The sequence below is a fragment of the Pseudoxanthomonas sp. GM95 genome (assembly GCF_900109775.1).
Classification (GTDB): domain Bacteria; phylum Pseudomonadota; class Gammaproteobacteria; order Xanthomonadales; family Xanthomonadaceae; genus Pseudoxanthomonas_A.
Genome location: NZ_FOAX01000001.1, coordinates 1,473,865 through 1,531,535, shown reverse-complemented (window position 1 = coordinate 1,531,535; position 57,671 = coordinate 1,473,865). Strand labels below are relative to the sequence as shown.

The 57,671-nt window shown below is 65.7% G+C and carries 34 protein-coding genes (2 of these 34 only partly in view); 11 read left to right on the top strand and 23 right to left on the bottom strand.

The genetic code is table 11. The features are described from left to right. Positions 1 to 244: the end of a serine aminopeptidase domain-containing protein gene (locus BMZ17_RS07105; protein ID WP_093137575.1), read on the top strand. Its footprint begins 545 nt before the window's first position; only the last 244 of its 789 coding nucleotides appear in the window; its start codon lies off the left edge, out of view; it ends in the stop codon at positions 242 to 244. Further along, on the top strand, positions 237 to 1,106 hold the full coding sequence (locus BMZ17_RS07100) for a dienelactone hydrolase family protein (RefSeq protein WP_139202808.1): 870 nt from the start codon (positions 237 to 239) through the stop codon (positions 1,104 to 1,106). The genes BMZ17_RS07105 and BMZ17_RS07100 overlap by 8 nt, the downstream gene beginning before the upstream one ends. On the opposite strand, the gene BMZ17_RS07095 is transcribed toward BMZ17_RS07100, so the two are convergent. From BMZ17_RS07095 to BMZ17_RS07060, 8 genes are all read right to left on the bottom strand, one after another. After that, entirely contained in the window at positions 1,103 to 2,752 is a 1,650-nt protein-coding gene (locus tag BMZ17_RS07095) for a hypothetical protein (RefSeq protein ID WP_093137572.1), read from the bottom strand. The genes BMZ17_RS07100 and BMZ17_RS07095 overlap by 4 nt on opposite strands. Before the next feature lie 80 nt (positions 2,753 to 2,832). After that, positions 2,833 to 3,582, bottom strand: a complete 750-nt coding sequence (locus BMZ17_RS07090; protein ID WP_093137569.1) for a glycosyltransferase family 2 protein — start codon at positions 3,580 to 3,582, stop codon at positions 2,833 to 2,835. Positions 3,583 to 3,594: 12 nt separating this feature from the next. Further along, positions 3,595 to 4,821, bottom strand: a complete 1,227-nt coding sequence (locus BMZ17_RS07085) for a hypothetical protein (protein WP_093137566.1) — start codon at positions 4,819 to 4,821, stop codon at positions 3,595 to 3,597. Between the two features lie 33 nt (positions 4,822 to 4,854). Then, positions 4,855 to 5,547: a polysaccharide deacetylase family protein gene (locus BMZ17_RS07080; RefSeq protein ID WP_254775200.1), complete on the bottom strand. Its 693-nt coding sequence runs from the start codon at positions 5,545 to 5,547 to the stop codon at positions 4,855 to 4,857. Continuing rightward, a complete protein-coding gene (locus tag BMZ17_RS07075) occupies positions 5,544 to 6,770 on the bottom strand; it encodes a glycosyltransferase (RefSeq protein WP_093137562.1) in 1,227 nt (408 codons plus the stop codon). Before BMZ17_RS07075 ends, BMZ17_RS07080 begins: the two co-directional genes overlap by 4 nt. Before the next feature lie 32 nt (positions 6,771 to 6,802). Next, a complete protein-coding gene (locus tag BMZ17_RS07070) occupies positions 6,803 to 8,344 on the bottom strand; it encodes an oligosaccharide flippase family protein (RefSeq protein WP_093137560.1) in 1,542 nt (513 codons plus the stop codon). Continuing rightward, positions 8,341 to 9,609, bottom strand: coding sequence for an O-antigen ligase family protein (locus BMZ17_RS07065; RefSeq protein ID WP_093137557.1), 1,269 nt, complete (start codon positions 9,607 to 9,609; stop codon positions 8,341 to 8,343). Before BMZ17_RS07065 ends, BMZ17_RS07070 begins: the two co-directional genes overlap by 4 nt. Before the next feature lie 12 nt (positions 9,610 to 9,621). Further along, positions 9,622 to 10,713, bottom strand: coding sequence for a polysaccharide deacetylase family protein (locus tag BMZ17_RS07060; protein WP_254775199.1), 1,092 nt, complete (start codon positions 10,711 to 10,713; stop codon positions 9,622 to 9,624). 258 nt (positions 10,714 to 10,971) lie between these two features. Here BMZ17_RS07060 and BMZ17_RS07055 point away from each other — a divergent pair, with 258 nt between their 5' ends. From BMZ17_RS07055 to BMZ17_RS07045, 3 genes are read left to right on the top strand one after another with little or no spacing between them, the layout of a single operon-like run. Next, the gene (locus BMZ17_RS07055) at positions 10,972 to 12,309 is read left to right on the top strand and encodes a glycosyltransferase (protein ID WP_139202807.1); all 1,338 of its coding nucleotides are present in this window, start codon (positions 10,972 to 10,974) and stop codon (positions 12,307 to 12,309) included. Next, the gene (locus tag BMZ17_RS07050; protein WP_093137551.1) at positions 12,306 to 14,414 is read left to right on the top strand and encodes an NAD-dependent epimerase/dehydratase family protein; all 2,109 of its coding nucleotides are present in this window, start codon (positions 12,306 to 12,308) and stop codon (positions 14,412 to 14,414) included. Before BMZ17_RS07055 ends, BMZ17_RS07050 begins: the two co-directional genes overlap by 4 nt. Positions 14,415 to 14,419: 5 nt before the next feature. Next, positions 14,420 to 15,598 carry a glycosyltransferase gene (locus BMZ17_RS07045; protein ID WP_093137548.1) on the top strand — a complete coding sequence of 393 codons (1,179 nt, stop codon included), beginning with the start codon at positions 14,420 to 14,422 and terminating at the stop codon, positions 15,596 to 15,598. A gap of 48 nt (positions 15,599 to 15,646) precedes the next feature. Here the strand turns inward: BMZ17_RS07045 and BMZ17_RS07040 are convergent, their stop codons facing one another. Both BMZ17_RS07040 and BMZ17_RS07035 read right to left on the bottom strand, forming a co-directional pair. Next, positions 15,647 to 22,108, bottom strand: a complete 6,462-nt coding sequence (locus BMZ17_RS07040) for a non-ribosomal peptide synthetase (RefSeq protein ID WP_175485494.1) — start codon at positions 22,106 to 22,108, stop codon at positions 15,647 to 15,649. After that, positions 22,105 to 28,632, bottom strand: a complete 6,528-nt coding sequence (locus BMZ17_RS07035) for a polyketide synthase (protein WP_254775198.1) — start codon at positions 28,630 to 28,632, stop codon at positions 22,105 to 22,107. The genes BMZ17_RS07040 and BMZ17_RS07035 overlap by 4 nt, the downstream gene beginning before the upstream one ends. Here BMZ17_RS07035 and BMZ17_RS21275 point away from each other — a divergent pair. Beyond that, complete coding sequence (locus tag BMZ17_RS21275) at positions 28,612 to 28,899, top strand: hypothetical protein (protein WP_254775197.1); 288 nt, start codon at positions 28,612 to 28,614, stop codon at positions 28,897 to 28,899. The genes BMZ17_RS07035 and BMZ17_RS21275 overlap by 21 nt on opposite strands. Before the next feature lie 487 nt (positions 28,900 to 29,386). On the opposite strand, the gene BMZ17_RS07030 is transcribed toward BMZ17_RS21275, so the two are convergent. The 8 genes from BMZ17_RS07030 to BMZ17_RS07000 form a co-directional block, all read right to left on the bottom strand. Next, positions 29,387 to 30,307 carry a JmjC domain-containing protein gene (locus BMZ17_RS07030; RefSeq protein WP_139202806.1) on the bottom strand — a complete coding sequence of 307 codons (921 nt, stop codon included), beginning with the start codon at positions 30,305 to 30,307 and terminating at the stop codon, positions 29,387 to 29,389. 128 nt (positions 30,308 to 30,435) lie between these two features. Then, on the bottom strand, positions 30,436 to 31,284 hold the full coding sequence (locus BMZ17_RS20850) for a hypothetical protein (RefSeq protein ID WP_139202805.1): 849 nt from the start codon (positions 31,282 to 31,284) through the stop codon (positions 30,436 to 30,438). A gap of 135 nt (positions 31,285 to 31,419) precedes the next feature. Continuing rightward, complete coding sequence (locus BMZ17_RS07025; RefSeq protein ID WP_093137540.1) at positions 31,420 to 32,250, bottom strand: methyltransferase, TIGR04325 family; 831 nt, start codon at positions 32,248 to 32,250, stop codon at positions 31,420 to 31,422. Positions 32,251 to 32,359: 109 nt separating this feature from the next. Further along, complete coding sequence (locus BMZ17_RS07020) at positions 32,360 to 33,757, bottom strand: TIGR03013 family XrtA/PEP-CTERM system glycosyltransferase (protein ID WP_093137538.1); 1,398 nt, start codon at positions 33,755 to 33,757, stop codon at positions 32,360 to 32,362. Positions 33,758 to 33,930: 173 nt separating this feature from the next. Beyond that, a complete protein-coding gene (locus BMZ17_RS07015) occupies positions 33,931 to 34,572 on the bottom strand; it encodes a 4'-phosphopantetheinyl transferase family protein (protein WP_175485493.1) in 642 nt (213 codons plus the stop codon). Positions 34,573 to 34,689: 117 nt separating this feature from the next. Next, entirely contained in the window at positions 34,690 to 35,751 is a 1,062-nt protein-coding gene (locus BMZ17_RS07010) for an SDR family oxidoreductase (protein WP_093137534.1), read from the bottom strand. After that, on the bottom strand, positions 35,751 to 37,028 hold the full coding sequence (gene tviB / locus BMZ17_RS07005) for a Vi polysaccharide biosynthesis UDP-N-acetylglucosamine C-6 dehydrogenase TviB (protein WP_093137532.1): 1,278 nt from the start codon (positions 37,026 to 37,028) through the stop codon (positions 35,751 to 35,753). Before tviB ends, BMZ17_RS07010 begins: the two co-directional genes overlap by 1 nt. Positions 37,029 to 37,503: 475 nt before the next feature. Then, positions 37,504 to 41,343 (bottom strand): patatin-like phospholipase domain-containing protein, encoded by a 3,840-nt coding sequence (locus BMZ17_RS07000; RefSeq protein WP_139202804.1) that lies wholly within the window; start codon positions 41,341 to 41,343, stop codon positions 37,504 to 37,506. A 166-nt stretch (positions 41,344 to 41,509) separates the two neighbouring features. Here BMZ17_RS07000 and BMZ17_RS06995 point away from each other — a divergent pair, with 166 nt between their 5' ends. Continuing rightward, positions 41,510 to 42,388, top strand: coding sequence for an SGNH/GDSL hydrolase family protein (locus tag BMZ17_RS06995; RefSeq protein WP_093137528.1), 879 nt, complete (start codon positions 41,510 to 41,512; stop codon positions 42,386 to 42,388). 389 nt (positions 42,389 to 42,777) lie between these two features. Here BMZ17_RS06995 and BMZ17_RS06990 read toward each other — a convergent pair whose 3' ends face one another. Continuing rightward, positions 42,778 to 42,966: a hypothetical protein gene (locus tag BMZ17_RS06990; RefSeq protein WP_093137526.1), complete on the bottom strand. Its 189-nt coding sequence runs from the start codon at positions 42,964 to 42,966 to the stop codon at positions 42,778 to 42,780. 251 nt (positions 42,967 to 43,217) lie between these two features. Between BMZ17_RS06990 and BMZ17_RS06985 the strand changes: the two genes are divergently transcribed. Both BMZ17_RS06985 and BMZ17_RS06980 read left to right on the top strand, forming a co-directional pair. Continuing rightward, positions 43,218 to 45,533, top strand: coding sequence for a TonB-dependent receptor (locus BMZ17_RS06985; RefSeq protein WP_093137523.1), 2,316 nt, complete (start codon positions 43,218 to 43,220; stop codon positions 45,531 to 45,533). 355 nt (positions 45,534 to 45,888) lie between these two features. Continuing rightward, positions 45,889 to 46,488, top strand: a complete 600-nt coding sequence (locus tag BMZ17_RS06980) for an SH3 domain-containing protein (RefSeq protein ID WP_175485492.1) — start codon at positions 45,889 to 45,891, stop codon at positions 46,486 to 46,488. A 175-nt stretch (positions 46,489 to 46,663) separates the two neighbouring features. On the opposite strand, the gene BMZ17_RS06975 is transcribed toward BMZ17_RS06980, so the two are convergent. From BMZ17_RS06975 to BMZ17_RS06960, 4 genes are read right to left on the bottom strand one after another with little or no spacing between them, the layout of a single operon-like run. Further along, positions 46,664 to 48,100, bottom strand: coding sequence for an efflux transporter outer membrane subunit (locus tag BMZ17_RS06975; protein WP_254775196.1), 1,437 nt, complete (start codon positions 48,098 to 48,100; stop codon positions 46,664 to 46,666). Further along, positions 48,097 to 51,165 (bottom strand): efflux RND transporter permease subunit, encoded by a 3,069-nt coding sequence (locus BMZ17_RS06970; protein ID WP_093137517.1) that lies wholly within the window; start codon positions 51,163 to 51,165, stop codon positions 48,097 to 48,099. Before BMZ17_RS06970 ends, BMZ17_RS06975 begins: the two co-directional genes overlap by 4 nt. A 3-nt stretch (positions 51,166 to 51,168) precedes the next feature. Then, positions 51,169 to 54,213 carry an efflux RND transporter permease subunit gene (locus BMZ17_RS06965; protein WP_093137515.1) on the bottom strand — a complete coding sequence of 1,015 codons (3,045 nt, stop codon included), beginning with the start codon at positions 54,211 to 54,213 and terminating at the stop codon, positions 51,169 to 51,171. A 9-nt stretch (positions 54,214 to 54,222) separates the two neighbouring features. After that, the gene (locus BMZ17_RS06960; RefSeq protein WP_254775195.1) at positions 54,223 to 55,365 is read right to left on the bottom strand and encodes an efflux RND transporter periplasmic adaptor subunit; all 1,143 of its coding nucleotides are present in this window, start codon (positions 55,363 to 55,365) and stop codon (positions 54,223 to 54,225) included. Between the two features lie 291 nt (positions 55,366 to 55,656). Between BMZ17_RS06960 and BMZ17_RS06955 the strand changes: the two genes are divergently transcribed. Continuing rightward, positions 55,657 to 56,376: a response regulator gene (locus BMZ17_RS06955; protein ID WP_093137512.1), complete on the top strand. Its 720-nt coding sequence runs from the start codon at positions 55,657 to 55,659 to the stop codon at positions 56,374 to 56,376. Beyond that, positions 56,373 to 57,671, top strand: partial view of an ATP-binding protein gene (locus BMZ17_RS06950; protein WP_093137510.1) — the 5' portion only. 9 nt of this gene lie beyond the right edge of the window; 1,299 of the gene's 1,308 nt are visible here — the first part of the coding sequence; its start codon is at positions 56,373 to 56,375; its stop codon lies beyond the right edge, outside the window. Before BMZ17_RS06955 ends, BMZ17_RS06950 begins: the two co-directional genes overlap by 4 nt.

Sequence of the window (57,671 nt, the reverse complement as noted above, 5' to 3'; positions counted from 1 at the left end):
GTCGTTCCGGCAACAGCTGACTGACCTGCGGCTGGAACCGCCGCCGCGCCGCACGCTGCTCCTATGCTCCGCATCCAGTGATCCGGCGGATGTGCCGCATCGCTTCATCAGCACGGGGGCGGAAGTCGTCCCGCTGTCCGCACCGACGCCGTGGAACGACCTGGCACGGCTGGAAACCATGATCCAGTCGCATGAGCTGATCGACATCGTCAGCCGGCGCATACAGGAGTCAGCTTATGCATGAGCATGCCACGTGGTTCGGCCGCGCCCAGCACTTGTTCGGGATTGTCGGCCACCCTTCCTCACAGGCGCGCACCACCGGCGTAATCGTGCTCAATGCCGGGCTGGTGCACCACGTCGGGCCGTTCCGCCTGCACGTGCAGATGACCCGACAGCTCAACGCCTGCGGGTTCCCGACATTGCGCTTTGATCTGTCGACCGTGGGAGACAGCGGCGCGAGCCACGAGCTGCAGTCGCGCGAGCAGCAGGTCCAAAGCGACGTGGCCAGCGCCATGGCGTTGTTGCGCGAGCAGAGCGGCTGCAGTCGCTTCGTGCTGATCGGCCTTTGCTCAGGCGCCCAGAACGCGCATCTGGTCGCGCAACACAACGATGCGGTCGCGGGCGCGGTCTTCCTGGACGGTTATGGCTATCGCACCAGGGGATACAAGGCGCGGCATTACCTGCCACGCCTGTTGAACCCGGCGCGCGTGCTGCGCTTCATCACCCGCAGGCTGCGACCTGTGACGGCGACCACCGGGTCGCAATTCCAGGTCGAGTTCCCGCCGCAGGCGCGCGTTCGGGAAGAACTGGCCGGGATGGTCCAGCGCGGGCTCAAACTCTGCTTCATCTATAGCGGCGGAGCCAGCTGGTATTTCAATCACCAGCGTCAGTTCGGCGAGTGTTACGGCGCGACGCTGGCAAGCCATCCGGGCATCAGCGTCAGCTTCCTGAAGGAAGTCGACCACACCTACGTCCTGGCCGATGACCGAAAGCGCTTGGTCGACACCATCGAGCAATGGCTGCGCATGCAGTTCCCGCAGCTTGCACAGGTCGAGGCGCAAGAGCCCGCGGCGGCGCGAGTCCCTTTGCAGGTGGCCGCGCGCTAGTCGGCTTCCAGTTTGACGACGAACTGGCTGCCTGGCCCGCGCACGTCGAGCCGCCAGCCGCGTGTGTAGTCCTTGTCGACCTTGGTCCAGTCCACCGCCGTCAGGCTGGCGCCGACCGGCGACAGGACGGTCACCCGCAGTTTTCCGGCCGTGGCCGTATTGCCTTTGATCTTCGGCTGGACCGGCACATTGAGTTGAAAGATGGCGGCGGTATCCGAGCGCGTGGCGAAGTCGTCCTGGATGGTCAACACGCGGTCTTTGAAGGCGATGCTGCGCTTCCAGGCGCGGATCGCGGGATTGCCGCCGTAGGCTGGCGTCAGGTCGGCCACGGCATGCACTTCGCCATTCGCGCCGGTCTCGACGATTTTCATCGACGAGGTGGTGGGCGTGTCCTGTGGAATCACTTCGCCGCCGCGCTCGAAGCGCACGACGTTGTTGGTCGCGGTGCCCTGCTGGATGCCGCTGCGGCTCCAGATGTTCTCCGTCACTGCAAGCCAGTCGCCCGCAAACAATGTGACTGCTCCTTGCGATTGATGCGCGTGACTCTGGTCGTACGGCCCGGCGGTGAAGTTGAGCCACATGGCAGCCTTGGTCCAATCGGTGCGCGCGAACAGCTGCCCGACCCCGGACGCGTGGTAGACCAGCGCGCTCGGCGCGGTCCCATCCTCGCCTGCGGGCAACAGGTCATGCCGGCTGTTGAAGCTGTTGCTCATTTCCTTGATCGAGATGTGGTGCAGCCACCAGGACGCCAGGCGTGCCGCTGCGGCGTCGTGGGTCAGCGTGCGTGCTTCCAGCATCAGGACGCGCTCATAGTCGTAGAGCTCGGGAACCGAAACGCGCGGCTGGTCGCCGATCGGGGCAAACTGGTCCATGGTCGGCACCGTGGCATGCACCCAGTACGCGATGGTGTCGGTCAGATGCGGGTTGGCATTGGCCAGGTCCGTACCCGCGGCATCGCGCCACACGCGGTACAGGCCAAACAACGTCCGGAACGACGCGCCGTAACTGGTGCCCTCGCGACTGCCGCCGCCTGGCAACGTCGTCAGATATTTGGTCAGCAGCGGCAATCGGTCCTGCTGCAGGAAGGTCTTCCAGCCCGGGCTGTCGCTGGCCAGCGCCCAGTACATGGTGGCTTCGGTGAAGCTGTAGAAATAGTTGTTGCCTGGATCTTCGATGGCCCAGCCATTGCCGGGCAGCCAGTGGCCACCCCAGCGCGCCACCAAGGGATGCCAGACGTTGGCCAGCGCCTGGTCGGCATAGGCTTTCCAGCGCGTCTTCTGTTTGGGCGTCACCAGGTCGCCGCACCAGTCATAGGCCAGCGACAAGTCGCGCAGCATCGGCCCGATGTACATGTAGGAATCATCGGCGACCGGTGGCGCCAGTCCCTGCCCCGTGGCCGCTTCGGCAGCAGTCACCTGGTCTTCGACCATGCGCACCGCCAGCTCGCCATAGGGCCGCTCGCCGGTCAGGCGGTACATGTAAGCGGCGTCGGTCGCCGAAAATCCGTAGGCCGGATCGCCGGCCACGGCGCGATCGACGAAGCTCTTGAAGCGGCGATACTCCGCCGAGCGCTTGTCCACGTAGGACAGGTCCAGTGTGACCGCAGCCCTGGCCTCGGCCGTCATGGCCAGGACAAGCAGCGCCATGCATACCCACCTGCGAAGACTTGTCATCTGACATCCCCATGAAACCGGACTGAGGCATCGCACCACGTGCGGCGCTCGCATCATTTGCGCTTGTGGACCGCGTGCCAGGCGTAATGCGACATGTAGATCGCGGAACTGAGCAAGCCGAGCCGTTCGATCCTGCGGTAGATCTGCCACTGCCACGCCGCCGCCCGGAGCTTGTTTGACGACACCGACCCCTCGCGTACCAGATAGGACGCCAGCGGTGTCGGGGCATCGATACAGATCGCATGTCCTGCGCGCCGGACCAGATCGAGCCAGAACACATAGTCCTCGTGGCCCACGCGCTGGAATTCCACGGCGCCCAGGTTGCGCGCATACATGCCGGTCAGATGCCCGATGTGATTGCTCCTGAGCATGTCGCGGTAGTCGACCTCAGGGCGCGGCCGAACCTGCGAGAGCAGTCGTCCCTGCGACGAGACCCGGTCATACGCGCCATAGCTCACCTGCGCGCCGGTGGCGATCATCTGGCCCAGCTGCCATTCCAGCTTGCGTGGATGCCACCAGTCGTCGCTGTCGAGAAAGGCGACGTGGCCGCCGTTGGCGGCAGCAAGACCTGCGTTGCGCGCGGCGGCCACGCCTGCGTTGCGCGCCAGCTGCAAGGGCTTGATCCGGGCGTCATCCCGCGCCGCTTCCTGCAGGATCTCCCACGACCGATCAATTGAGCCATCATCAATGGCAATCAGCTCCAATGCTGCGTGCGTCTGCTGGAGCACCGAGTCGATGGAATGTCGTAGCCACGCTTCCGCGTTGTAGACCGGCATCACCACGCTGACGACGGAAGGCTGCATTGCCGGGCTCGCTTACGCGACGTTTCCAGCAACGCGCGCGGTAGTCGCGTCGATCTGCGCGGGCTGCCAGGGCGAATGCGGCGGCGGTGGCAACCTGAAATCCCGGAACTTCCCCGGATCACCGGTGAGACCGGCCTCGGCCGCCTTGATGATGTTGTAGGCCTCGCGCGCCGTGACGTAGTGCAGCAGATACCGGCTGCCATCGTTGTAACGCTGCTCCAGGTGTGCATGCATGGTGTCCATTACCGGCCCCAGCAAGGTGTCCATGTCGCGCTCCTGGGTGCCGTGGGTATGGACCTTGACGATGACCCAATCGGGCCGCCCTTCGACGTGGATAGCGGTGTTGATCCAGGCATCTACGCGCTCCGGGGTCGGTGGACAGGAGCGGCGCACGTCCGCGCTGTCGATGCGCGGCAGTACGCCCCACTTGCGCTCGCGCCAGTTCAAGCCGAGCGGCCCCTGCACGATCATCAGGTCGCCGCTACTGCTCCCTCCAGCGCGCACGGCGACACCGTGGTCATGCGACCGGGGGCGCAGTGGATCATCGGTGGCGTAGTAGATCGCGTTGACTGTGCGCGTCTGGGTGTCGCTGGGCGCCGAGGGCAAGGTGAAGTCGGCGTAGCACCCTAGTTCGCGCAGCAGGATCAGCTCGTTGTTCAAGCCGCACCAACGGCCGTCGGCGCGTGAATTGTCCAGGCACCAGTTGCCATGGATGAATCCGAAACTCAGCTGCCCGCTGTCCGGATCACGGGACAACGCGCCGTGGCGCACGTGCAGCGTGTTGCAGAAGCGGCTGATCGTCTCGCGGAAGTTGGCCTCGGTATCGTTGTCGTGATGCAGGTGGATCTCGATTTCGCCATAGCCATCGGCGCAGAGTGCGGAAAGTTTGTCCAGGTGTTCCTCGGCGTATTCCTCTTCCGGGTAGAAGAACGTGTGCTGCGGCGGACGCCCGTCGGCATCGCGGTGGCGGCTCGCCAGCGTTCGATAGTCCTGGCACCAGCGATCCACGCGACTGCGTTGCGTGGGCAGATCCACCTTTCCCCACATCGGTTCGAAGTGATCGACAAAGCAGAACATCACATGGACCGGCCCGGACACCGGCGGCGGTCGCTGGCGACGCAGGTAGGAGCCGATCCACAGATGCATGTTGCGCATGCGCAGCAGCGCATAGCCGGCACTGATCATCAGCGCCGCAAGTGCGGCAAGCAGCAAGGCGAACACGGTGAAGTGGGTGATCATCAGGAATTCCTTGTCTGGAATGGCGCGTGCGGATCAGCCCGGATTTGCGGACCGCACTGCTACGTCTTGCTCAGGAGCCGCGTGTGTCTGTCGCGCGTGGGGCAGCGCGCAAAACTGAAAGCCTGCCGCCTGCCACTCCCCGAGCAAGGTTTCGAGCATGCGGATCGCGCAGTCGCCGTCGTCGTGCATCAGGATCACCTCGCCCGCCTTTGGAGGGGCCGCGCGCATCCGCGCAATGAATTCGACAGGATCACCGCGCTGGTAGTCCATGCTGTTGTAGGACCAGTAGGTCAGGTTGCGCCGCCGTGCTGCGAAGTGTGCAGTGAGTCCAAGCGAAAACACCCCGCGTGGTGGACGGAAGCGATGCCGGCGCACGCCATCGAACCTGGCCAGCAGGCGATCGGTGACATCGATTTCTTCCAACTGCTGTGCCAGCGAAAGCCGGCCGAACTGGGGATGCGTATAGGAGTGGTTGCCCAGCCGGTGCCCTTCATCGACCATCCGTTGCACCAGTTCCGGATGCCGCTCGACGTTGCGCCCGACCAGAAAAAAACTGGCACAGGCCCGATACGCACGCAGCAGATCCAGCAATGCCGGCGTGCACCCACCATGCGGGCCATCGTCGAAGGTCAGGTACAGCGCCCTGCCCCGGTCATCGCCGCGCACCGAGACCAGCGCGTCTGGCAACCAGCCCAGCACCTGCATTCTTCCGGGCAGCAGTTTCATTGGGCCTCACGGTGCTGTAGACCCGCTTCGAGATCGCGAGCGTCGCCTGCTTGCGCACCGTCCTGGGTTGGCGCGGCCTCGCCGCGGGCACTGCCATAGAGCGCGGCATAGCGGGCTGCCATCGTGGACAGCGAACCGTATTCCAGCACCCACTCCCGGCCGGCGCGCCCCATCTCGTAAGCGCGCGCCTGGTCGCCGAGGATGTCGATCATGGCCGCTGCCAGTTCGGACGGCGCGCCGGGCGCGACCAACGCGCCATTGAAGCCGTCACGCACGATCTCGGGATTGCCACCTACACGCGTCGCCACGATCGGCAGCGCCGACGCGCAGGCCTCCAGCAGCGCCACCGAGTAGCCCTCGGTGACCGACGACATCACGAACAGGTCCAGCCCGCGCAACAGCGCGTGGATGTCGTTGCGGTCGCCGAGGAAGAAGACCTTTTCGGCCACGCCTTCCGAGCGTGCCAGCGCCTCCAACGACGATCGCAGCGGTCCGTCGCCGATCAGCACCAGCGCGGTCTCCGGGCGCTGTTCGTGTAGCAGGCGGAAAGCCCGGACCAGCGTGGCGTGGTCCTTGGCCCAGGTGAGCCGTCCCACGAAGCCCGCGAGTCGCGTGTTGTCCGGCACGCCCAACGCCTGACGTAACTGCTGCCGCGCCTGCGTCGAGCCGGGCTCGAAGCGCTCCACGTGCAGGCCGTTGGGGACCGCGACGATCTTGCGTGCCGGCAGGTCCTTGCGCCGCCGGAACTCATCGCGGGCCGCTTCACACACCGCCACGACCGCATCGGTGCAGGCCATCGATTTGCCGTACAGCCACTCAAGCCGGTCGTCGCGCCAGGACCGACTGCGCGAGCCGCGCTGCGCGACCGCGCGCGTCTTGTCCATGCCGTGGCGCGTGTTGACGACCTTGCGCAATGGCAGGCCGCGCGATGCCAGTACTGCGTAGTAATGCGAGATCGCGTTGTGGCTATGCAGGATCTCGGTGTCGTGCTGGCGCAGCAAGCGCCGGGCCGCCAGGATCGCCCGCAAGTCCAGGCCGCGCCGCTTCCCGCAGCTGTGCACGGGGATCCCCAACGCGCGCAGTTCGCCGGCCAGCGCGCCAGCGCCGAACAAACAGACCACCTGACAGCGATCGCCGGCATCGCGCTGGGTCCGGACCAGATCGATCACGACCCGCTCCAGTCCACCGCGATCCAGCGATTCGACGAAGTGGGTGATGTTCACGGCAGCTCCGCATTGGTCGTGAAAGGACGCACTCAGGATCCCCTGCAGGCGCGCTTGTCGGCCCAGCTCAGCAGCGCGGTGAGGCCGGGCACCTTGGGCACGCGGCGGTGCATCTGCTGCATGTGCTCGATGTCGTCCGCGCTCCAGCAGCCGAGGGCGAATGTCATCAGGCCGTAGGTCCCAGCAAACAGCAGGCCGCCGAACGCCAACACCGGAAGAGGCGACCACAACTCGCGAACGGGAAATGCCGCCAAAGCCGCCACGCCGGCCGCTGCCACGATGCGTACCAGGCGCGACCAGTCCAGCCCCAGCCCGCTCGTGGCCATCGCAAGTCCGAGCACGGCGCCCGCCGTCAGCACGCTGGTGATCGTGTAGGCGGCAACCGCGCCGGCCAATCCGTAATGCAGGGTCAGCACGATGTCGAGCAGCAGCTTGACCAACGCATTGGTCAGGGTCAGCAGCATCATGCTGCGTTGCCGATCTGCGCTGAGCAGCAGGCTGGAGCCGGCCTGGGCCACCGTTCCCATCGCCGCACCGAACAGGCAGGTCGCGAAGACCGGCGCTGCGGCAGCGTAGGACGGGCCATACAGCAGGCAAATGACCGCCGACGCGAATACCGCACCAAAACCGACCAGCGGCGCGGCCAGCAGCATCAGGTACGAGGTCGCTCCGACGAAGCGGCGCCCCGCCATTGACAGCCCCTGGCTGAGCGCATTGGCCATCATCGGCAGCATCAGCGCGCCGACCACGCCCGGCAGCAACAATGCCGCACCGGCCGAAAGCTGGAACGCCACCTTGAACTGCCCAGCCTCCGCCGAGGAAGCAAACAGGTTGAGCAGCAGCACACCGATATCGCTGGCCGCGACAAACCCCACCGTGACCGTGATGGCGGCGTAGCGCATGTGGCGCACGATCCGCTGCTTCAGCTCGGGCGGCAGTTGGGTCACCGAGGATGCCGGCACCAGCCGCGCGGTCTGGTAATGCGAGACGCCGTAGAACACCATGCTGGAGATCGCGAACACCATCAGGAAGGCGTTCATCGACGCGTCCAGCCACCAGGCGATGGCCACCATCGCCAGGTTGAGCGGCGTGGCTACCATCGCCACCGCGGCGGTGGCGCGGAAGTTCTCCAGGCCCTTGCCCAGCGAGATATTGAACATGTACGGCGCGCGCAGGCTGATGGTCAACGCCAGCAGGCCGAACAGGACCCCGCGATTGAAGTCCGGCACCAGCCTTGCCCCGGCGAACGCCGACAGCACGCCGGCAGCGACCAGCACCAGCAACAGGCAGGTGCGCTGGGTCCGGCGCAGATAGGTCAGCAGCGGCTGGATCAGCTCCTCGCGGCCGCCACCGCGCAGCTCGGCGACGAACTTGATCAACGTGGTGGACGAACCGGCGTTGGTCATGGTCATGCCGACAGAAACCAGCCAGATCACCATGCTGTACACGCCGAAATCGTGCGGCCCCAAATGGCGCGCGATCAGGATCGAAGTGAGCATGCCGAGCACATACTCGGTGTAGATCCCCGCCGAGGAGAAGAAGGTATTGCGCAATGCACTCGGGGATCGGTTCATTGGAGTGCCAGCAACACCTTGACCACGACGTACAGCCCCGCCACGGTCATCGCCGCCACCATGCCCAGCCGCACCCAGTCGCGCCCGATCTCGAACCCCGGCAGCGACGGGAACTGCCGGCGCGCGTTGGCGTAGGCGGCCACCATCAATGCGGTGAGCAGGTACAGCACCAGCGCGTAGCTGCGGCTGAGGAAGAACGCCGTCACCAGCCAGCCGCTGAGCGACAGCAGCAGCGTCATCGCGACGGCACGCTCGGTCTTCCATGCGGCCACGGCCGCCGCATCCGGCAGCTCCGGCTTGTGCCGGAGCACCGTGAACATCATGCGGAAGCTGTAGCCGATGAAGCCCAACCACAGGGTGAACCCGATGAACCCGGTTTCGGCCAGCACCAGAATCAGCGAGTTGTGCGCAGTCAGGTGGTTGTAGTCGGTGAAGTTGTCCGCGCCCACGCCGAACAGCGGGTGCGAGATGAACATCTGGAAGCCTTCGTACCAGGCATCAACGCGGCCACTGGCCGACTCCTCATCTGGGCTGAGATCGGCTAGTCGTGAAGGCAGCAGCAGCAATGCCGCCAGACCCATGCTGCCGAACACCGCCGCGACGATGGTGCCGTACCGACGCCACAGCCAGACCCCCAACAATGCCGCAACCGCCAACAGCGCGCCGCGCGAGTTGGTCAGGTAGATGCCGTACAGCAGCAACAGGCCGGTGGACAACCAAAAGATCCGCAGCAGCCCGAATCCACCGCCGCGACTGCTGAGGTACATCGCCATCGGCAGCGCCAAGACGAAGAGCATGCCCAGATCGTTGGGGTCGTTGAAGATGCCCACGTACTGGATGCGGCCATCCTGGATCAGCGGCACGCCGGTCCAGCCGATGCCGGTCTGCTTCTGCTCGATCCCATGCAGGGCAAGCACCGTCGCGCACAGCACCATTGCGCCCATCACGAAGACCAGCCGCTGCCTGCTGTCGATCGCATTGGCCAGGATGAAGAACGCCGCCACCACCGGGCCGAAGCGCAGCAGCTCCGACAGCGCACCGCCGACCCAGCCATTCACCACGACCGACATCATCATCACGACCAGGAAGGCACCCAGCAGGCGGTATTGCGGCTCGCCCAGGGATTTCTTATAGGAGATCAGCCAGGCCAGCAGCGCCAGCACGAGCGTGACGGGGAGCAGCGGAAGCTGCACGCCCTCGAACGCCGGATATTCCTGCGGCCGCAGCAGCACCAGCATCAGGTAGAGCACGATGAGGAAGAACATGGACGCGAGCGCCTAGCCGAGCCGCACGCGCTTGCGATGCGCGAAGACTTCAGGCATCGCCGTCATCGCCGCGAACCAGTCCAGGTCCATCTCGCTCTCGACCGAAAGCCGCTGCAGATCGAAGTGCGCGGTCGTCGGCAGGCGATTCACGCCGGTGATGTAGTTGCACCCAAGGCGGAAGCCGACCTGGGTCGCCGCCTCGATGACCTGCGCATCGTAGGAATCGGGCCCGCCCACTGGATAGGACAGCACGTCGACCGGCGCCCCCAGCTCGCGCGTGAGCGTCTCCATTGACTCACGCATCTCCTCGCGCATGGCCGCCGGCGAAAGCTTGGCCAGAATATGGTGATGGACGCCGTGCGCCCCGATCTCCATCCCGGCATCACGCATTTCCCGCAACTGATCCCAAGTCATCGGACGGCATTGGGCATGCGGCTCGGGTAGCATCTTCCAGGCGCCAGCAAGCCGGGCGATAACAGCCGCCTGGTCGACGGCATCGAGGCCCTTGAGATGGAACAGCAGTTCCTTGGCCAGCGCCCGTCTTCCCTCCAGCGGCTCCGGGATCGGCTCGTCGAGGAGCAGTTCGGGTACCGTCAAGCGTGTCGCGCGCGTCCTGCACAGCATGTACACCAGCCAGTCGTAGGCGTATGGCTGGCCGCTGTCGATGTGCCCGGTGGACACGAAGAACATCGCCGGCACACCTAATCCACGCAGGATCGGAAAGGCGATGTGGTAGTTGTCGTCGTAGCCATCGTCGAAGGTGACGATGAGCGGCCTTGCCGGCAGTGGCGCGCCCCCATTCCAGGCTGCCAAGACATCCTGGAACTGGATCGGATCGTAATCGCGCTTCACCAGCTGCATCTGCGCTTGGAATTGTTCGGGCGAGGCGCTGACTTCGTTCAGATCAAATGCGAACGCGGCTGGATCGTCGACCTGGAGCACCCGGTGATAGGCCAGGATGCGCAGATCCTTGCGCAGGACCTGCCGCAGCGACGTCAGGCCGGGAAGCATCCCGGCTGCACTGCACATCGACGCCAGTCGCTGTCGTTTGCTCGGGCGCGGCAACGCCGGCGCTTCCATGCCGTGGGTGACTTCGCGGATCAAGGCGATATCCCCGGCGAGCGCCACACACCCGAATGGCGAACTGCACGACAGATGCCGATTTCAAGAACGCTCGATCTCTGGCTCACCGCAGCTCCCCCATGACAAGGGTGTGGCAGCTGCGTCTCGTGGCAGGCCGAATGCACCCAGGATCTTGTTCATGAGAACGCCGCAACAGGCGTGATCAGGCCAGGCGGATTTCCACCCGTCGCATTGCCGGTTCTGGCGCCGGGCTGCGTTGGCTGCACAGAGCCGCCGCGTTTGTTCGGCGCACGCGAGTACGGGACGACGTTCGATGCGAGCTGGCACGCAAGCAGACAGGCGCGAAGCGCACGCCAGCGCCCTTTGGCGCCGGTGTACAACGCCAGTTGCTGCAATGCAGTCCTGCGCCTGGGATGCGAGACGCTCATGCTGAGCGACAGCGGCATCGTCTATTTCGGGAACGACTGGGGTGCGGAAAACCGCACCAGCAGTCATCACCTCGCCGTGCGGTTGGCCAAAGTGGCGCCATTACTCTATGTGGACTCACCGGGCATGCGCGCGCCACAGGCCAGCGGCCGGGACTTGCGTCGCGCCTTGCGCAAGCTGGCAGCGGCGTTGCGCCGCCCGACCCAGCTTGAGCCCAACCTGTGGCTGTGCACGGTGCCGCAATTGCCGTTCCGTCGGCTGCCCGGCGTCGACCTGATCAATCGTGCGTTCGGGCGCTGGGCCGTACGCAGGGCGATGCGGGCGCTGGGCACGGCACACTACATCTCGTGGTTCGTGGTCCCGCATCCAGGTTTTCTCGCGCGCCGGCTCGGCGAAGCGCTGTGTGTGTACTACTGCATCGATGACTACGCCGCACATCCCGGCGTGGATGCCGCGGTCATCGGCGCGCGTGACGATGCCCTGACCCGCTGCGCCGATCTGGTCTTTGTCGCGCCGCCGACGCTGCTGGCAGGCAAACAAGCCGCGAATTCCAACACCCTGTTCTCGCCACACGGCGTGGATGTCGCGCTGTTCGCCCGCGCGATGGACCCTGCGACCGAAGTGCCGGAAGACGCCGCCACCCTGCCAGGCCCGGTAGTGGGTTATTTCGGCTCCATCCATGAGTGGATCGATCTGGACCTGATCGCATGGCTGGCACGCATGCGGCCGCAGTGGAGCTTCCTGCTGGTCGGCCATGTCGCCACTGATGTGTCGGCGCTGCAGGGCCTTCCCAACATAAAACTGGCCGGCCCGCAGCCGTACCGCGATCTGCCGGCCTGGGCCAAGGCCTTCGACGTGGCGATCATCCCCTACCGGCAGAACCGCCAGGTCCAGAACGCCAACCCGCTCAAGCTGCGCGAGTACCTGGCCACGGGCAAACCCGTTGTCAGCGTCCGCAATGCCGAGATCGAACGCTTCGGCCGCTGGGTGCAGATCGTGGACGGCCGGGAGATGTTCCTGGCCGCGCTGGAGAAAGCCGTACACGAAGACCCACCCGGCGCCGCTGCCGAGCGGATGGCCGCTGTCGCCGGCCAGACCTGGGACAACCGCGTGCGCGAGGTCATTGGCCATGTCGACCTGGCGCTCGCTGCACGCGAAAGCCGCCATGTCATGCAACAGGAACCCGGATGAACACCAGCAACAAGACCGTGCGAATCGGCGTCATCGGCGCCGGCTACGTCGCGCGCCATCACCTGGCCGCGCTGCGTCGGCTGGCTTTTGTCGAGATCGTCGGGATCTGCGACCTGGACGCGAAAGCAGCGCACGCACTCGCGTCCGAGTTCGACATCCCCTTGGTCGCGCCGACCTTGGGTGAACTGGTAGCCAAACAGCGTCCTGATGCCGTGTACGTCCTTACACCGCCGGCCAGCCATTGCCCGCTGACCCTGCAGGCGCTTGAACTGGGCTGCCATGTCTTCGTTGAAAAGCCCATGGCCGAGTCGGTGGCCGAATGCGACGCGATGATCGAATCCGCGCGCGCCAAAGGATTGGTGCTGTCAGTCGATCACTCGGACCTGTTCGATCCGGTCATCCTGCGCACGCGCGAGCTGGTGGAGCGCGGCGCGGTTGGCCAAACGCTGGCCGCGGACATCGTGCGCAGTTCGGACTATCCGTCCTATGCCGGCGGTCCGCTGCCGGCGATGGTGCGGCAGGGCTCCTATCCGTTTCGCGACCTGGGCGTGCACGGCCTGTACGTGCTTGAAGCGCTGCTCGGCCCGATCAGTCGACTGGACGTGGACTACCGCGCGACCGGCAGCCAGCCGAACCTGCAGTTCGACGAATGGCACGCCACGGCCACCTGCGCCCGCGGCACCGGGCGGATGCTGCTCTCCTGGAACGCCCGCCCGATGCAGAACCGATTGATCGTGCATGGCACGCGCGGCAGCGTGGAGGCCGATCGGTTCCTGCAGACCTGCCGCCAGCAGCGCGTGCTGCCGGGGCCTAAGTTCATCGGCATCGTGCTGGGCGCCTTCGTACTTGCCTTGCGCGATGTTTTCCGCATTCCCTGGAACGTGCTGCGATTCGCCACTGGCCGCTTGCGCCCATCGCCCGGCATCCAGCGCGGTGCGGAAGAATTCGCGCGCGCGCTCCAAGAGGGACGCTCGCCGCCGATCAGTGCCGAGGACGGCCGCTGCCCGATCGCGCTGATGGAGGCTGCCTGCGCGCGCGCCGACGCCGAGCGCACGGCCGAGCTTGAAGCCCGCCTCATGCCGCTCGAACCCGCCGATGCGTTGGTGACCGGCGCCAACGGATTCCTTGGCCGTCGACTGGTCGCCGCCCTGCGTGCACGCGGGCAACGCGTGCGTGTGCTGGTGCGCGCGCCCAGCGCCGCGCTGGAAGCGATGCGCGACCTGCAAGTGCTGATCGGGGACCTGGGCGATCCGCGGATCGTCGATCATGCCGTTGCCGGCGTGGGCACGGTCTATCACGTCGGCGCTGCGATGCGCGGGGACCTGCGCGCCTTCGAAGCCGGCACGGTATGGGGCACACGCAACATCATCGAAGCCTGCAACCGCCATGCAACCGGCAAGCTGGTCTATGTCAGCTCGCTCAGCGTGCTCGATCATGCCGGACGCGATCCGGCCGTACCGGTCACCGAGGCTTCTGCCTACGAGCCGCGCCCGCAGGACCGCGGCGCCTACACCCAGACCAAGCTGGCCGCCGAGTCGATGGTGCTGGAGGCCGTCGCCGCGCGACAGCTGTCGGCCGTGGTCGTGCGACCCGGCCAGATCGTCGGGCCCGGCGCTGAACAGGTCACGCCCAACGGCACCCTCGCCATTGCCGGTCTCTGGATCGCTGTGGGCGCGCGCAGCCAGACCCTGCCGCTGGTGTACGTGGACGATGTGGTCGACGGCCTGCTGCTGGCCGCCGAAGCCTCGGCTGCGAACGGCCGCATCTTCAACCTGGTGGATCCGAACACGGTGACCCAGGGCGCCTACCTGGACCTGGTCAAGGCCAAGCTGGGCCGCAGGCTGCGGCTGGTCCGCTTGCCGGCCTTCGCGTTTCTGGCGCTGGCAGCCGGGGTCGAACTGCTGGGCAAGCTATTGGGGCGCGGCGTGCCGCTGACCCGCTATCGAGCGCGCTCGCTGCGGCCGCTGGCGAACTTCGATATCGCGGCCGCGCGGACCGGCTTGTCGTGGCAGCCGCGCGTTGGGCTGCGCCGCGGGCTGGAGACGATGTTTGCCAACCACGCCGCGCCACAGATGGATGCATTGCCCGACCGCGTGGACGCCTGACACCGATGCGCCTGCTGGTGGTCACCTCGCAGTTTCCAATCCAGGGCGAACCCACGCGTGGGCGCCCGATCGTGCAAACGATCCAGCAGCTTACGCAGCTGGCAACCGTGCGCGTGGTGAGCCCGATTGCGGTCTATCCACGCTGGGCGCAGCCGGGCAGTTACGTCGCGCATGCGCCTGGTGCGCCTGCAGGACTCGACTGTGAAGTTGCGTATCCGTCCTACCCTGCCCTGCCCGGCCTGAGCCGGCCATTCAATGGCCGTCTATGCGCCGGCGCGATCGGCGATGCGCTTGCCCGCTTCCGGCCCGACGTGGTGCTGTCGTACTGGCTTTATCCGGATGCTTACGGCGCGATGCTGGCCGCAGGGCGCGCAGGCGTCCCGCTGGTGGCGGGCGCGCGCGGCTCGGACATCCGCGTGCGCGATGCGATCAGCCGCCACCTCACCCGCCGCGTGGTGCGTAACGCTCGGCGCCTGCTCGTGGTGAGTGAGGATCTCGGGCGACTGGCCGTGAAGCGCTACGGCGCAGAAGCAGAGCGCGTAAAAGTCATCGCCAATGGCTGCGATGCGGCCACATTCCATCTCTCAGACAAGGCGGCTGCGCGCGAGGCACTCGGCGTTGCGCCGGATGCGGAACTGGTGCTCTACGTCGGCCGGCTGGTGCCCGAGAAGGGATTGCGTGAACTGCTGACAGCGATGCGCGGGCTCACTGCAACGCGTCCAAGGTTGCAGCTTGTGCTTGTTGGCGGTGGCCCGATGCAGACCGAGCTTGATGGGCTTTCAGCAGGTGCCGGCAACGTGCGCTTCACCGGCCCATTGGGACCCGAGGCGGTTGCGAAATGGATGGTCGCCGCGAGCGTGGTGACACTGCCGAGTTATTCGGAAGGGCATCCGAACGTGCTGGTCGAAGCAATGGCCTGCGGCAGGCCGGTGGTCGCCACCGATGTCGGCGGCATCCCGGAGGTGGTCGACGCCGCCAGCGGTGTGTTGATCCAGGCCCGCGATAGCGCGGATCTCGCACGCGGTCTCGAATTCGCCCTGCAGCGTGATTGGGACGAAACCGCACTGTCGGCCCGGTTCTCCCGCAGCTGGCACCAGGTCGCCGAAGAAACCCTGTTGCAATGTGCGCAGGCGGCAGACGAACCCAGCGCTCGCGCGAGCTGGCGTCAGGAGCAGCCGGCTTAACGCACGACCTGCAAGCGATGGCATGCAGGTCTTCCTCCAAGCGCTGTCTCAGCGCGCCCGTGGTTCCAGGCCAGCCCAGCGACGCAAGCGACCGCCCAGCGTGACCGGTGCCTCGGGCTCCTCCGCAGAAGCAGTGCCATCGCCTTCAGGCAGCCCGGCCGCCAGCGACGCCAGCGTTCCGGTGGCGATGTCCAGCAGGTTGATGCGCATGCCGGTCTCGCGCCGCACCCTGGCCGCCAGTTCCATCGCCAGCAGCGAATGGCCACCAGTGTCGAAGAAGTTGTCGTTGGGCTGCACTTGCCCCACCCCGATGAGCTCGCACCACAGCGCCGACAGATAGCGCTGGCGCGGATCGGCATTGGCCAACCACGCGGCCTCGTCGGCGTCGCCTGTCGAACCTGCATGCAGCGGCGGCGCGGGCAACGCCTTGCGATTGGTCTTGCCGTTGGGCAAGCGCGGCAACGCCGGCAGCGTTACCAAATGCTGCGGCTGCATGTAGCTGGGAAGCTGCTCTGCCAGCTTGGCACGCACGCGCGGCAGCACGGCGTCTTCCGCTTCGCTCGCCACCACATAGAGCACCAAGCGGCGGTCGAGCGGATCGACCTCATGGACAGCGGCCACGCATTCGGCCACGCCGGGTTCCTGGCGCGCGATGGATTCGATCTCGCCCAGCTCGATCCGGAAGCCACGTAGCTTGACCTGGAAATCGAGCCGACCCTGGTGTTCCAGCGTGCCGTCCGCGCACCAGCGACCGCGATCGCCGGTGCGATACAAGCGTGCCTCGGGTTGGCTTGCGAACGGATCGGGTACGAACCGCTCCGCACTCAGCTCAGGACGATTGTGGTAGCCGCATGCGACACCCGCGCCGCCAATCCAGATTTCCCCCGAGACGCCGACCGGGCAGCGCTGGCCCTGCTCATCCAGGATCCACACGGTGGTGTTGGCAATTGGCGTGCCGATGGAAATGCCTTGCTGCGCGTCCTGCACCCGCCAGCAGGTCGACCACACCGTGGTTTCGGTCGGACCATAAAGATTCCAGACCTCCGAGCAACTGACTAACAGCTGGGCGGCCAACTCCGGCGTCAGCGCCTCGCCGCCGCACAGGGCGCGGAAGCGCGGCGCGGCCACCCAGCCCGCCTGCAGCAGCACCTGCCAAGTCGCCGGCGTGGCCTGCATGACGGTACACCGGTGCGTTGCCAGCAACTCTTTGAGCGTCTCGCCGTCCATCGCATCTTCGCGCCGGGCCAGCACCACCTCGCCGCCCACGCTGAGCGGTCCGAACAGTTCCAGCACGGCGATGTCGAAGGACAGCGTGGTGACCGCCAGCAGTGTGTCCTCCGCGCGCAGGCCCGGCCGCTCGGCCATGCTGGTCAGGAAGTTCACCGCCGCCTCGTGCGGAATCTCCACGCCCTTTGGCTGCCCGGTCGAGCCGGAGGTGTAGATCACGTAGGCGATCGCATCGGGATCGACCCGGGTTTGCAGCGATGTGGCCGGCAGATCATCCAATGCGCCAGGCGCATCCAGCCGCAACACCGGGTGATCGATCCGCGGCAGGCGTGACAGCGACGAAGCGTCGCTGACCAGCGCGGCCAGGCCGGCATCCTGGATCATGAACGCCAAACGTTCGGCCGGGAACGCCGGATCCAGCGGCACATATCCAGCGCCCGCCTTGAGCGCGCCCAACAGCGCAGCGACCATGCCGGTCCCGCGCTCCAGTGCGATGCCGACCAGCGCGCCGGAGCGCACGCCGCACGCATGCAGCGCATGAGCGATGCGGTTGGCCAGCGCGTCCAGTTCGGCATACGTCAGTGCGCCGTTGGCATCGCGCACCGCGATACGTTCGGGTGTGCGCGTTGCCTGCGCCTCGAACAACCCATGCAGACGCTCGCCGGGAATCGGCGCGGCGGTGGCATTCCACGCTTCCAGCTGCGCGATCTCGGCGGCCGGCAGGAACGCCAGCAGGGAGACAGGCAGCGCGGGATCAGCCAGCGCCGAATCCAGCAGGGTTTCGTAGTAGTTGCGCAGGCGCGCGGCGGCCTCGGCATCGAACAGGTCGGTGCTGTAGGTCAGGCCGCCGAGCAAGCCGTGCTCCTGTTCGATGAACCACAGGCCGATGTCTTCCGCCGCGCCCTGCTGGAACACCGGCAAGTGCTCATGCTGTAGCTCGGCCCAGGACAGGTTGCGATGTCGGACGTCCTGGAAGGAGAAGCTGGCCTGGTAGATCGGCGAACGACGCTCATCGCGCGGCAAGCGCAGGCGCCGGACCAGATGCTCGAACGGCACGTCCGGGTAGGCGAACGAATCCAGCACCACGTCACGCACCTGCTGCACGGTTTCCAGGAAGGAAGCCTGCGGGTCGATCTTGACCCGCATTGGCAGCGCGTTGACGAAGAAGCCCATGACCGCTTCCAGCTCGGCCCGTTCGCGCCCACGCACCGGCACGCCAACGACCAGATCGCGCTGGCCGCCATTGCGATGCAGGAACACGTAATAGGCCGCCAGCAGCACCATGAACGCCGTGGCGCCAGTGCGCTGGCCCAGCGCACGCACGGCCTCCATCTGAGCCGCAGGCAGACGGATCCATTCTGTGGCGCCCGCACCGCTCGGACGCGGCGGGCGCATACGTGCGGCAGGCAGTTCCAGCGGCTCGGGAAGATTGGCCAAACGCTCGCACCAATGGCTGACCTGGCGCTCCAGTTCCTCGCCTTGCATCCACTCGCGCTGCCAGCCCGCAAAATCGCCGTAGTCGATGGCCGGCGGTGGCAACGGCATCGGCTGGCCTGCGCAGAAGGCCGCGTAGGCAGCGGACAGTTCGGTGTAGAGCACGTCGAACGACCAGCCGTCCCAGATGATGTGATGCGCCATGAAGAAGAACACATGGTCATTCTCGCCAAGCCGGAACAGCCGCGCGCGGAACAATGGTTCGCTCGCTAGTTCGAACGGCTCGGCGATCAAAGCATCGAGCCGCGCCATCAGCGCGGCTTCGCGCTCGGCCAACGAATCTCCAGTCAGCGTTTCGACGGGCAGCAGGCGTACCGGCATCGCCTCGTGGATGCGCTGCTCGGGTACGCCGTCTTCGGCTTCGATCGAAGTGCGCAGGATCGCCTGACGATCCACCACTTCCTGCAACGCTCGCTCGAATGCGGCCTCATCCATCGGCCCTCGCAGGCGATGAGCCGAGGGCGTGTTGTAGACCACGCGTCCTGGATGCAATTGCTCCAGGTACCACAGCCGCTGCTGCATCAGCGACAGCGGCGCACGCGTCCGGTCGGACTGATGCGTGATGCGCAAGCCATTGTCCGCCGCGCTGGTGGCCCCGGTCGTGCCCGCGGCACGCACCACGGCTGCCAACCGCGCCGCGGTCTGCGCTTCGAACACCATGCGCATCGGTAGCGCCAAACCCAGCTCGCGATTCAGTCGCGCCACCAGCTGCGCGGCCAGCAGCGAATGGCCGCCGTGCTCGAAGAAGTTGTCGTCCACGCCCGGTGCGTGCCCCAGCACCGCCGCCATGGCCGCGACCACGCGCTCCTCCGTTGCATCGCGCGGCAGCGTGCGCGCCTCGTCCGCGCCGGGCCTTTCGCTGGGCGCCCGGAGCCGCGCGCGGTTGATCTTGCCGTTAGGCAGCCTGGGCAGTGCATCGAGCACGATCAGGTGTTGCGGAATCATGTAGTCCGGCAGCGTCTGGTGCATGTGCGCGCGCACGGCCGCCTCGTCGATGACCGAGCGTTGCGCCGCCACCAGATGCGCAAGCAGGCGCACATCGCCAGGTCGGAATTCGCGCGTGCTCGCCACCGCATCGGCGACGCCCGGCAGGCTCAGCAGGCGTGCTTCGATCTCGCCCAGCTCGATGCGGAACCCGCGCAGCTTGACCTGGAAATCGAGCCGGCCCAGGTGCATCAGCATGCCGTCGACACGCCAGCGCCCGCGATCACCGGTGCGATACAGGCGCGCGTCCGGCTGGCTGGCAAAGGGATCGGCAACGAACCGGTCCGCCGTCAATTCGGGGCGGTTGCGATAGCCCAGCGCGACGCCGGCGCCACCGATCCATATCTCGCCTGGTACGCCCAGCGGGCACAGCTGGCGTTGCTCATCGAGGATCCACACCATGGTGTTGGCGATCGGCGTCCCGATGGAAATGCCCTCACCCGGACGCTCCACGCGCCAGCACGTCGACCACACCGTGGTCTCGGTCGGGCCGTACAGGTTCCACACCTCGCCGCAGCGATCCAGCAACGCCTCGGCCAGGTCTGGCGCCAACGCCTCGCCACCGCACAGGGCGCGAAAAGCCTTCGGCGGCGACCAGCTGGTCTCCAGCAGCATCCGCCAGGTGGCCGGCGTGGCCTGCATCACGGTGGCTTGCGCGGCGACCAGCAGTTGCTTCAGCTGTTCGCCGTCCAGCGCGTTCTCGCGCCGGGCGATCACGACCTCGGCGCCGACACCCAGCGGCCCGAGCAGTTCAAGCACGGCGATATCGAACGACAGCGTGGTCACCGCTACCAGCCGGTCGTCCGCGCGCAGCCCCGGCCGCTGCGCCATGCTGGTAAGGAAATTCACCACCGCCGTGTGCGGGATGGCCACACCCTTGGGCTGACCGGTGGAACCGGACGTATAGATCACGTAGGCCACGGCATCGCCGCTGTCGCCCGCCTCGTCCAGCGCCTCGGCCGGCAGCGCTGCGAGTTCCTCGCCCAGCTGGTCCAGCGCCAGCACCGGACGCCCGCGCAGGTCGAAGCGATCGGCATGCGCGGTCTGCGTAAGCAACACCGCCAGGCTGGCGTCGCCGACCATGTAACTGAGTCGCTCGGTCGGAAAACCCGGATCGAGCGGCACGTAGCCAGCTCCTGTCTTCAGCGCGCCCAGCACGGCGGCCAGCAGGTCGACGCTGCGATCGAGCGCGATGCCGACCAACGCGTCGTCGCGCGCGCCATTCCGGCGCAGCAGGTGCGCGATGCGGTTGGCGCGCGCATCCAGCGCGGCGTAGGTCATGGCCTGGCCATCGCACCGCACGGCGATGCGATCCGGTGTGCGGCGGCATTGCGCTTCGAACAGCGCATGGATGGACTGCGTCGGGATCGGCGTGGCCGCAGGCTGCAGCGACAACAGATGGCGTCGCCCCGCCTCACCGACGATCGGCAGCGCGCCCAGCAGCGCATCCGGACGCGCGACGGCGCCGCGCAGCAGGGTCTCGAACGCCTCCAGCCAGCGCGTCACCGTGGACCCGTCGAACAGTTCGCGGCTGTACTGGCATTCCAGGCGCAAATGGCCCTGCTCCTGCACCGCGTTGATGAACAGTTCGAAGTTCTCGAAGCTGCGCGGGTTGCTGGCGAAGTCCAGCACCAGTCCCGGAAACGCGGTGACCTGCTGGTCGAGCGCCTGGTCGATGTTGAACAGCACGCTGACCAACGGCAGCCGGCTGGGATCACGCGGTACGTCGAGCTTCCTGAGCAGCGTGCCGAACGTGTAGCGCTGATGGTCCAGCGCATCCAGCAGCGTGGCTTGCGTGGCTTCGAGCAGGTGTGCCAGCGGCGCGGCCGGATCGGTCACGCAGCGTAGCGGCAACAGGTTGACGCAGTGGCCGACCAGATGGTCCTGGCCGTCCAGCGACTGGGCTGCAGCCGGAATGCCCACCACCACTTCCTGCTGGCCGGACAACCGCGCCAGCACGGCGGCAAAACTGCCCAAAAGCGTGGCGAACAGGCTGGCGCCGCGCTGCGCACCCAGTCGCTTCACTTCGCCCACCAGCGCCGCATCCAGCACATGGTCGATGCGCGCCGAGGCGAAGCTGCGCCGCGGCGGACGCGCGTGGTCCGTTGGCAGGTCCAGCGGCGCTGGGAGCTGTACATACTGCGCGAGCCACCAGGCCTGGTCGGCGGCCAGGGTCCCGTCATCGCCATGCCGCGCGAGGTCCAACGCGTAATCGGCGAAAGACGCCACCGGCGGCAGCGTGCCAGCGGCCAGGCCGGTGCGGGCGCCGTACAGCGTCGACAGCTCTCGCACCATCACCCACCACGACCAGCCATCGCAGACGATGTGGTGCGCGGTCAGTAGCAGCACATGCTCATTACTACCGAGACAGAGCAGTTCGGCACGCATCAGCGGGCCTTGCTCCAGCTCGAACGCAGTCTCCACCGTCGCGCGACGTCGCTCGGCCAAGGCGTCGGCGCGCGCCGCCTCGTCCAGGTCCTGCAGGTCGATCAGCGGCAGCGGCAACTCGGACTGTGCCGACACACACAGGGTCTCGCCATCCGGGCCGAAGCTCGCACGCAGCGCGTCATGGCGCGCGATCAGTTCACCAAGTGCAGCGTGCAGTGCATTGCGGTCCAGCGTGCCCCGCAAGCGCAGGCTGACCGATTCATTGAAGGCCAGCGAGGCTTCCACGCCTAGCTGCGACGCCAACCAGATCTCACGCTGCGCCTCGGTGCTGGGCACAACCCGCGCCAGGGCGACCGACGCGAACGGATCATAGTCGACCGCTGTCAGTGCAGCCGGTGCCAGTGCGTCAGGTTTCATGTCCCGATCCTCATGTACTTGCCGGCCTGCTCCGGGTTGGGCACGAACCATGCGGGGTTGCCCTGCGGGTCGCGTCCCAGACGAGCATCTGGCCGGGGCGGCTGTTCGGCTTCCATCACCGTGCGCGAAGTCGCCGCGTGACGTGGCAGGAACTCGCTCTCCTGCAACTCCACGATCGACTCCTTGTACGCATTGGTGATCGCCATGAAGTCGGCTTCCGTGTGCGCTGCGGTGAAGAAGCAAGGGAAGTTGTCGAGGATGTGGATGCCGCGGCTGCGCATCATCGCGAACAACAGATCCTGCAGCGGATGGTCTTCCAGGAACTGGGTCTTCCACACCGAGGCGAATTGCTTGATCGCGATGGGCGCGCCCCGCTCCTCGCAGAAGGCATTGAGCTCCGCGGCCAGCGCCGCCGTGCGCTGGTTGATGCGCTGCTGCAGCTCCGGACCTTCGCGCTTGATGTGTTCCAGCACCGCCTTGGCCGCCGCCAGCGCCAAGGGATGGCGGACGAACGTGCCGGCGAAATAGGTCACGCCCACCGTCGGCTGCGAGTCGTCGCCGAACTGCCAGGCTCCGCCATCCAGCGCGTCCATGTACGGCCGCTTGCCGGCGATGACGCCGATCGGGAAGCCACCGCCCACCACCTTGCCGTAGGTCGCCAGGTCCGGCGCGATGCCGAACAGGCGCTGCACGCCGCCCGGATGGGCACGGAAGCCGGTGACGATCTCGTCGAAGATGCACAACGTGCCCGACGCGGCGGTGATCGCGCGCACTTCCTTGAGGAACTCCACCGGCTGGAAGTCGGGGCGACGACTCTGCACCGGCTCGATCAGCACCGCGGCCAATTCATGCGCGCGTTCGCGCAGGATCTGCAGCGACTCCGGCGTGCCATAGTCCAGCACCAGCACGTGCTCGGAGGTGTTGCGCAGAATTCCGGGTGCGGCGGGCACCGCGCGCAGCTTGCGGGTGCCGCGCACGATCACCTCGTCCACAATGCCGTGATAGGACCCGGAGAACAGCACTATCGTCTCGCGCCCGGTCACCGTGCGCGCAATGCGTAGCGCGCCGAGCACTGCTTCGGACCCGGTGTTGCACAGCGCCGCGCGTTCATGCCCGGTGACCTCGCACACCAGCTTGGCCACTTCGCCGGCCAGCGGATGCTGCGGCCCAATCTCGTAGCCCAGCTCCAGCTGCTCGCGCACGGCCTCCAGGACGAACTCCGGCTGCCATCCGAACAGGCTCATGCCGAAGCCGTTGAGCGCATCGACGTACTGGTTGCCGTCCAGATCCCACACGTGAGCGCCCTTGGAGCGGCTGACCACGATCTGGTAGACGATCTCCTTGAGCTTGGGACGAAAGCCGTTGACCACGCGCGGGTCGGCCATGTGCGGCCGATGCGTCTCGGTGTAGTCCTTGGATTTACGCGTGCGGGCAACGTAGCGCTGTACGAAGCGGTCGAGCTTGGCCTGCTGGCTCACCGACAGCGCATGCGTGCCGGTATCGATGCGGGCGATCGCGCCGAAGGCCTTCTTGATGTCATAGCGGGTGTGCGCCAGCGCCGCTTCTTCATCGACGACAGGTGGAGCCGCAACCACCGGAGTCGTCTCCACCATCGGCGCTGCCACGGCCGCGACGGAAGTCGCTGCAACAAGCGGCAACCCAGGCGCAGGCTCGGCCGCCTGCCCGCCCAGCAACGCGAGCTGCTGCGCCATCAACTGCATCTGCTGCGCGATCACCTGCTGTACCAGGCCCTGCGGCGCGGCAGCCTGCAGCATCGGTTGAATCTGCGGCGCGATAGCTGCCACCGGCACGAAGGTTGCGGGCACCGCTTGTGCAGGCGGCGTCTCGACCGGCAGCTCGCCATCGATGAATTCCGCCAGCCGGTCCAGCGTGGCGTAATCGGCCATCAGCTGGCGGAAGGTGACCTTGACCGGGAACACCCGGCTCAGGTGCAGCGACATCTGGGTCAGCATCAGGCTGTCCAGCCCGAGTTCCATGAAGTTCGCCGTGGCGTCGGCGTCGGCCAGGTCGAATCCGGCCACTTCCTCGAAAGCGTTCTTGAGCTGGGATACCAGCGCGGTGCGGCGGCTGGAACTGGCGGCTGACGTCGACATCGGAACCTCGATGACTGGTGATGGCACAACGGAATGAACTGGCACGTCGGCGGTAGCGGCAGGCGCTGGCTGTGCGCTTGCCTCCACCCAGTAACGCTGGCGCTCGAACGGATAGGTCGGCAGCAGCAGACGACGGCGCGCGGCGCGGCGGTCGAACCAGGTCGGATCGATCGCCACGCCGCGACTCCAGAGCTGGCCGACCGCCTGGCGCAGCGCCGCCAGCTCCCCGCTGACCGCATCGCCCAGCGACGCCTGCGGGATCACCTGGCCGCGTTGCGCGCCCAGATGCTGGCGCGCCAGCGTGCTCAGCGTGGCGCGCGGGCCGACTTCCAGCAGCACGCGCGCCGGTGCCTCCAGCACGCGACCGAGCGCGGCTGAGAAGCGCACCGGACGACGCAGGTGCTGGGTCCAATAGTTGGCAGACATCGCGTCTTCGTCGCGCAGCCAGTCACCGGTGGCGGTGGAGACCAGCGCCAGCCGCGCCGCCTGCCTGGCAACGGCCGCAACTTCTTCAGCGAACGGTGCCAACACCGGCTCCATCATCGCCGAGTGGAACGCATGCGAGGTGGCCAGCAGGCGACAGGCGATGCCGTCGGCTTCGAGTGACGTCTTGAACTGCGCGAGGGCTTCGTGCGGACCGGCGACCACGCACGCCCCCGGAGCGTTTTCCGCGGCCAGGTCCAGCGTCGACGGCAGGCGCGCCTCCAGCTCGGCCAGCGGCAGGCGCACCGACAACATGCCGCCGGCCGGCATCGCCTGCATGAGCGCGCCACGCCGCGCCACCAGGTGCAGCGCATCCTTCAGCTTGAACACGCCCGCCAGCGTGGCGGCGACGAATTCACCGACGCTGTGCCCGATCAGCGCAGCCGGCGAGAGGCCCTGGTGCATCCACAGCATCGCCAGTGCGTATTCGACCGCGAAGGTGGCAGGTTGCATCACTGCCGTAGGCAACAGCGCGTCCGCCTCGCCGGAAAAGACCCGCTCGCGTAGGTCGAAGCCAAGGTCGGCACGCAGCAGTTCGGCGCAGGCATCGAACGCGTCGCGATAGGCCGGCTCGCTGGCGTACAGCTCGCGCCCCATGCCTGCGTACTGCGCGCCCTGCCCCGGGAACAGGAAAACCACGTCGCAGGACTTGGCCGGTTGGCTGCGTGCCACCGCCGCGGTCGTCTCCAGGCTGCTCAGTCGCGCAATCGCGTCGGGTACATCGGTGGCGACCACGCTGACGCGGTGGGCGAACGCCTTGCGGCCTGCGGCCAGCGTCCAGGCCACATCGGCGAGATTGAGGTCCGGCTGTGCCGAAAGGTGACTGGCCAGGTTGGCGGTCGCAGTGCCCAGCGCCTGGGCGCTGCGCGCCGACAGCACCAGCAGCTGCGGCCCCTGCCCGGCTTCTGAATCCGGCCTCTGCGGCGGTTCTTCCATGACCACGTGCGCGTTGGTGCCGCCGACACCAAACGAGCTCACCCCGGCGCGCAACGGCCCCTGTTCGACCACCCAGTCGCTCAGGACATCGTTGACCACGAACGGGGAGCCGGCGAAGTCGATCGACGGATTGGGCGCGCGGTAGTGCAGTGATGCAGGAAGCTTCCGCTCGGCCAGCGCCAGCGCGGTCTTGATCACGCCAGTGGCTCCGGCTGCCATCACCAGGTGGCCCACATTGCTCTTGACCGAGCCCAGCCGGCAGAAGCCGACATCGGCGGTGCCGTGGCGAAACGCGCGGGTCAGTCCTTCCAGTTCGATCGGATCACCGATCGGTGTGGCGGTGCCGTGCGCCTCGACATAGGAGATGCTGCGCGCCTCTACCCCGGCATCGGCATGGGCCATGGCGATGACAGCGGCTTGGCCGGCGCTACTGGGCGCCATGAAACTGGCCTTGGTGCCACCGTCGTTGTTGACCGCGCCGCCACGGATCAGGGCATAGATCGGATCGCCATCGGCCAGCGCGTCGGACAACCGCTTGAGCAGGACCACTGCAGCGCCATCGCCGAACACCGTGCCAGTGGCGTCGGCGCTGAAACTGCGCGTATGGCCGTCGGCCGACAGCATGGTGCCTTCCTGGGCCAGATAGCCGCTGCGCGGTGGACAGGTCACCGACACCCCACCGGCCAGCGCCATCTCGCAGCGACCCGCACGCAATGCATCCAGGGCCTGGCAGATCGCTACGAGCGAGGTCGAGCAGGCGGTATTGAGACTAACGGCCGGGCCAGTCAGGTTGAGCCGGTGGGCCACCCGCGTAGCCAAATAGTCCTTTTCGTTGGCAAGCATGACCTGGAACGCGCCGAGCTTGTCTATCAAGTCCGGGCGTGGTTGGAGATGGTGCTGAAAATAAGTGGCGTTATGCATGCCGCCAAACACGCCGACCGGCACGGTCTGTGCATCCGGCACGTGCCCGGCGCGCTCCATGCACTCCCAGCACAGCTCAAGAAAGATTCGCTGCTGCGGATCCATCAGCTCGGCCTCACGCGGAGCGATGCCGAAGAACGCTGCGTCGAATGCTTCTACTGCTTCGATGATGCCGCGCGCAGGCACGTACGCCGGGTCGTTGCGAAGGGAAGCTGGAATGGCCGGATCCAGTGCTTCCGGCGCGAAGAAGGTGATGGAGTCTTCGCCCGCACACAGGTTGCGCCAGAAGGCCTCCACATCGCCTGCACCGGGAAACCGGCCGGCCATGGCAATGATCGCAACCGGCTCGCGTGCGTCGGCGCGCGTGCGTGGCCGGGCCATGCGTTCGGTCGCGATCGCATTGCTCGCCGTTCCGCCGATGGAAGCGGCGACCGCGGCCGGGGTCGGATCGGCGAAGAATCCGGTGATGGTGGGTATCGGCGAAAGTTCGCCATGCAGGCGTGCGACCAGCTGCATGGCAAGCAAAGAGTGACCGCCGAGTTCGAAGAAGTTGTCCTCGCGCCCGACCTGGTCCAGGCCAAGCAGCGTTGCAAACAAGTCGCAGACCGCCTGCTCGACTGGCCCGACCGGCGCCCGATACGCGGTGGCCAGCTCGGGCCGACGACGATCCGGTGGCGGCAGCGCACGCCGGTCCAGCTTGCCATTGGCCGTGACCGGCAACCCCTCCAGCCGCGACCAGCTCGCCGGCACCATGAACTCCGGCAGCTGGCGGGCGAGTTCGGCGCGCAGCTCTGGGACGCCGGGCGCGTTATCGTCGGCCACGTAGTAGGCGACCAGCCGCTTCTGCCCAGGGCGATCCTCGCGCGCCAGCACCGCGCATGCACGCACGCCATCGATCCGCTGCAGCACCGCCTCGATCTCACCGGTCTCGATGCGGTAGCCGCGGATTTTGACTTGGCCATCGACCCGCCCGATAAAGTCGACCACGCCCTCGGGCAACCAGCGCACCAGGTCGCCGGTGCGGTAGAAGCGTTCCTGGCTTGCGCCGGTTGGATCGATCACGAAACGTTCGGCCGTCAGCTCGACGCGGTTCAAATAGCCCAGCGCCAGGCCCAGCCCGCCGATGTAGAGCTCGCCGATGACGCCGACCGGGACCGGCTCACCGCGCGCATTGAGCACCAGCAGCGTGGTGTCGGCGATCGGCCGTCCAATCGGGATCGCGCGTAAGTCCGGTGGCAGGTCGTCCGGAATCGAATGGGTCAGCGAGAACGTGGTGCATTCGGTCGGGCCGTAGCCGTTGCGGATCGACAGCCCGGGCAAGGCGGCCTGCGCCTTGCGCACGTGGGCGACCGATAACGCCTCGCCACCCGTGAACAGCTGCGTCAGCCCGCGCAAGTCCTGCGCATCAACATCCACGATGGCGTTGAACAGCGCGGCGGTGAGCCAGCCGATGCGCACGTTGTGACGGCGGATCGTGGCCGCCAGCCCCTTGCCGCTGGGAATGCATTCGGAATGGACCACGCAGGTGCCGCCGTTGAGCAACGGGCCCCAGATCTCCAGTGTGGCGGCATCGAAGCCCAGCGGCGCGGCATGCAGGACGACGGGCCTGTCCGACAGATCGACGTAATCGACGCCGCGCACCAGCCGCAGGATCGCCTGGTGCGGAATCTCCACGCCCTTGGGCGTGCCGGTCGAGCCGGAGGTGTACATCACGTAGGCACGTGCCCGCCCATCCAGCGCGGGTGCAGGCATTGGTGCACCGGCGCCGAACGCTTCAACTTGCGCCAACGTTACGATGCGCACCGCCATTCCAGGCGGCGCCTGATCATCGCGATCGGCGATCACCAGCGAGGCACCTGCGTCCTGGATGGAAAAAGCCAAGCGCTCGGCTGGATGCGAGGGATCCAACGGTAAGTAAGCTGCGCCAGCCATGAGGATGCCCAGCAGTGCCGTGATCGCCTCCGGCGAGCGGTTCAGCAGTAGCACGACGATGTCCCCGGCGGCGATGCCAGCCGCGCTCAGACCCTGGGCCACCCGCGCGGCGCGGGCATGCAGTTCGGCGTAGGACATCCGCCCTTCCGCCCACTCGATCGCTACATCATGCGCATGCCGGGCGGCGACCCCCTCAAAGTGCGCGTGGACCGTTTGCGGTCCCGGAGAAAGCACCGTGGTGTCGTTCCAGGTCCGCATGAGGCGCCGATGATCGGCCAGGTCCATGGCCTGTACCGCTTCGAGGTCCATGGCAAACGCCAGGCCCTGCAAAACCTGTATCAGCCCATTGGCCAGCAGCGCGGCCATGCCCTCATCGATGAAGGGCGACAGGAAGCGAACCTGTAACGCACTGCATTGGTCTGATTCGATCGTCCAAAGTAGTGGTGCGTCTACACACGCCTCGCGTGATGGATCATCGATCCACTGGCCGATCACGCTGGGTAGGCAAGATGGGTCATGCACTGCCGCCGTTTGCTGTGCAACGACATGGGCCAGCCATGCATCCAAGGACGCGCGGACCGCGACATCGATGACGACCCGCTGATCCCGCAAGGTGAGCGCGACGCGCGTTTGTCCAGTCAGGCGACTCACGAGCAATGCCAGCGCGGCAGTCTTTACGTGTGCAAGCGGAATCTCCAGCCGCGTGGCACGTGCCTTGAGCGCAACCACCAGCTGCGGTGCCAGGGGGTACGCCATGCACTTTGCGACGGAATCGCCCTGCGACGACGACTTACGTACCAGCACATCCAGCAGCGAGGTGTCGGCCTGCGTGCTGCCGGAACGATCCTTTGAACTGCTCATGTCCACGATGCCCTGGTAAGAGAAGAAAGCGTCAGTGGCGCCCGACACAGGCGTAAGGCGAGCGATCCGAGCGCATGGGCTTTCCGGCGAGCCGGCGGATCCCGTCGCGGACAGTCGCAGCCGTTCCAAATCCGGCAAGAAGGCAGGCATCCAGCACCTTGTTCTTGCCTACACCGGGTGGCTCCAGTCCTAGACCGCGCAGGCGCTCATTGGCGCGGTGCAAGAGGCTGTCGCGCCGGGTGGCATCGGTGTAGTAGGTAAAACTGACGGTGACCGAAGGCGCTTCGCCGTTCTCCACCATGTGCGGGCTGGTCGACGGCATGTAGGCACCCATGCCCGGCTCGAGATGAAACACCTTGGCGCGCTCGCGAAATGCGTCCTTCCAGTCAAGCAGGTCACGCTCATGGCAGGCATGGAAGCGATCACGCGCGCGATCGCTCGCCACGAACGTGTCGTGCCGGTCCCAGACATACAGGGTCTTGCGGCCTTGGACCTGGAGAATGAAGTTGTGCTCCTTATCGAAATGAAACGGAGTCACCGCATTGGGCGAGGTGATGAAGATCCAGCCGCCGCGGTAGCCCATGCCAGGATCGACACGGTCGATGCCGGGTTTGAGGCCGCCCAACACCTCGTCCACCAGCGCCCGATAGGTCTCATCGACTTGCACGTTCAAAAGCGACATCCAAGCTTGGGCCTGGTAGATGTCCTGTAGCGTGTCCACAACCGATCTCGCATTGGGGTGTAAGTCAGGCGCAGCATTGAACGGCGTGCCTGCCGCGGCCCCACTTCCATGGCTGCGAATGCACCGGCGCAGTTCCAATCGCTTACCCAGCTCGACCAGTTCGTAAAAACGTAGTAATGGGTGATACATGAGCCGGTGCCTTACCGCCTGGATCCGGGAAGGCTCAAACGAATCCCAGTCGACATCGACCAGGCTAGCTTTCATATCCATGCGTTTCCTCCACGCCTCGGTCGCCAGCGTTACGCGCCCCATCGACCTGAAAACCGTTCTGGCACGTCACCGCCGTGCTCAGTCACTGGTCCACAACGAAAATCCCGAGTTGAAGTCGGCCACCCTTTCTATGGCTTCGCCTGGAAAGCAAAGAGCCAAAGGATTGCGCCTTGAGCTGGGCTTCCGGTCCATGTCACTCGGTAAGTACCGGCACGATCGACCTGTCTGACCGCCACGGCGCATTGCACCCCACTGTTAGGCGGCAACTCGAGGAAACGATCGATCACCTTGAAGCCGTTGTCGGGGATGGCCGTCATTCGGTAGACGTAGGCATCTCCCCACCACACCGCAACCAATGTTGCAGGACCTGTGGTGGTCACGCTGCCGCTGGTCAAAGCGGCTGTTCCGGCGGCCGCGTCGGCACCGGAGAGCATTCGCTTCACTTTATTGGTAAGCCGCGTCATCGCCTCAGGCATCGGATAATTGTGGGAAGCGTCCTGCAGCACACCTGCATTCCGGATTTCGATGAAAGGCACCGTGATTTCGCCTGCTGCTTCCCCGGTCTTGGCAAGGCGAACCTGGTGTCCAGCCCCTCCTTTTGCTGAAAGCGCAACGTAAGCGGCGTTGTTGAATCGCCCGCTATAGCCGTTATAGGGAACAATCGGCCCCTGACGTGTCCAGGTGTTGCCGTAGTTGTCGGAAGGAAGGCTGGCATTGCTCGCGTATCCCCCGACAAGGACGAGCAATGAACTTTCGGTTTCATGCGTGGTGATCGGTGCTGTGACCGCCGGATTGGTCCCATTCCCATCGGCTTGTACAAGCAGGGTGTGCGCACCAAGCGAGGGCGCCGGCTCGCGCGGCGCGGTATCCGATGCAGCGTGCATCCCATAGCTCCCGCTTGCGACCAGCAGTACGCCCGCGATGACCGCCAGCCTGACCAATTGGCGCAGCTTTGTTTTCAGCTGGTTATCGCTCACCGACTGCCCTTTCCCTTTGCTGGCGCCCTGCGTTTCACCTAGCGCGCCCGCCTCATTGGAAGGGGCATCATGTCTGTGGTGAAGCCCACGGCTGCACATATGATTTCCACACCGTCGCTCTGATTGCCCGGTAAGTCAGTTGCGCTGGAAATAGAAACCGTAATAGCGATCTATTGAGTGCTCGCCCTCGAAAGGGATACGCATGTAGCGCTCAAAGGACTCCCATCGATCGATGGCCGTGTAGCCGAGTGCCTCCATCTGCGCCAGTAGGTCTGGCATCGCCATGACCCGGTAAGGACAACTCGAAAGCGCGCCAATCTGTTGCAGGGTGAAGAAACTTCGGCTCGGATGCAGCGGGGTGACGTTGACCAGTACGTGCCGCGGAGGCTCACGCAGGGATCCCAGCATTTCCGGCAGTGTAAAATCGAGGTACTGGAGTGCACCACTTGCCAGCAGGATGCCGCAGCCGTCGGCGTCTTCGAGCGATTGGGTGAAACTCAACCTGTGGCTGGTATCGTGCTCACCGGCCCATGCACGTCCGGCCGAGACCAGCGCCGGCAGGTCATACACCAGCCAGCTCAGATCATCCGGGTAATCGATGTAGGACTGGAAGCCGTAGTAGCTGATGCCGATGTGGCCACCGAGATCGAAAAGCGTGCGCTGGCCCGACATGAAAATCTGCGACAACCAGAAAAGGATCGGGTAGTCGCCGACCAGAATGCTGTCGAGGCGCTCATGGTAGAGATCTGCCGCACGCGCAAGGTCGTAGCCGGTCGGTAGTGACTTTGGCGCCTGCGCCAGCGCCTCGCTATAACTTGAGTACACGCCATAGTACGAGTTGGACGGCAGTGTCCCGCGGTCGAACATCATCCGATACACAGGCCTTGCCAGCAGCCGCAGGCCAGGTAACTCGGCGCCATCATGCGCCATGCGTTTGAGATTGCCTGAAAGGCCCTTCGTTGGCATTGGACGTTGTTCCTGGAGTTGTTTAGGCCAATCCACCCAAGGCGCCACCCTTTGCGACGCTCGGAGCTCTCACATGCACATGCGCTTTCCCAACAGGCGCCGATGCGCGCTAGCGCGCACCGGTTCCGAACAGCACCACCTCGACGGTCTGGATCATGATCAGCAGATCGAAGAGCAGGTTGTGGTTCTTGACGTAGTACAGGTCGTACTTAAGTTTCTCGGCCGCATCGTCCTCGGATGCACCGTAGGGATAGCGAAGCTGCGCCCAGCCGGCCAAGCCTGGCTTCAGGCAGTGACGCAGGTTGTAGTAGCTAATGTTTTTCCCGAGATCCGCCACGAACTGAGGACGTTCCGGCCGTGGACCGATGAAGCTCATTTCCCCTTTGAGCACGTTCCACAACTGCGGAAGTTCGTCCAGTCGGACCTTGCGCGTGAAGCGGCCCACCCGAGTCACGCGGTCATCGCCATTACGGGCCCAACGCGCCACGCCATCCAGCTCTGCATCAGTGCGCATGCTCCGAAACTTCACCAGCCAGAAGGTCCGGCCGTGCATCCCAACCCGCTCCTGCCGATACAAGATCGGCTGCCCAGCGCCGGATTCAATCCGGATCGCCAGCACGACCAAAATCATCAAGGGCCAGGTCAGCATCAGCACGGTGAGCGAAGCGATCAGATCGAAGGCGCGCTTGGTGAACAGACGCAATGGGGTCCCGTTGAAACCGCCGGAGTACACCAGCCAGGAAGGATGCGTGAGCGAAAGCTGCACGCGGCCGGCCTCGCGTTCAAAGAAAGTGGTCAGGTCGGTGATCACGATGCCGGACTGCCAGCATTCGAGTAGATCTTCCATCACCACACTGCCACGGCGATCCTCGACCCCCACCACGATTTCATCGACGCCACGCAGTGCCGCCCACTGGCCCAACGGCTGCCCTGGCCGCACCAGAAGTCCGGCAGGAACGGCAACCTGCTCACCCGGACACGGGACAAAGCCGAGCACGCAGAAGCCGCGGCGGTCAGAACGACGGCGCAGACGCTTATGGATATGCGAGGCACGCTCGCCTGCGCCGAGCACCAGGATCCGGCGTTTGAAAGACTCCAGTTCCACCAGCCTCAAGAACACCGCACGAAAGGCAGTCACGGAAATGAAGCCAATGACAAGCGCAAGGCCCAGCACCCCGCGACCCACGTATGCCTGCGGAATAATGTAGTAAGCCACGACCAAACCAAGGCCGCCGAGTGAAAACCCGATGGCTTGGCGCGCAAGCAGACCAAACCACCCTGCCCGCATATAGGTCTGATATTGGCCCAGGGCGCCGAGACCCAGAATGATCATGAACGAGAACAGCAAGGCTTGCGCCGGCAGGTACCGCACCGAGTAGTCGTATTCTTCCTGCGTGCGGAAACGCAGGTTGGTCGCGGTGTACATCGAGGCGGCCAGGAGCAGCAGCTCGATCGCACCCAAGAGCAGCAACCAGCGAACGGCCTGTCCGTATACAAATCGTTGCATGCTGCCCCCCGCTTGCCATGAAGGTCGCGCGCGCTATGGCCGGTCCGAAACGCTTGCAATCGCGCTGTGTAAATGGGTGATACGCGCATTGATTCGTAGTTCGGACATTGAAATCAGGGTTTTCCTGAAACGGACTCCAGTGGCCGCTTTTTTCGCGCGGCTGCGTGGTTAGCTCATGCCAGGATGTGAAGCGTGTGGCGCAACACATCGAGCGAAACCGCGAGTGCGCCCGCTTGACCCTCCGGCAGCGCCAGTTCCATTGTCAGGCAGGGCTCCCCGTCCACTCCTTTGGGCGGAACCACAAGAGCACCTGGCAGCGCTGAAAAGCTGCTGGGCGCCTGCCCAAGACCGGTGCCCCACGCCTTGAGAACGGCTTCCTTGCGCGTCCACAGTTGAAGCAAGGCCCACTCGCGCCGCTCCGGCGGCATGGCTTGCAAAATATCGCGCTCCTCATCCGAACAAATCACGCGTAGCAACTCAAACATCGCGACGCGGGTTGGGCATCGCTCAATGTCGATGCCGAGCGCGCGCACCGAACCTACCGCCATCAACGCCATCGGGCCGCTATGGCTCAGGCTGGTGGTTAGCCCGGTACCAGGAAGCTGCGGCTGGCCGCCTGGCAGGAATTGGAGGGACACCCGGTCTGGCAAGGTCTCGGTGGCCATGCCCAGTAGCACTCGCCACAGCGCGTGTGCGATCACGTAGGTGCATCGATCCTGTTCAAAGCGAAAGCGTTCCGAACGCCTACGCTCCGCGGCGCTCAGCAACCCGGTTGCGCATTTCTCAAGGTCACTCCAGGAGCTGGTATCGAGCATGACGACGCTGACCTGGCCTTGCGCACAGGCAGACAGGCCTGCGACCGCAAGTGCGCGGCGCGCATGCTCCACAAAGTTCCGATGTATTACTGCCTGGTGCATCGTGATCGCACGAAATCAAGCGACGTTGGCGTCCGCCTGATGGGACATGAACTCCAGGTACCAAGGCATCGCCTCGCGCAATCCATCGGGCAAAGTGTGCGTGGGTGCATAACCCAACCTTTCGGAAGCGCGGCTGACATCGGCGAGCGAGTGGCGGACGTCGCCGGCGCGGAATTCTCGATAGAGCGGTTGCCGCGCATAGCGCACACCCATGGCTGCAAGCTGCGTCACCAGTGCTTCAAACAAGCTATTAAGGCTGTTGCTCTTGCCAACGGCGACGTTGTAGACCAGGTTGCGATGCTCCTGTGAAGCCAGCGCCGCACGTAGATTGGCCTGTACCGCATTGGCGACATGACAAAAGTCGCGCGTGGTTTCGCCATCGCCATTGATGGCCACAGCCTCGTCGCGCAGCATCGTGGCGATCCATTGCGGGATCACCGCGGCGTATGCGCCATGTGGATCCTGACGGCGTCCAAATACATTGAAGTAGCGCAGGCCGATGGCTCTGAAGTCGTAGCAGCGAGCGAAAACCTCGGCATAGAGCTCATTGAAGAACTTGGTCGCCGCATAGGGAGAGAGCGGTCGACCGATGACATCCTCCACCTTGGGAAGGGTCGGCTCGTCGCCGTAGGTGGAACTGGAGGCGGCATAAGTAAAGCTGTGCACGCCCGCGTCGCGCGCCGCCACCAGCATGTTGAGGAATCCTGTCACGTTGGACGCATGGGCATCGATCGGATCGTCGATCGAGCGCGGCACCGATCCCAGCGCAGCCTGGTGCAAGACGTGGCGGACCCCGGAACACGCCATCCGGCAAGCACGCATGTCGCACGTATCGCCGCGGATGAAGCTGAAGCGTGCCCAGGCCTGCGCCCCCACGAGGCGTTGGACCTCGTCAAGGTTGCGCTGATGGCCAGTGGAAAAGTTGTCCAGCCCGATGACCCGCTGACCGAGGCCCAGGAGGGCCTCGACCAGGTTGGAGCCAATGAAGCCGGCCGCGCCGGTGACCAACCAGGTTCCGGTTTCCCGGTCCATGCGCGCTTGGATATCACGCGGCAGCAAAGCATTGAGCGTCGCCATCACAGCCTCCCGTCCACCGCTTCGCGCGGCAGCACGTACTTCACGTCATAGACCACTGACTCGGGTTTGCAGAAAGCGCGCACGCCTTCGGCGCCCAAGGCCCCAAACTGCTTGTGCCCGACTGCGAGCACGACCGCGTCGTAGTTCCCATGTGCGGGCTGCTCGGTCATCGAAAGGCCATACTCGTGCGCAGCCTGACTGGCATCGACCCAGGGATCGTGCACGTCGACTTGCACGCTGTAGCCGCCCAGTGCCCGCATGATGTCGACCACCCGCGTGTTGCGTAGGTCCGGACAGTTTTCCTTGAAGGCCAGCCCCAACAGCAGCACGCGGGCACTCACCGGATTGATGCCTTTGCGCACCATGAGCCGGATCACCTCGCTGGCGATGTAAGGCCCCATTCCGTCGTTGGTGCGCCGGCCTGCCAGAATCACGTCCGGGTGGTGGCCGACCTCCTGCGCCTTGTGCGTCAGGTAATAAGGGTCGACGCTGATGCAATGACCGCCGACCAGCCCGGGCCGGAACGGGAGAAAGTTCCATTTGGTGCCTGCTGCCTGCAGCACCTCCAGCGTGTCGATCCCCAATTTGTTGAACAAGATCGCCAGATCGTTCACCAACGCGATGTTGAGGTCGCGCTGCGTGTTCTCGATGACCTTCGCCGCCTCGGCCACCTTGATGCAACTGGCCTGGTGGGTCCCCGCAGTGATGATGGAGCCGTAGAGGCGATTGACGAAATCTGCGGTCTCCGGCGTCGATCCTGAAGTTACTTTGAGGATCGAAGTAACCCGGTGCTGCTTGTCGCCCGGGTTGATCCGCTCCGGGCTGTAGCCCACGAAGAAGTCGCGGTTGAACGCCAGCTGCGAGCCACCCTCCAATAGCGGGACGCAGACTTCTTCCGTGCAGCCCGGGTACACGGTGGACTCGTAAATCACGACATCTCCGGGCTCCAGCACTTGCGCGAGCGTCTGGCTCGCGCGAATCAGCGGAACCAAATCGGGCCGCTTGGCGGCATCGATGGGCGTGGGCACGGTGACGATATAGACGTTGCAGGACCGCAGGTCTTCCAGAAGCGTGCTGAAAGTCAAAAGCGTGGCGGCCGCCAGTTCCTCCGCGCTCGCCTCAAGCGTGCTGTCCCGACCTGCCAACAGCTCCTCGACCCGTGCTGCGTTGATGTCAAAACCCAGGGTCGGGTAGCGCTTCCCGAATTCCACCGCCAATGGCAGCCCGACGTAGCCCAAGCCGATGATGGCGATCCTGCTTTCTTCCAAAGTCTGCATGCGGTACGCCCATGACGGTCATGGCGAAACGGGGACAAAGAAGGTCGGTGTTTTGTGCTGCACACGCCACAACGCCTGAACCCGCTAGGGCAGGACAGGCCGCTTTGATGTACTTGTCCGAGGACGATCACCCTCGTGCGACGGGCAAAGCCGCTGGTTGATTGGACTGGGCGTAGTGGCCACTCCGCAGGCGCGTGCTAATACTTTCTGCCGACGGGAGCACGCCATGCGTGGAACGCCTCTGCATCCACCTGCCTTGCCAACCGGACGCCTGGCAGGAAATTCCAGCGCTCCCGTACTCAAGACTGGGCGCTTACGGCGTCGATTTCTTCGGAGCCCACACTCGATCGATGCGCATCGATATGTGTGTGGGTAGGTAGCGCGGCATTCGAACCGCAAGAAGCAAGGCACGCGTGTCGCCCTTCGTTGAAACTTTTTAGAATCAATCGGCTTAGATCCGATCTTGGAGTCCTCGTCAGTGGATCTTCGAGCGAATGACCATCTGCTGCACGACTTCATTCAGCGCTTGAGCAGTCCGTCGGTGACAGATGCCGGCGATGCTATATCTGCCGCTGCGGATATCGACGTGTTGGATATCGTATTGCCCTGCGTGAGCGAGCCTGAGCAGTTCGGCGCCAAGCCCCAGCTTCCGCAAACGGTCCTGGATACGGATCAGCCGCAGCGTTTTTCCTGACAGCACCAACACGCCCAACGTACTGGCCTGAAGCTTGGCCGTATCGCGCGGAAGGATTGCGTCCCAGCGCAGCTTCAATAGCAGCAGGCGATCGGGATGGAGTCCGTCTTCGAGGAGCATGGGTCGCTTCGCGGTCAGCAGCGCATGCTCCACGTGGTTGATCTCACCTGCGTCACAGAGGCTGCGGCATGTGGGAAGCCAGTCCTCGCGCCTGGGGACGTGGATCTGCTGCACACGCAGGGCATGCCGGTCACGATCAGTGTTATCCAGTCGCGGGACACCAAGCCGCTGCTCGCAGAACGCCACAAAGCGCGCGCCGAAGGTCGGTACGCCCATGGTCCAGGCGACGCGGAACATCGCGCTCCCGGTCCAATGCCGGAACAGACTCATCCAGCCGCGATTGTCCGGATGATTCCAGGCCCGCTCTAGGTCAAGGTCCAGGTAGACCGATTCCATCAGCCGGATCTGTTCCTGGCAGAAGTAGAAGCAGGTACGGAAGTCCTCCGTGGCCGGCAGCCGCGTGCGTCGTTCGCTTGCGCTCGGCACATGGCCGTCGCTGCGACTGGCTTGCCCTGGTACCAGATCGGTCCATGCCGGATAGATCTGGGCATCGAGGACCGCCAATGCAGGCGTATCACGCAGCGTGGCCATCAAACGGGACAAGGTCTCGCCGTGCTGGGCCGAGCGTGTTCCGCCGTCTTTGGCCGAGGGCGCCCAGTGGTGCGTCAGGGCGCGCAGGAACATCTGCTTTTTCGCTGAGTCACGGATAGCCAGCTGGTCCCGGTAAAAAAGTTCTTCGGCGCCGATGCGCTGAAGCACGGGCTCCAGCGCACGCATCGCCACATCCTGGCCCAGCCTGCGATAGCTCTCAAATTGCGCCTCATCGAAATACTGGTCGATGGTCGGCTCATGGGGAAAGGTCGGGTGTGATCGTGCGTAGTGCTGCACGTCAGAGGGCTCAAGCCCTGTCAGCGCGGGTTTCAGATACAACAACGTCCCGACACTTCCATCTGCGTAGGTGATGCGCCCAACCGCGCAGCTCCGCTCTGCCACGCCCTCGGGGCCCGGCCGTAGCGGCGAGGTGTCCAGCTCGATCTCTGCACCGAAGTCGACGCGGCACTTCTGCACGGCATTGCCCAGATCGGAGAACACGCCCGACGGATCGGCAGCCGCATCCACGCACAGCACGAAGCGGCAGCGCCGACGCACCAACTCGTACAGGCCCAGGTTCTCGAAGTGCCCGCCATCGGAGAGGTGCACATACTTGCCGCCGTCGTCGGTGCGTCCGAGCAGTTCGGCAATCAGCCAGCGCCCGAAGAAGGGCGTCGCATCGGCCTTGGCCGGGTTGCGATGGGCCAGGTTCGGCAGCCACCAACCCAGGCGGGTATCAAACAACGTCAGCAGGAAGGTCACTGCCGGTGAGCTGTGGTAGCCCATGTTCGGGCTGACTGCAGCGCCAGAGATCGCCACCGCGCCACCCAGCGAAAGCGCTTCAGCCAGCGTGCCTGCGTCTGGCGGCGCGGGCGGTGGCGCGGGCGTATCAGGCGCTTCCGGCGAGCCTCCAGGCGTTGCCAATGCCGATGCCGCCACACGAACCTTGCGATCACCGATCGCGCGCCCTTCAGGCCGTGAGTCCGGTGGCAGGTAGCCGCAGAACAAGGGAGAGAGGCAGAAGGACGCGCCCTTGCGGTCCTGCCAGTCGAGCTGCTTGGTTGCCACCAGGTTGAGGGTCGTCCCGATCAGCGGGAACAACGGTCGGGTTCTACCCAGCCGAGGGCCGTCGATCAGGTCCGCCAGCAGCAGGTCGTCGTGGACATCGAAGTTGGTGGTGGGCTCGGGATCACGCGCATCGTTGCTGGCGCCGAGATAGCAGCGCACCAGCCGGTTGCGGTAGAAGGCATTGAGGCTGAACTCGTTCACGTTCACTGCCCATCCAAACAGCGCCCAGACCGCGCCCGCTGCTGCAGCCAGCAGCGCGATGGTTAGCCAGTGTGCTCTGGCACCGCCTCCCAATGCGACCAGATAATCGTGCAATGCCGCATGTGTAAACGGAGCCGCCGGGGCAAGTGGATCGGCGTGGCGCAGCAGCAACTGCAGCACGCCCTGCCCCGCCAGACTCAGCAGCACCAGCAGGCCCAGCAGGAAAACCCAGGGCGCCACCCGTGCCACCGCGTCCAGCACCCGCCCGCTGCCGGAGGTCGCATCGCCCGAGCGCTTGCCCGAGGCAGTCAGCAGGCCGATCCCCGTGGTGGCCACCCAGGTGGCGACGCCGGTCCAACCGCCCCACTTGCTCCAGGCGTTGCCGGCCTGGCTGCCGCCAAGCTGGGTCAGCGCCGCGATGGCCCAGGGCCCGTAAACGGTCAGCACCAGCGTCAGCGCGATCCCCAGGACCACAAGACCAGCGGTCTTGCCGCCAACGCGCGCCCAGATCTCGCGCTGCTGGTCCGAGAGGGATGGTCCTGCAAGTCCCACCTGCACGATGCCGGTGAGCGTGACCGCCGCCATCATCACCACCGGCCCCAGGCTCATGGCGTGCCAGAGGGTCCCTTCCCGTCCCATCATCACCAGCAGGGTTTGCGAGGTGGTGATCGCATAACGGGCAAACACCGAAGCCAGTGCCGCAGCCAGTACGAATCGGAACCGATGCTGTCGCAGCGGCGAAGCCACCGTATCGCCGGTCGTCTCCTTGCGTAGATCGATGACGAACCACAGCATCCAGGCCAGGAAATAGATCAGCGCCGTCGTCCAGCCCAGGCGCCAGTCCGCAGGCCAGGCAGGCAGCCATCGGTCGAATAGCGCATCCATTGGTCCCGGCAGTCCCCCGCCTGCCGCAAGGCCAACCGCACCGAGGAAGGAAGACACGGCCAGCAGCACGATCACCGCAACGGCACTGCCCACGACCAGGGGCGACGGTGACGCAGCGGCCGAAGGCGCTGCTGCCTGGAGGCTCGCAAGCTTGCGTGGTTTCATCCAGGTCGTGACCAGGCCGAGCAGCATCACGGCGGCCACACCGGTCACCGTCGCCAGCAGCTGCGGCAACCATGCGGCGACACGCACCACCCAGGCCATCGCGGCATATAGGAGCAGCGGCAGCAGGCTCAGTCCCAGGATGAGCGCACAGAGCTGGGTCTGCACCAGCAGCACGTTGCGCACGTAGGTGCCGACCATGCCAAGGGTGTCACCGGAGAACAGCGATTTCCTGGGGGCCAGATAGTTGCTGTACTCGCGCAGGTGTCGTACCGGCCGCCGGGTCTCAGCTCCTGCGCCCTCGCCCGAATGTGCCGCCAAGGCCTCCATGGCGCCGTCGAATCCGCGCCGCCGGATCAGTCCCTGCAGCAGCGCCCCTGCGTAGCCTCCGCCGGAGACGGTGGATTGGTAGTGGAAACAGGTCAGCAAGCGCGCGCGCGCCAGCGTCTGCAGCACACCCAGTGAGAAGGTGGCGCTCCGGATGCCGCCTCCGGATAACGCGATGCCCCACGGCTCGGCCCGCTCGACCAGGGCATCGTCGCGCGTGCCCAGGATGGTGCGCAGTTCGGCGTCCTTGACCGATGCCAGATCCACATCGCGCGCGGGCGGGCGCATACGCGCCTGAAGATTGGATACCACCGTCTGCAAACGCACCGGACGCCTCCCTTGGCAGGCGCAAGTGCGCCTTGATCGCCCGAGGCACCGCCCCCGGTCCTGCGCCCCTGATGCAGCACAACGGCCGGTGGGCACGGCACCGGCCAATGGCTGCGCAATCGTGCATCCTGCGTTTGAAGGGCCAGGCCATCGAAAGGATCTCGTCATGCAGCTGCAGCGCACTTACGACAATTGGGACGCAGTCAAGGACGCCTCTGGGACACCGTCCAGCCGCAAACGCCAGGTTTGGCGCGAGGTGCTCCAGACCCGGCCGGCTATCATGTACTGGGGCGATTCCTGGTTCAGCACGCCCCTCTACAAGAACCTCTACTGGAACAGCTTCGCCCGCATCACCGGGATTTCCCTGCGCCAGGGCGGTCCGGGACTGACCGCAGCCAAGCTACTGACGCCGACGGCCTGCCGCGACCAGGCCGAGCGCCTGAAGTCGCGTGAGTTCGACCTGGTCTGCCTGAGCATTGGAGGCAACGATGCCTTGGCCGATCGCCTGCAGGCGATCTTTGCCGGCGCAGGCCGCATGGACGCCACGCAGGCATTCGAGCGCCTGGTCGATGCGGGCACATTCGACACGCTGCGCAAGCGCTATGCCAACGCGCTCAACACGCTGGGCACCGTGGGCGGCAACTTCCGTGTCGTGGGTCATGGATATGCACCGCTGCAGAAGATCGGAGAAGCCGGCGCGACGAGCATCAAGAACCTTGGCCTGCTCTCGCCGCTGATCGGCAACGTCGGCCCGTGGCTTTGGCCGCCGATGAAAGACGTGCTGGGCAGCAAGGATGAAGCCAAGCGCTTCGCCGACCTGCTGCTAGTGCGGGGGTTCCGTGATCAGGTCCTGATACCAAGCCGCGATGCGTTCTCAGGCCTGTTCTCCTTTGCCGACTTCAGCGCCGTCACCGAGGCCACCGATCCCACCTTCTGGTACGACGAGATCCATCCGACCGAAGCCGGCTTCGGTGTGCTGTCTGCGCACTTCAACACCGCGATCCGAGCCGCGCTGCCGGCAGCAAAACGGGCAGCGGTTGGCTGAGCGCCTGCGACCCGGCGGCCTGTCATCGTGATGCCGTTTAAGCAGCCGATCATGGCGCCTGCGGATTAGCCGGCAGTGCCGCTTCGGATGAGAAAACCCCGGCAGTTGGCAGATGGTGTGATTTCGCGTGGCGAAGGCCGTCAACCGGTCCCCAACACTGTCCGAACCAACCGAGCCCTGGCGTCCTCCCCGCCGGGGCTTTTTTTTTGCGGCTGAGCAGCCGCACCAGCGGTTGGAAACGAAAAAGCCCCGGCGGGAGAGCGCCGAGGCTTTGCTCGGATCAGGGAACGAGCATCTCTGACGCGCATCGTGTGCGCATCGAACATGACCGCTTATGCGGCGTGCCCCTGCCCTGCGGCAGCGCTGGCCGGATGCCTGGCCCGGTGGATTCACTGACGTCCCAGCACCTCGGCCGTGCTGACGGCCTCGTCCGGTGAGCTCAGCGCCGGACCCTGGATCACCTGTGCAACCTGACCGGTCGACTGATCGCAGATCTGCACGGTGCCAAGCCACTGTTTCCTGCGGGGCCGGGTGCTGATCAGAAGGCCGTAACCACTGTCGTGACAATAGAAGGTCATGCGCGTCTACCGTTCGGGGGAAGGGGCATGAAGTCTGCCCCGCAGGCGCGACGCTGATCGCGCCGGTCGTCGGAACGCAATCACACTTTCTGCGCGCAAACCGCGAGCATGGATTTGCTGTGATGCAGCACTGGCTGCAACGGATCGGCAATAGATCTGCCATACCGTGGCGCCGCGCGACACATTCGCGCCGGCTGGGACCTGCGCCTGTCCTCTCCCGCTTTTCCGTGCGCCCCTCAAGGATTGATCCCATGCAGTACACCTTCCCCCACCCGCGCGGCTTGTCGGGCTTGCTGCGCCGCACGCCGCTTGCGCTCTCCTGCTCGGCGCTGCTTCTGACCAGCGCCGCGGCCAGCGCGCAGCAGTCGCAGCGCGACACGGCCACCTCACTCGATACAGTCACCGTCACTGCCGAGCGTCGCGAGCAGAACCTCCAGGACACGCCGGTCTCGGTGGGCGTGGTCCAGGGCGAACAGATGCGCGACTTCACCGCGGGCGGTGATGACACGCTGCTGGCCCTGTCAGGCAAGGTGCCCAGCTTCTATGCCGAAACCACGACCGGGCGCATCTTCCCGCGCTTCTACATCCGCGGCCTTGGCAACATCGACTTCTACCTCGGCGCGTCCCAGCCCGTGTCCATCATCCAGGACGATGTGGTTCTGGAACATGTGGTGCTCAAATCCAATCCGGTCTATGACGTGGACCAGGTCGAGGTCCTGCGCGGGCCGCAAGGCACCTTGTTCGGCCGCAATACCACGGCCGGCATCGTCAAGTTCGACAGCATCAAGCCTGGCGACAGCTATCAGGGCCGGGTCTCTGCAAGCTATGGCAGCTACGGCACCACCAGTCTGGACGGTGGCTTCGGCGGTCCGATCAGTGACGTGCTGTCCTTCCGCATCTCGGCGCTGTACCAGCATCGCGATGACTGGGTGGACAACGCCTATGCCGGTCCCAGCGCCGATGGCACTCGCACGCCACGCAAGGACGCGATGGGCGGCTACGACGACCGCAATGCGCGCCTGCAGGTGTTGCTCAAGCCCAACGACCAGTTTTCCCTGCTGGCTTCGGCGCACACCCGCGACTACGACGGCACCTCGACGCTGTTCCTGCGCGACGCCATCACCAAAGGCTCCAACAGCGTGGACGTGCCGCGCGACCAGGTCCGCTACGACGAGGCCATGGACAACCCGCAGGCCTACAAGACCCATGGCGGCTCGATCAACGCCAGCTACGATTTCGGCCCGGTGACGCTGACCTCGATCAGTGCCTATGAGACGACCTCCGGATACAGCCGCGGTGATACCGATGGCGGCGCAGCGGCCGACTATCCCGTCAACGGCCTGCCCAATGGCTACGGCCAGTCCATGGGCCAGATCCGTGACCTGGACCAATACACGCAGGAATTGCGCCTGGCCAGCAACGGCGACAATCCGCTTTCCTGGCAGGTCGGCGCGTTCTATTTCGATGGGCGTGACACCACCGACTTCTATCAGCGCGCCTGGTTCCTGCAGGGCGCTGCGCGCAATCCGAACAACTGGGTGCGCCTGCGCAACATCAACACCTCCTGGGCCGGCTTCGGCCAGGTCAGCTGGAAGGCAACCGACGCGCTGACCCTGACCGCCGGCGTGCGCCAGACCGAAGACACCAAGAAGACTCGGCTGCTCAAGACCGCCGATACCGCCGCCGGCGTGGTCACCTACCGTGGCCGCACCAACGTGGAGATGTCCGACACCCAGCCGAGCTGGGATCTCAGTGCCATGTACGAGCTCAGCCCGGCGCTGAGCGTGTATGCGCGCATCGCACGCGGCTTCCGCGGGCCGACCATCCAGGGACGCTCGGCGGTGTTCAACGCCGACTTCACCACGGCCGATTCGGAAACCATCCTGTCCTACGAAGCCGGCATCAAGAGCAGCCTGTTCGAAAACCGCCTGCGTTTGAACGTCACCGGCTTCACCTACACCGTCGACGACATCCAGCTCAACGGCAACGACTCCAACGGCAATGGCGTGTTGTTCAACGCCGACAAGGCGCGTGCCTATGGCCTTGAGGCTGACCTGGACTGGCGCCCGATCTCCAACCTCTCGCTCACCGCCGGCCTGAGCCTGCTGCACAGCGAGATCCAGGACAAGCGCGTCTACGCACAGGTCTGCGCGCTCAACGGCATGGTGGTGTGCACGGTCAACGACCAGACCATCAAGGTCGGCGCCAACACTTTTGCCCAGATCGACGGCAATCCGCTTCCCAACGCACCCACCTACAATCTGAACCTGGCCGCGCGCTACGACATCCCGGTGGGAACCGATGGCGCCGTGTTCTTCGCCACCGACTGGAACAAGCAGGGCGAGACCCAGTACGTGCTCTACGACACCGACGAGTTCTACTCCAAGGGCAACTTCGAAGGTGGCCTGAAGATCGGCTATAGCGGCGGCTATGGCGCCTGGGAAGTGGCCGCGTTCGCGCGCAACATCACCGATGAGAAGAACCTCAAGGGCGTGATCGAGAACTACATGGCGGCGGTCTACAACGAACCGCGGATCGTGGGTGTCTCGTTCAACGCCAACTGGTAACCGGCGAAGGGCTGCTGCGCCTGGCGCAGCAGCCTGGTTCCGCGGCCGCTTGCTCGGGAAAAAAGGCGGATCAGCCGGCAGTGCCGCACATCCAAAAAAAACCGGCCGTTGGCAGTTGGGAACGACCGCATCGCAGTGGGCTGAGGGTCCCCCGTTCCACTTGAGCCCACACACCCGGTCCTGGCGACAACCGCCGGGGCCAGCTTTTGTACGGGATGGAGGATGATCGATTCGGTGCGTTTACGGCGCAGTCTGCTTGCTGTCACCGGTCGTTACATTCGCACAACGGGATGCAAGTGCTTTGCGCATGGCCCTGACTAGGGTGGAGGTTCCCCAAAGACCTCCTGGAATGCACATGAAAAAGCCCCTTCTCCGTCTCGGCGCGCTGCTTGCGCTGGGCCTTTCCGCATGGACCGCCAGCGCGACGACGGCCGTGACCGTCAGCAGCGTCAACTTGCGGGCCGGTCCTGCCATGCAGTACCCCGTGGTGACGGTCATGCCGACGTCGGTCAATCTGACCAGTTACGGCTGTCTGGCCGATATGTCCTGGTGCGATGTCAGCTGGAACGGACAGCGCGGCTGGGTGTCCTCCTCCTACATCCGGGTGATCTACCAGCAGCAACCGGTCATGGTGACGGCCGCGACGGCCGTGACCATCGGCGTCACCGTGGCGGTCTTCAACCAGGCGTATTGGGACCACCACTACCATGGGCGCCCCTGGTACGGGAACTGGTCGCACTACTACCGTTATGCACCGCCCGTGGTGCATCGCGGGGCGACGGCCTGCAACGGCAATGGCTGCGCACACGTCGGCAAGACCTATGTGCCCGGGGCGCCGCCGGTCGTGCATCGCGGCGCGACGTCCTGCTCGGATGGTCGCTGCAACCATGTCGGCACCACGGTGCGGCCGGCACCCGCACCGGTGGTCAGGCGGCCGGTCATCATCCACGACTGAGGTGGCCTGGCCACGCCGTCACACTGAACGTGTCGGCTCTGATGTTTGAAACCACAACGGCGTGTCCAGGGACACGCCGTTGTTTCATTCCATCGCACTGAAGCTGCAACCGCCACCGAGACACCGCCCCAATCAACGCACCACAGGCCGGTCGAAGCGGCGCATGTGCTTCAGGTCACTCCGTCCAGCCGCCGCCGATCGCCTTGAACAGCGCTACTGAATCCTGCGAGAGCCCGGCACGCGCTTCCAGTGCATTCTGCCGGGCGTCGAGGCGACTGAGGTTTTCCACCAGCACATCGCGCGGGGTCGCCGTGCCAAGCTCCAGCTCGTGTTGCTTGCGCTTGAATACCTCCTCCTGCCCTTCCAGCACGCGCCCGGCGTAGTGCGCCTGGCGCTCCTGGTAGCGATAGTCTGAGAGCGCGTCTTCCGTGTTCTGCAGTGAGGTCAGCACCGCCTGCCGGTATTGCGCAACGGTGCCTTCGTAAGCGGCCTGTGCCTGCTGGTTCTGCGACTTGCGCGCGCCGCCGTCGAAGATCGTCCCCAGCAGCTGCCCACCCGCCGACCAGACGCGCAGCGGCGCATCGAACAACTCCGACAGGCTGCCGCCCACATAGCCGCCACTGGCCGACAAACCCAGGCTGGGGAAGTACGCGGCCTTGGCAACGCCCACGTTGGCATTGGCCGCTTCCACATGGGCTTCGGCGGCCATGACCTCGGGCTGGCGCAGCAGCAGGTCCGCCGGAAGCACTTCCGGCGGTGCGGGCGCAGCAAAGCGGTACGCCGGCTGCGGCGCCAGGGTGAATGCCGAAGGCGCCAGGCCTGTCAGCACCGCCAAAGCGTGCTGGTATTTGGCGTAGGCCGCCTGCGCGGCTTCGGCGTTGATCCTGCTGCTGTCCAGCGTGCTGCGCGCCTGGACCAGATCATTGGGCGAGGCGGTGCCCAAGCGATAGGCCGCCTCGGTCATCTGCAGCAACGCTGCGTTTGCCTGCGTCTGCTCGGCAAGCAGCGCGATCTGCGCTTCGGCCTGTCGCACAGAGAAATAGGTGGAGGCCAGCGTCGTGGCAATACTCAATCGCTGCGCGGCCAGGTCCTGTGCCGACGCCTGGGCCTGGGCGCCTTGTGCCTCGACGGATCGGCGCACCCTGCCCCAGAGATCCAGCTCCCAGTTCGCGGTGAGCTGGCCTTGGGCGGTCTGGCGGATGTTGCCGTCTTCCGCGGCCTCCAGGCCTTGTGCCGCGATCTGGTTCTGGCTGCGCGTCTGGGTTGCGCCGGCGCTGACCTGGGGACGGCCTGCTGCGCGCGCTTCGCCGATGGCCGCTTGCGCCTGGCGCCATGCGGCCTCCGCCGCGGCGATCGACGGGTTGGCGGCCTGGGCCTGCAGCTGCAGGCGATCCAGTTCGGGATCGTGCCAGGCACGCCACCATTGGGGATCGCCGATGGCAGCGTCCTGTGCGCCCACCCGCTTCCAGACTGTGGCGCCTTCCTGGAAATGCTCGGGCACCGGCAGGTCAGGACGGACATAGTCCGGGCCGACGGCGCAGGCGCCGAGCAAGAGCGGCAACACGCAGGCCAGGACGGCGCGCCTGGGCCGCATCTGAATTCGAGAAGTCATGAGGGATTCCTGTTGGAACGTGAGGCGCCGAACCGATCCATGAGCACATAGATCGCCGGTGTCGAATAGAGCGTCAGCAACTGGCTGAGCATCAGGCCGCCGATGATGGCCGCGCCCAGCGGGCGGCGAAATTCGGAGCCGTAGCCTGCACCGATCACCAGCGGCACCGCGCCCAGCAGCGCGGCCAGCGTGGTCATCATGATCGGGCGGAATCGCACCAGGCTCGCGCGCAGGATCGCCTCCTGCGGCGAGCGTCCTTCCGCGCGCTCGACCTGCAGCGCGAAGTCGATCATCAGGATCGCGTTCTTCTTGACGATGCCGATCAGCAGGATCACGCCGACCAACGCGATGATGCTGAACTCGAAACCGCACATCGCCAGCGCCACCAGCGCGCCGATGCCGGCCGAGGGCAAGGTCGAGAGGATGGTCAGCGGATGACGGAAGCTCTCGTACAGCATGCCCAGCACGATGTAGACCGCCAGCAGCGCCGTCAGGATCAGCAGCGGCATTGCCTTGAGCGTGTTGGTGAATTCCTTGGCGCTGCCGGCGGCCTGCGGCTTGATCGCCGGGTCCAGGTGCAGCCCATCGATGGCCTGCTGCACGGCGCGCTGCGCCGGCCCCAGCGACACGCCCGGACTGAGGTTGTAGGACAGCGTCACCGCCGGGAACTGGCCTTGGTGCGACTGGGAAATGCTGGTCTTCTTTTCCGACCAGTGCGACACCGCCGACAACGGCACCAGCTGGTCGCTCGCATCGCTGCTGACATGGATCTGCTCGAGCGTGCGTGGATCGCCCGCCTGCTCCGGCGTCAGTCCCATCACCACGTGGTACTGGTTCATTTCCCGGTAGATGGTGGAGACCTGGCGCTGGCCGAAGGCGTCATACAGGGCCTGGTCGATCGTCTGCAGCGACACGCCCAGGCGCGAGGCGGCGGCACGGTCCACTTCCACCTGCGCCTTCAGGCTGCCGTCCTGCAGGTCCGAACTGACGTCGGTGATCTGCGGCAGTCGCCTCAACGCCTGCTCGACCCGCGGCACGGCTTCCTGCAGCACGTCCAGACGGTCGGCGGCCAAGGTGTACTGGTACTGCCCCGCCGCCTGCCTGCCGCCGACCCCGATGTCCTGCACCGCCTGCAGGGTCACCTGCATCGCGGCCTCGTCGGCGAAGGTGCCGCGAAGCTGGTCGATCACCGCATCGGCACTGTCCTCGCGCTCACCCAGCGGCTTGAGCGTGACGTACAGGGCGCCTGCGTTGGAGGCGCTGCCCGTGCTGGCGCCGATCACGCCGATCACCTGATCGACCGACGGGTTCTTGCGGATCCTGGCCACCACGTCGGTGAAGCGCGTGCGCATCTGCGCGAAGGAACTGTCCTGCGGGCCGTAGACCTGACCGAGCAGCAAGCCGGTGTCCTGCTGCGGGAAGAACCCTTTGGGCATCACTACGAACACCGCCAGCCCTGCGATCACGACGCCGGCCGTGATCCAGGCCATCAGGCGCGGACGAAGCAGGGTCCAGCGCAAGGTCCGGGCGTAGACGCTTCGCTCCGAGACGCCATGCCCGTGGCCCTGATCGCCGCCAGGCTTGGCCCGCAGCAGCATGCGGCTCATCATCGGCGTGATGGTCAGCGAGACAACCATCGACACCAGGACCGCCGCAGCCAGCGTCACCGAGAACTCGCGGAACAGGCGCCCGACCAGGCCGCTCATCAGCAGCAGCGGAATGAACACCGCCACCAGTGAGATGCTGATCGAGAACACCGTGAAGCCGACCTCGCGCGCGCCATCCAGCGCGGCGTCCACCCGGCTCTTGCCCATCTGCAGGTGGCGCATGATGTTCTCGACCACCACGATCGCATCGTCGACCACGAATCCTGCCGCCACGATCAACGCCATCAGCGACAGGATGTTGAGGCTGTAGCCCAGCGCCCACATCACCGCGAAGGTGCCCAGCAGCGACAGCGGCACGGCGACGGCCGGCACCAGGGTCGCCCGCCAGTCGCGGAAGAAGGCCGCGGTGACCGCGATCACCAGCAGGACCGAGATCACCAGGGTGAGTTCGACTTCATGCAGCGACGCGCGCGTGGTCTGGGTACGATCCAGCAGCACGTCCAGGTGCATGGTGGCGGGCACGACGGCCTGCAGCTCCGGGATCTGTGCGCGGATCCGGTCGACGGTCTCCACCACGTTGGCACCGGGTTGCTTGCTGATGATCAGCGCCACGCCTGGCTGGCCGTTCATCAGGCCATAGCTGCGGATGTTCTCGGTTGAATCGGTGACCGTCCCCAGGTCCGACAGATGGGTGACGGCCCCGGCGTTGTCGCGAACCACCAGCGGCCGATAGCGCTCGGCCTGCTGCAGGCTGTCGTCGCTGGTGATGGCGTAGTCGTCGTCGCCCACCTGCAGGTTGCCCTTGGCGCCGCGCGCATTGGCGCCGACCAGCAGCTGGCGGACCTGTTCCAGACTCACGCCCTGCTGGCGCATGCGCTGGCCATCCAGGTCCACGCGCACCGCCGGCAGCGCGCCGCCGCCGACCTGCACATCGCCCACGCCTTCGGTCTGCAACAGCTTCTGCTGCAGCAAGGTGGACGCCGCATCGTAGAGCTGCGGAATGCCATCGGTCTGCGAGGTCAGGGCCAGCGCCATCACCGGGGCTTCTGCGGGATTGACCTTGCGATAGGTCGGCACGCCATTGAGATCGCTGGGCAGGCGGCTGAGCGCGGCGTTGATCGCCGCCTGCACATCACGCGCGGCACCGTTGACGTCGCGATCCAGGTCGAACTGGATCACGATGCGCACCGAGCCGGTGTAGCTGACCGAGGTCATGTCGGTGATGCCGGCGATGGAGCTGAACTGCCGCTCCAGCGGCGTGGCCACCGAGCTGGCGACCGTGTCCGGATCGGCACCAGGCAGGTTGGCGGTGACCTGGATGGTGGGGAACTCCACTTCCGGCAGCGAGGCCACCGGCAGCATCCGAAAGGCCAGGATGCCCAGCAGCGTGATGCCAATGGCCAGCAGCGTCGTGGCGACCGGGCGGCGGACGAAGGGCCCCGAGAGATCGATCGCCATGGCTCAGATCCGGCGCGCCAGGGCGCGTTCGGCCGGGTGCAGCAGCAGGTAGATCACCGGCGTTGAGAACAACGTCAGCAGCTGGCTGACCACCAGTCCGCCGATGATCGCCAGGCCCAGCGGCTGGCGCAGCTCGGCACCCATGCCGCCCCCGAACGCCAGCGGGAACGCGCCCAGCAATGCCGCCAGCGTGGTCATCAGGATCGGGCGGAAGCGCTGCTCGCAGGCGCGCTGGATGGCCTGTTCGGCCGACAGGCCGTGCTCGCGCTCCAGCTCCAGTGCGAAGTCGATCATCATGATCGCGTTCTTCATCACCATGCCGACCAGCAGCACCACGCCGATGGTGCCGATCACGTCGAACTGCAGGCCCGCCAGCAGCAGCGCCGACAGCGCGCCCAGCACGGCCGACGGCAGCGTGGACAGGATCGTCAACGGATGGATGAAGCTCTCGTACAGCATGCCCAGCACCAGGTAGACCACCAGCACCGCGGCGATCATCAGGATGGCCTGCCCGGACATGGCGCCATCGAAACTGCCGGCGGTGCCTTCCAGGTGTGGCGTGATGGACGGCGGCATGCCGATCTCATCGCCGAGTTGCTTGAGCCTGGGCAGTGCATCGCCCAGCGCGATCCCGGGTTGGAGATCGAAGCCGATGTCCGCATAAGGGAACTGGCCCTGTCGCTCCAGCGTCACCGGCGACGGCATGACGCTGACCGTCGCCAGCGTGGACAGCTGCACCGGCGTGCCATCGCGGCCGGCCACGTGGACGCGCTGCAGTGCATCGCGCACATCGGTGATACCACCGGTCGCGGCCAGCACCACCTGGTACTGGCTCAGATCGGTATAGATGGTGGAGACCTGGCTCTGGCCGAATGCGGCATACAGCTCCGCATCGATCGCCTGCATGCTCACGCCCAGGCGCGAGGCCATCACCCGGTCCACGTCCAGGCGCGCCTGCAGGCCCTGGCGCGAGGCCTGGCTGTCGACCGCGGCGAACATCGGGTCGGCCTTCATCGCCGCCATCAGCCTGGGCGTCCACTCGCCCAGCAGCTTGCGGTCGGTGGCTTCAAGCCCCATCGCGTACGGCATCGCCGAAGACTGGCTGTCCAGCGTCAGGTCCTGGACCGGACGCAGGTTCAGCACCATGCCCGCCTCACGCGCCTTGCCGCCCAGGCGCGCAGCCACCGCAGTGCTGCCATCGCCATCGGGCTTGAGCCGGATCAGCATCGGCACGGTGCCCAACGCGGTGTTGGTCTGCCCGACGCCGACGGTGACCGACACGCTTTCCACCGCGGGGTCAGCCGCAATCAGTTTCGCCACCGACTGCTGGCGCTGCTGGATGCGCGCGAACGAGGCCTGCGCATCAACCTGCAGCGCCCCCTGCAACATGCCGGTGTCTTGGACCGGGAACAGGCCCTTGGGCAGCGCGACCAGCGTGAGCGCGGTCAGGCCGGTGGCGATCAGGACCACCACCATCACCGCCAGCCGGCGCTGCATCAGGCGTTGCAACAGGTGGGCGTACCCACGTTCGATCCGCTCGAACAGGCGCTCGGATCTCGAATGCCCGGCCGCCGGCTGCAGCATGCGCGCCGACAGCATGGGCACCAGGGTCAACGTCACCCCCGCCGAGACCACGATGGCCACCGACAGGGTCACTGCGAACTCCCGGAACAAGCGCCCGACCACGTCCCCCATGAACAGCAGCGGGATCATCACCGCGATCAGGGCCAGTGACAGCGAGACGATGGTGAAGCCCACCTGCCCCGCGCCGTCCAGCGCGGCCTGCATGCGCGACTTGCCAGATTCCATGTGCCGGCTGATGTTCTCGATCATCACGATCGCGTCGTCGACCAGGAAACCGGTCGCGACCGTCAGCGCCATCAGCGTGAGGTTGTTGAGGCTGAAGCCCAGCGCGTAGATCACCGCCACCGTGCCCACCAACGACAGCGGCACCGCAATGCCGGGGATGAGCGTGGCCGGCCAATTGCGCAGGAACATCCAGATCACCGCGACCACCAGCGCAATGGCAATGGCCAGCTCGACCTGCACGTCATGGACCGACGCGCGGATAGTGTCGGTCCGGTCGCTGAGGACCTGCATGTCCACCGAGGCCGGCAACGAAGACGACAGCGCAGGCAAGGCGTCCAGCACGCCGTCGACGGTCTCGATGACGTTGGCGCCCGGCTGGCGCTGGATGCTGATCAGGATCGAGGGCGTGTCGCCGGACAGCGCCGCCTGGCGCGCGTCTTCGGCGCCGGTGCCGATGGTGGCGACATCGCGCAAGAACAGCGGCGCGCCGTCCTTCCAGCTCAGCACCAGCGCGGCGTACTGTGCCGGATCGACCAGTTGGTCGTTCGCACCGATGGCGTAGGACACCGTGGCACCGTCGATGGTGCCCTTGGGCATGTTGACGTTGGCCGCCGCCAGCGCACTATCGACGGCGGCCAGCGTCAGGCCGTGGCTGGCCAGTGCGCGGGTATCGACCGTGACGCGCACCGCAGGACGCTGGCCGCCGCTGACGGTGACCAGGCCCACGCCGGACATCTGCGAAATCTTCTGCGAGACCCGCGTCTCGGCCAGCTCACGCACGTCGGTCAGCGGCAGTAGCGAGGAATGCATCGCCAGGGTCAGCACCGCGGTGTCGGCCGGATTGACCTTGCTGTAGACCGGCGGATACGGCAGGTCATCCGGCAGGCGCGCCTTGGCCGCGTTGATGGCTGCCTGCACTTCCTGCTCCACCTCGTCCATCGAGGTGGACAGGCCGAACTGCAGGGTGATCACCGAAGCGCCATTGGCGCTGCTGGAGCGCATCTTGTCCAGGCCCGCGATCTGGCCGAGCTGGCGCTCCAGCGGGGCGGTGATGGTGTCGGCGGTGACGTCAGGGCCGGCACCCGGATATTCGGTATAGACCTGCATCGTCGGGTAATCGACTTCGGGCAGGGCCGAGATCGGCAACGCGCGATAGCCGATCAGGCCGGCCAACAGCACCCCGACCATCAGCAGGATCGTGGCCACCGGCCGCTGGATGAAAGCGCGGGAGACGTTCATGCCGCGCCCTCAGCGCGCCTGCTGTCCGGCCGGCAGCTGCCCGGCCACGCGCACGTCGACGCCGTCTTCCAGGGCATCGATGCCCTCGACCGCAACCTGCGTCCCGGCCGCCAGTCCCTTGGCACTGATCGCGCCCTGCTCGCCCTGCGTCGGGCCCAGGGTTACCGCCTGCAGGTGCGCCTTGCCATCACGCACCACGAACATATACGCCCCGTCACTGCCATGGCGAATCGCCGCCAGCGGCACGGTCATCGCGCCGCGCAGCGTCTGCACATGGATGCGGGCGCTGACGAAACGATTGGGAAACAGCACGCCGTTGGGATCATCGAAGCGTGCACGCAGCATCACGGTTCCGGTGTCCTGATCCACACGATTGTCGATGGCCTCAAGGCCACCCTTGGCCAATGACTTGCCGCCATCGCGATCGAAGGCTTCCACGTCCACCGCGCCCTCGCCACGTGCGTCGACCACCTGCGACACCTGGTCGATCGGCAGCGCGAACTTGACCGTGGTCGGAGACAGGCTGGTCAACGTCACCACGCCGTCGGCATCGCTGGGCGACACCAGGTTGCCTGCATCGACCGCACGCAAGCCGGCGACGCCGTCCATGGGCGCCACGATGCGCGTATAGCCCAACTGCACGCGCAGGTTCTCGACCGAGCCGGCATCGGACTTCACCACGCCTTCTGCCTGGCGCACCGCGGTGTCTTGCGAATCCAGTTGCTGGCGCGAGGCCGAGCCGATGTCGACCATGGCCTGCATGCGCGCCAGGTCGCGGCGCGCGTTGGCCAGCTGGGCGCGATCGCGCGCCAGCGCGCCTTCTGCCGTATCCAGCTGCGCGCGCAGCGCACGGTCGTCGATGGTCGCCAGCAGGTCTCCCTTGCGAACGACCTGCCCTTCCTTGAACGCGACCGATGCCAGCGTGCCCTGCACCTGCGTGCGCACGGTCACCGTCGAGAACGGGGTCACCGTGCCCACCGCATCCAGATAGACCGGGACATCGCCGGCTGCGATCGGCGCCGTGCGCACCACCAGCGGCTTGCTCGTGTCGGTATCGCCAGGCTGGCGGTGCACGATCAACAGGATCGCCACACCGGCAGCGAGCAGGATCACGACGGTCAGCACCCAGGGGCGCCAGCGTTTGTTCTTCACAGGAAGTCACCAGGGAATCGGGAGAAGATCGACGCCTGGCCGGTTCCCGCATCGGGGATGGCATGTGGAGACGTCGTTGCGGGCCGCATGGTACGAAGCACGGCGGCCTGGTCCGCTTCAAAGTGCGCTGACTTTGTAACAAGCGGTAACAGCCTCCATGCCGAACCTCCCCGCAAACGCCCGTGGCGCCTGGTTTTGCGGTGAATTCAGGCCTTTGCGAAATTTCTTCGACAGGTTGCAAGCGCCCGTTGATCCGCAAAGAATCCCGCCCAATCCACTCCGGGAGTTCACGTGAAAGACAGGCCACAACGCATCCTGATCGTCGATGACGATCTCGAACTGCGCGACATGCTGCGCCGCTACCTGACCGAGCACGGATTCGAAGTGCAGGCACTGGCATCGGCCAACAAACTGGACGAACGCCTGCGCCGCGAGCCCTTCGATGCGCTGGTACTCGATTTGATGATGCCGGGCGAAGACGGACTGTCGATCTGTCGCCGGCTGCGTTCGGAAGGCAGCACCATCCCGATCCTGATGCTGACCGCACGCGGCGCCGCCATCGACAGGATCATCGGCCTGGAGATGGGCGCCGATGACTACCTCGCCAAGCCGTTCGATCCGCGCGAACTGATCGCGCGCCTGAACTCGGCGCTGCGCCGGCAATCGATGGGCGCCGGCGACGGCCACTGGGCTGGCAGCAACGTCATCCGCTTCGGTCCCTACGTGCTCAACCTGACGCGCATGGAGGTGCTGCGCGACGACGAGGTCGTGCAGCTTTCCAGCACCGAGTTCCAGCTGCTGCGCGTGCTGGCTGGTAATCCCGGGCGACCGCTCAGTCGCGAGCACCTGCTCGACCGCCTGCGTGGCCGTGAATACGAAGCGCTGGATCGCAGCCTGGACGTCCAGGTCATGCGCCTGCGCCGCAAGATCGAGGAGGACCCTTCCAATCCGCGCTTCATCCGCACGGTCTGGGGCGTGGGCTACATGTTCGTCGCAGATGCTTCCGAATGAAGACGCTCTGGCCTCGTTCGCTGTTCGCGCGCAATTTCCTGCTGCTCATGGCGTTGACCGTCACGCTGGAGCTCTCGGTCTTCGCGGTCTTCTACCAGCTGGTGCAACGGCCGCGTGCAGAAAGCCTGGCAGGCCTGGTGGCCTCGCAGATCAATACCCAGCACCTGATGCTCTCGCGGCTGTCCGCGGTTGAGCGTGACGCCACCATCGCCGGCATCAACGGGGCCGGCGGGCTGCAGATCGTCACCCAGTCCCCTCATGCGATCCCCGCTTCAGAAGCGGACGGCGGCCTGTTGCTGAAGGATTTCGTGACCCGGCTTGCCGACCAGCTCCCGCCTGACAGCAGCCCCATGGTGGCTGAGGACGGCCGCGCCATGGTGCGCATGCAGGTCGAAGGCCAGCAGTACTGGGTTGTGCTGCCATTGCAGGCACAGCTCCGGAATCGCGCCATGACCGTGGCCGCCGGTGTGTCGGCTTTCCTGGCCAGCCTCAACCTGCTGGCCGCCTGGCTCATCCAGCGTCGCATCAATCGCCCATTGCGACAGCTCCAGCGCGCCGCACACGCGGTTGGCAGCGGCTATACGCCAGACAGGCTGGATGAGGCGGGCCCAAGCGAACTCTCTGCCGTGACCCAGCAGTTCAACTGGATGGCCGAGAACCTGGAGCGCAACGACAGCATGCGCTCCCTGATGCTGGCCGGCATCTCCCATGACATCCGCACGCCACTGACCAAACTCCGCCTGGCGCTGGCCATGGGACAGCTGGATGAAAAAGGCGCCAGCGTCTACATCAACCAGATCGATCACATCCTGGGAAAATTCCTGGACTTCGGCCGCACCGAGGGCGATGAAGCCCCCACGCTGGTCGAGGTGAACACGCTGATCAAGCAGCTCTCGGCAGAGTTCGAAGAAAGCGGCAGCTGGTTCGCGCTGTTCCTGGATCCGGCCATCCGCACGGTGCCGATGCGCGCCCTGGTCCTGCAGCGGGCGATCGCGAATCTGATGGAGAACGCAGCGCGCTATGGCAAGGAAGGCTTGACCGTGGAGACGCGTCTACTGGGTGAGCACATCTCCATCAGCGTGCGCGACCGTGGCCCGGGGATTCCCGCGGACCAGATCGAGCATCTGCGCCGGCCGTTTACGCGTGCCGATGCCGCGCGTTCGGGCAACGGCGGCACCGGGCTGGGCCTGGCCATCGTCGATCGACTCGCACGCGTGCATGGCGGTCGGCTGGAACTTAAATCGCCCAGGGATGGCGGCCTGCGGGCCACGCTGGTGCTGCCCATCCAGAGTGCG

Coding starts and splice junctions, on each gene's coding strand:
- BMZ17_RS07020 (WP_093137538.1), bottom strand. CDS start 33,757: ATGCAACGATTTGTATACGGACAGGCCGTTCGCTGGTTGCTGCTCTTG.
- BMZ17_RS07085 (WP_093137566.1), bottom strand. CDS start 4,821: ATGATCACCCACTTCACCGTGTTCGCCTTGCTGCTTGCCGCACTTGCG.
- BMZ17_RS06975 (WP_254775196.1), bottom strand. CDS start 48,100: ATGACTTCTCGAATTCAGATGCGGCCCAGGCGCGCCGTCCTGGCCTGC.
- BMZ17_RS07030 (WP_139202806.1), bottom strand. CDS start 30,307: ATGGATATGAAAGCTAGCCTGGTCGATGTCGACTGGGATTCGTTTGAG.
- BMZ17_RS07070 (WP_093137560.1), bottom strand. CDS start 8,344: ATGAACCGATCCCCGAGTGCATTGCGCAATACCTTCTTCTCCTCGGCG.
- BMZ17_RS06965 (WP_093137515.1), bottom strand. CDS start 54,213: ATGAACGTCTCCCGCGCTTTCATCCAGCGGCCGGTGGCCACGATCCTG.
- BMZ17_RS06980 (WP_175485492.1), top strand. CDS start 45,889: ATGAAAAAGCCCCTTCTCCGTCTCGGCGCGCTGCTTGCGCTGGGCCTT.
- BMZ17_RS06990 (WP_093137526.1), bottom strand. CDS start 42,966: ATGACCTTCTATTGTCACGACAGTGGTTACGGCCTTCTGATCAGCACC.
- tviB (WP_093137532.1), bottom strand. CDS start 37,028: ATGCAGACTTTGGAAGAAAGCAGGATCGCCATCATCGGCTTGGGCTAC.
- BMZ17_RS07035 (WP_254775198.1), bottom strand. CDS start 28,632: ATGTCCTACGCCGAACTGCATGCCCGCGCCGCGCGGGTGGCCCAGGGT.
- BMZ17_RS07065 (WP_093137557.1), bottom strand. CDS start 9,609: ATGTTCTTCCTCATCGTGCTCTACCTGATGCTGGTGCTGCTGCGGCCG.
- BMZ17_RS07040 (WP_175485494.1), bottom strand. CDS start 22,108: ATGAAACCTGACGCACTGGCACCGGCTGCACTGACAGCGGTCGACTAT.
- BMZ17_RS07010 (WP_093137534.1), bottom strand. CDS start 35,751: ATGGCGACGCTCAATGCTTTGCTGCCGCGTGATATCCAAGCGCGCATG.
- BMZ17_RS07015 (WP_175485493.1), bottom strand. CDS start 34,572: ATGCTCGATACCAGCTCCTGGAGTGACCTTGAGAAATGCGCAACCGGG.
- BMZ17_RS07090 (WP_093137569.1), bottom strand. CDS start 3,582: ATGCAGCCTTCCGTCGTCAGCGTGGTGATGCCGGTCTACAACGCGGAA.
- BMZ17_RS07100 (WP_139202808.1), top strand. CDS start 237: ATGCATGAGCATGCCACGTGGTTCGGCCGCGCCCAGCACTTGTTCGGG.
- BMZ17_RS07045 (WP_093137548.1), top strand. CDS start 14,420: ATGCGCCTGCTGGTGGTCACCTCGCAGTTTCCAATCCAGGGCGAACCC.
- BMZ17_RS07025 (WP_093137540.1), bottom strand. CDS start 32,250: ATGCCAACGAAGGGCCTTTCAGGCAATCTCAAACGCATGGCGCATGAT.
- BMZ17_RS06970 (WP_093137517.1), bottom strand. CDS start 51,165: ATGGCGATCGATCTCTCGGGGCCCTTCGTCCGCCGCCCGGTCGCCACG.
- BMZ17_RS06985 (WP_093137523.1), top strand. CDS start 43,218: ATGCAGTACACCTTCCCCCACCCGCGCGGCTTGTCGGGCTTGCTGCGC.
- BMZ17_RS06995 (WP_093137528.1), top strand. CDS start 41,510: ATGCAGCTGCAGCGCACTTACGACAATTGGGACGCAGTCAAGGACGCC.
- BMZ17_RS21275 (WP_254775197.1), top strand. CDS start 28,612: ATGCAGTTCGGCGTAGGACATCCGCCCTTCCGCCCACTCGATCGCTAC.
- BMZ17_RS07080 (WP_254775200.1), bottom strand. CDS start 5,547: ATGAAACTGCTGCCCGGAAGAATGCAGGTGCTGGGCTGGTTGCCAGAC.
- BMZ17_RS07095 (WP_093137572.1), bottom strand. CDS start 2,752: ATGGCGCTGCTTGTCCTGGCCATGACGGCCGAGGCCAGGGCTGCGGTC.
- BMZ17_RS07050 (WP_093137551.1), top strand. CDS start 12,306: ATGAACACCAGCAACAAGACCGTGCGAATCGGCGTCATCGGCGCCGGC.